The following is a 57,671-nucleotide window of genomic DNA, read 5'->3' as shown; positions in this document are numbered from 1 at the left end:
TCAGCAGCGGGAGCAGAAGCAGGAGGCGCGCCGCGAGCGCAGCCAAACGCTGAAGGCCAAAGCCTACGACAAGGTTCCCAATAAGCTGAAAAACGCCACCGACCTGCAGGTGCGCTTCCGCACTGGTGTGGTGTACACCGCTGTCACCGTATTGGGGGTGCTGGCCGGCAACATCCCCATGACCCTCATGCTGATGGTGGTGGCGGCCATCTGCGCCGGCGAACTGTTCTACATGCTGCGCAAAGACGCCCGCCTGCCCAACGAGGTGCTGGGCATCATCGGTGCCATGCTGTACCCCCTAAGCGTGTACTTTTTGGGGCTGGCCGGGGCGCTGTGCGTTTCCATCCTGCTCATGCTGGCCCTCATCGTGTGGTACGTGTTCTGGCACCGCGCCCGCATCAGCGACGTTTCCGTCAGCTTCTTCGGCGCCACCTACACCGGCCTTCTGCTGTGCGGCCTCATCCTCATTCGCGGATCGCTGCCGGCGCCGTGGGGCGGCGTGATGGTGCTGCTGGTGTTCCTCAGCGTATGGGCCAACGATTCCTTCGCCTACCTGGTGGGCTCCAAGCTGGGCCGTCACAAGCTGGCCCCTCGCATTTCCCCGAAGAAGAGCTGGGAGGGCTTTTTCGCCGGCCTGGTGGGCTCAGCGGTGTTCTGGGTGGTGATGACCTTCGTGCCCGGCGTTACCATGGGCGTCGGGCAGGCCATCCTGTTCGGCCTGGTGTGCGGCCTCATGTCGGTGCTGGGGGATTTATGCGAAAGCCGCATCAAGCGCAACCTGGGCTTCAAGGATTCCGGCACCATAATGCCCGGCCACGGCGGCCTGCTCGACCGCTGCGACTCGCTGTTTTTGGCCTCGGTCACGGCGGCCATTCTGCTCATCGCCGGCGGCTGCATTCCGGTTTCGGTGTTTTTCTAGGCGAATTCAAGTAAGGGGAATCCCATGAAGACCATCTGCCTCCTTGGTTCTACGGGCTCTATCGGCACCCAGACGCTGGATGTGGTGGCGAAGCACCCCGACGAGCTGCGTTGCGCGGCTCTGACAGTGCACCGCTCGGTGAAGGTGGCCCTTGACCAGGCCCGTCGCTTCGGCGTGCGCCATGTAGCGGTAGCGGACGAGCGGCTGGCGGGCACGGCGGCGGCCGAAGAGCTGCGCGCGTGGTGCGAAGCGGGTGGCGGCACGCTTTCCTTCGGCGCTGCGGCAGTGGAGCAGCTGTGCCTCTTGCCCGAGATGGATGTGGTGGTGAACGCCCTGGTGGGGGCCGCGGGGCTGCGGGCCAGCTACCTTACGCTGGAAGCAGGGCGCGTTCTGGCGCTGGCCAACAAGGAGTCGCTGGTGGTGGGGGGCGACCTCATCATGCCGCTGGCGGCATCGCTCAACCGCCGTCGCGGCGATAACGGGGCCCTCATGCCCATCGATTCCGAGCACGGTGCCATCTACCAATGCCTGCTGGGGGAGGACATGGCGGAAGTGACCAAGCTGTGGGTCACCGCTTCCGGCGGCCCTTTCCGCGGCCGCACCCGCGACCAGCTGCGCTCCATCACGCCGGCCCAAGCGCTGGCCCATCCCACCTGGAACATGGGGGCGAAGATTTCCATCGATTCGTCCACCCTCATGAACAAGGGGCTGGAAGTAATAGAGGCGCATCACCTGTTTGCCATGCCCTACGACAAAATCGAGGTGGTGGTGCAGCCCCAAAGCGCCATCCATTCCATGGTGGAGTTCTCCGACGGCAGCGTGAAGGCGCACTTGGGCACCACCGACATGCGCATCCCCATCCAGTTCGCGCTCTCGTACCCCAAGCGCTGGGAGGCTCCGGTGGCGCCGCTGGATTTCCGCACGCTGGGCACGTTGGAGTTCGCGGCGCCCGACACCGACACCTTCCGTTGCCTGGCCCTGGCGCGCCGGGCGGGGCAGGCCGGCGGAACGCTGCCTTGCGTGATGAACGCCGCCAACGAGGTGGCGGTGGAGGCGTTTTTGAGCGAGCGGTTGCCGTATCTGGGCATCGCCGAATGCGTGGAGAGCGCCATGAGCGCGCTGGGCTCCCAGCCGGTGGAGAGCTTGGAGCAGCTGTCCGCCATTGATCACGAGGCCCGCGCGTTGGCCTGGCAATTCGTGGAGCAACGCTAGTCGGCGGGGCCTGTTCGGGGCTGGCAGTGGCATCGCCTGGGGCGCCATCGGAGGCGGCATTTGGCGAAAACCTAGCGAACATCAAGAGAATTTTTGGCGAATCGGGGCGGCCTTTGTGCCGTCTCTTTGTTTACGGCGCGCCGGTCGGCGCGGGCCTTTTCGTGCATAGACGCCCCCTTTCGCGGCGCTGGTTTCCGGCAGCAACGGTGCGTTGCGGCGGTAATGCCGGGGTCGGGCTGATAGCCGTTTGGCGCCGCGTTGGCGATTGCGGACATTAGGCTTTCTTGGTGCAGTCAGACGATGCACGAGGAAAGGACAACCCCATGGACAACTTCGTTCGATTCGCGCCCCGCCCATCCCCCCGCCGGCGCCGACCGCCAACGGCGGCGCTGGGGGTGCGGGTGCGGCCGCCAGCGCCCCAACCGCTAGCTCCGCGGAAAGGAGGCGTCTATGCCTAATTCCGTTCCCGATGGCCCTCTTGGGCTCCCTTTGCCCGACCAGGTGGCGTTCGAGGCCCGTCGCCGGCGGATGCGCCGGCGGCAACGGGCGTGGCTTTCGGCGCTGCTGGCCCTGCTCATGGTGCTCATGGCGGTGCCCGTGGGGCTTTCCCTCGCCCCCCGCAATGCCCTGGCCGCATCGGCGGTGCATCTGACAGTGGGGGACTACATATACTACGACGGCGCCCGCACCTGTTATATGGAGGCGGACGGATCGGTGGCCTATTGCATGGACCCTCAATTGCCCACGCCCGCTCCCGGCACCTATCGCACGGTGGAAGAGCTGGCGCCGGCGAACCCTGCCAACGCCTCCACGCTGCGGGCGGCTGCCTGGTACTCTTTCGGCGGCCCGGGCTTTGATGCGGCCATGTGGCCGGACAAGTGGTTAGACGGCACTCCCATGAACGACGGCCGTTACGTGGTGCTGGGGCATTTGCTGGTTAGCCAGCTGTTCACCAGCAGCGAGAAGCACGCCACGGCCGGCTGCGGCCAGGAGTTCGTTGCCTGGGCCAAGCAGGAAGTGCTGGGCTGGGACAGGGGAGAGGTGATCAACCCTGATGCCACCCGCTTCAAGGTGGAAGCGGGCAGGGGCAAAGTGCCCGCCAGCTTCAAGGCGTTCCAAATTCCCACTGGCACCGGCACCCAAACGCTCATCTCGTTCACTTACAACCCGCTGGGGCATATCCAGCTGCAGAAAGCCAGCAACGCGCCGGCCCTTACCCGGGGCAACGGCATGTATTCCCTTGAAGGGGCCCGCTACGGCGTGTTTTCCGACAACGCTTGCCGTGCAAAGGCGGGGGAGATGGTTACCGACCGTAACGGTTGCGCCCAGCTGCGGGATGTGGTCCCGGGCCGTTATTACGTGAGGGAGCTGGCGGCGCCGCCCGGCTACGGGTTGGATGAAACGGTGTATCCGGTGGACGTGGCCGACGGGGCCACCGCCAGTGTGAATGGTGCCGCAGTGCCCGAGACGCCTCAGGCAAGCCCGGTGGAAGTGCTGGCGCAGAAGCACGACCTGCAGTTTGGCCGGGGCGAGCAGTCGCCGCAAGGGGATGCCAGCCTGGCCGGCGCCCAATTCACGGTACGCCATTTCGCCGGCATTTACGGTTCGGCCCAGGCGGCCGAGGGCTCGGGCCGGCCGCTGGCCACCTGGGTGTTTTCCACCGACGAGAGCGGTGTGGCCCGGTTTGCGGAGGAGTGCAAGGTGTCGGGGCCGGATGTCTATCGAGACGCCGGCGGCACCGGGGTGTTGGCGTTGGGCACTTACTTGGTGCAGGAAACGCAAGCGCCGGCCGGATACGAGGCCAATGATGAGGTATTCGTAATTCAGGTGGCTCCCGGTGGCACAGCAGCGGTGCTGCCGGAAACCGCTGCCGTTGCGGTGGCGGAACCGGTGGTGCGCGGCGGCATCAGCCTGCAGAAGGTGGACGCCGAAACCGAAGAGGGGCTGGCGCTGGGGCGCGCCCAGCTGGAAGGAACCCAGTTTGAAATCAGAAACGTGTCCGCCTGCGATGTGGTGGTGGCGGGGCAGCGCTTCGCCCCTGGCCAAGTGGTGGCCACCATCGCCTGCGATGCCCATGGACGAGCCGCCACGGCCGAGGATTTGCTGCCCTTCGGCACCTACGAAGTGGCGGAAACCCAGCCGGGGCTGGGATATCTGTTTGGTGGCGCCCAAACCAAAACGGTGGCGGTGCGCCAAGCCGGCTTCACCAACCTGGACGTGGCCGGCGGCCCGCTGCTGTTTGAAAACCAAACGGTGCGCGGCAACCTTTCGTTTGTGAAGGCGCGCGAGGCGGACATGGGGCGGCTGGCCGGTGTGCCCTTCCTGATCACCAGCCTCACCACCGGCGAGGCCCATGTGGCGGTGACCGACGAGAACGGCCAGTTCAACAGTGCCGATAATTGGAACAGTCATCAGTTCGAGCCCAATGGCAATGATGGTGCGCTGCGCGAAGACGGCACGGTGGACGAATCTCTGCTGGATGCTGCCCGCGGCATTTGGTTCGGCGCCTTTGGCGAGGGGCGGCTGTGCGCCCCCAATAGCCGCGGCGCCCTGCCCTTTGACCGGTACTCGATAGAGGAGCTGCCGGTGGCGGCCAATCAGGGGCTGCAGCTCATCTCCATCCCCTCCGTCTCGGTTACCCGCGATGGCGTGGCGGTGGATTTGGGAACGCTGGACGATAGCGATGCGCCCGGCCATCCGGAGCCGGAGATATTCACCCAGGCCCGCGCCGACAACGGCACGGCAGTGGCGCCGGCGGCAGAGAGCGTGGTGCTCACCGACCGCGTGAGTTACGGCCGCCTGCAGCCGGGGGAGAGCTATCTTCTCACGGCCCAGCTGGTGGATCGCAAAACCGGGGAGTTCCTGTACCAAGACGGCGAAGCCCTTGCATCGCAGCTGAGGTTCGTGCCTGAGGCCGAGTCGGGCGAGGTGGAGATTTCGGTGCCCCTGAACACGGCGGCCCTGGAGGAAGGGGCTGAAGTGGTGTTCTACGAAACACTGGCGAAGGGGGAGGAGGACGAAGTGGTGGCACTGCACCAAGATTTGAGCAACAGCTTCCAAACGGTGGCGGTGGCCCATCCGCTGCTGCGCACCACTTTGGCCACGGCCGACGGCCAAAAGACCTTCGAGGCGCAGGGCTCGTGCACTCTGGTGGACACGGTGGAGTACGAAGGGCTGGAGCCGGGCCGCAGCTACTGGTTGCAGGGGCGCCTTATGCGCACGGTGGCGGCCCAGGGCGGCGCCGTTACGGCCCAGCCGCTGTTGGATGCGGCCGGCAACCCCGTAGAAGCGCAGGTGCAGCTGGTGCCGGAGCGATCCGGCGGCACGGCGCTGGTGGAGTTCTCTTTCGACGGCGAACTTTTGCAGGAAGACAGCCAGCTGGTGGCCTTCGAGCAACTGCTGCAAGGGGATGCCCTGGTGGCGGCCCATGAAGACGCCGAGGACGCCAATCAAACGGTGTCGGTGACGGTGGAGCGCCCCCAGCCGCCGGCCGAGAAGGCGTCGCCTCTGCCCAAGACCGGCGACGGCGTCCTTCCCTTCGCGCTGGCGGCCGCCGTGGCCGCGGGGGCGGCGGGTTTGGCCGTATTCGCCTGCCGGGGCCGCAGGGCTTCTGAACATTTCCGCAAGAGGTTGTAGTTTTTTGCGGAGGACGGTGCCGGGTTGCGCGTCCCTTCTATAATGAACGGGAAAACAACGGCGGCCCGGTGCCGCCCCCTGGGTTGAGCAAATTAAACTGCAAAGGACGGAAATGGGACTTCTTCTCGCCATCATCGGCGGCATACTTATCCTGTGCTTCCTCGTGTTCATTCACGAGGGGGGCCATTACCTGGCATCGCGCCTGTTCGGCGTGCGCGTCACCGAGTTCATGATCGGCCTTCCTGGCCCGCACATCGGCTTCAAGCACGGTGAAACCAAATACGGCGCCACCTGCATCCCGCTGGGCGGTTACGCCCGGGTGTGCGGCATGGAGCCGGGAGAGATGCAGCCGCATCTGAAAGAGGTGCTGGCCAGCGTGCATCGCCGCGGCACCGCCAACATGGAGGAAGTGGCCGCCGACTGCGGCATCACCGACGACGAAGCCTACAACGCGCTGGAGGAGCTGGTGGAATGGGGCAGCGTTGCCGCTCCCACCAAGAAGGACAAGTACAACACCTACCGGGCCATGGAGGTGCGCCCCACCAAGCGGCAGCGGAAGAAGGCGGCCGCCGCCGGTGCCCCCGAACCGCAGGCCTGGGACTTGGGCCAGGCGCGCCCCGTAGACGACGCCGAGCAGCTGTTCCAGCACGAGTACCGCCAGCAGTACCGCTCTTTGCCGTTTTGGAAGCGGGCGGTAATCCTGGTGGCGGGCGTGTTCATGAACCTGCTGTTCGCCATGCTGGCCTTCGTGGTCATCTATTCCATCATCGGCTTCGACTACCAGGTGCCCTCCACCGGCGAGATGCTGCACATCACCATTCCGCCGCTGGACGCCATCACCGCTGGCTTTACCTATATCGGCATGGTGGTGCAGATGATCCTGGGGCTGTTCAACCCCCAAACCGCCGCCGAAACGGTGTCGAATTCCACCTCGGTGGTGGGCATCGTGGCCATGTCCAAAACCTTCTTCGAGCAGGGGTTGGTGGACACGCTGTTCTTCGCCGCCGCCATCTCGGTTTCCCTCGGCATCATGAACCTGCTGCCCATTCCGCCCTTGGACGGCGGCAAGCTGGCGGTGGAGGCGGTGCAGAAGGTTTCTAGCCGCATGGTGTCGCCCAAGGTGCAAACGGGCCTCAGCATGGCGGGCATGGCTTTGTTCGTCGGGTTTTTCCTTATAATGCTCAATCAAGACATCCAACGACTCATCACCGGTTACTGGAGCTAGCTTCACACGGCGCCGCGGCACCTCGCCCGGCGCCTTTTCGTAGAGGTGGCCCCGCTGTTGCAAGAAGGAGGCGCGATGGAGGCGCGGCAGAAAACGAGGCAGGTCATGGTGGGCAATGTGCCCGTGGGCGGCGATGCCCCGGTGGCGGTGCAGTCGATGCTGAACGCTCCTGCCGCCGATGTGGAAGCGAACCTGCGCCAGATCGAGGCGCTGGCCGACGCCGGTTGCGAAATCGTGCGTATGGCCATTCCCCAGCGCAGCTGCCTCGGCGCCTTTGAGGCGGTGTGCGCCGCTTCCCCCTTGCCGGTGGTGGCCGATGTGCACTTCGATGCGCAAATCGCCATCGAAGCGGCCCGCCGCGGCGCTGCCAAGCTGCGCATCAATCCCGGCAACATCGGCGGATGGGGCCCCACCGACGAGGTAATCGAGGCGGCCCGGGCGGCCGGCATCCCCATCCGGGTGGGGGTGAACGCCGGTTCGCTGGACGATTCCCTGGCGGCCCGCGCCGATCTTACGCTGCCGGAAAAGCTGGCCCTTTCCGCCTGCCAGTACGTGGAGCACTTCCACCAGCGCAGCTTCTTCGACGTGGTGGTTTCCGCCAAGGCCCACGACGTGCCCGTCACCATTGAAACCTACCGGCTGCTGGCGGCCCAGATGCCGGAAGTGCCGCTGCACATCGGCGTCACCGAGGCGGGCACTGCCTTCCAAGGCATCATCAAATCCGCCGCTGGCCTGGGGGCTTTGCTAGAGCAGGGCATCGGCAACACCATGCGCATCTCCCTCACCGACGATCCTGTGAAGGAAGTGCGCGCTTGCTGGACGCTGCTTTCCGCGCTGGATTTGCGCCGCCGCTTCCCCGAGCTTATCAGCTGCCCCACCTGCGGCCGTTGCCAGGTGAACCTTATCGACATCGCCGGCGAGGTGGAGCGGCGGCTGGCAACGGTGGACCGCCCGCTTAAGGTGGCCGTCATGGGATGCGTGGTGAATGGCCCCGGAGAAGCCGCCGATGCCGATATTGGAGTAGCTTGCGGCGCTGGGTCGGGGGCGGTTTTCGTCTCTGGTAAAATTGTGCGCAAAGTAAGCGAAGATGCCATTGTAGACGCGCTGTTTGAAGAGATGGGAAGACTATGACCGCACCGATTCTCCGTATGAGCAAGCTGTACGCCCCCACGCTGAAGGAAAGCCCCAACGATGCCGAAATTGCCAGCCACAAGTTGCTGCTGCGGGCCGGCATGATGCGCAAAACCGCCTCCGGCGTGTACACCTTCCTGCCGCTGGGCTATAAGGTGCTGGCGAAGGTGGAGGCCATCGTGCGCGAAGAGATGGACTCCATCGGCGCGCAGGAGATCATGATGCCGGCCCTTCAGCCGGCGGAGCTGTGGCACGAGTCGGGCCGTTGGAACGATTACGGCCCTGAGCTGATGCGCCTGCGCGATCGCCACGACCACGATTTCTGCCTGGGCCCCACCCATGAAGAGCTGATTACCTCCCTGGTGCGCAACGAGCTGCGCTCCTATAAACAGTTGCCGCTCAGCCTGTATCAAATCCAGGTGAAGTTCCGCGACGAGATTCGCCCGCGCTTCGGGCTTTTGCGCAGCCGCGAGTTCATCATGAAGGACGCTTACAGCTTCCACGCCACCCAGGAGTCGCTGCAGGAAACCTATGACGATATGAGCCGCGCCTACGGCAACATATGCGATCGCTGCGGGCTGGACTATCGCCCAGTTGAGGCGGATTCCGGCCAAATTGGCGGCAAGGTGACCACCGAGTTCATGGCGCTGGCCCCTGCTGGCGAAGCGGAGTTGGTGCACTGCAGCTGCGGCTATGCCGCCAACACCGAGGCGGGGGAGTGCATCTGCCATCCCACCCTGTACAAGAACGAGGGACTGGAGAAAATCGCCACCCCCAACGTGCACACCATCGAAGAGCTGGCGGAGTTTTTGAGCATTCCGGAAAGCTCCACGGTGAAGGCGCTTTCCGGCAAGAGCGACGACGGCCGTCTGGTGGTGATGTTCGTGCCCGGCGACCACGAGCTGAACGAGATCAAAGCCTCCCGCGCTGCCGGCGGGTTCACCTTGCTTACGGACGAGGAGATGGAGGCGTTCGGGCTGCACAAGGGCTCGATGGGCCCGGTGGGGTTGCCCGAGGGCACCTACGTTATTGCCGACCGTGCGCTGGAAGCGGTGCCCGCTTGGGTGGTGGGGGCCAACGAAGACGGCTACCACTATGTGGGCGCTGCGCTGGGCCGCGACTTCACGGTGGACCAATGGGCCGACCTGTCCGTGGTGAAGCCGGGGGACATGTGCCCCGATTGCGGTTTGCCGCTGCAAGGGGCCCGCGGCATCGAAGTGTCACAGGTGTTCCAGCTGGGCACCAAGTACTCCGAATCCATGGGGGCCACCTTCATGGACGAGGACGGCAAGGAAAAGCCTTTCATCATGGGCTGCTACGGCGTGGGCGTGTCGCGCACGGTGGCCGCCATCGTGGAGCAGCACAGCGACGAGGGCGGCATTGCCTGGCCCATGTCGGTGGCGCCGGCCCATGTGTGCGTCATCCCCCTTTCCCAGGACGACACGGTTATGTCCACGGCGGAGAAGATTGCCTCCCAGCTGGCCGACCTTGATCTGGAAGTGGTCATCGACGACCGCAAAGAGCGCCCGGGCGTGAAGTTTGCCGATGCGGACCTCATCGGCTGGCCGCTGCAGGTGGTTGTGGGCAAGCGCGGTCTGGAGAACGGCACCATTGAAGTGAAGCTGCGCCGTACCGGCGAGAAGCGGGACGTGCCCCTGTCCACGTTGGTGGAGCTCATGTCCTTCGCCCGCCGCCAGGCCAAGGCCAACAAGTCCGGCGTGGGCACCTTCGACGTGCTGTTCGCCTCCTAGTTTCAGAGAGGCGCATCATGGGCGAAATCCAGCGGCACATTTACCAAGACGTTCTCCTCGAAGGGCACCTGATCGACTCCAACATTTTGTCCCGCATCATGGGCAACGTGATGGAGTTGGGGGGCGATTTCGAGTTCCTCACCCTGGACATCGGGCGCCAGAACACCGATCCCTCGCGGGTGCGGATGCGGGTGTTCGGCAAGAGCGCCGACCATATGCAGCAGATGTTGGCCCGCCTCACGTCGCTGGGGGCCAGCCCAGAGGATTTGCAGGACGCCCAGCTGGCACCATCGCCGGCAGATGGCGTGTTCCCTGAGAACTTCTACTCCACCACCAACCTGGTGACTGCCGTGCATCTGGAGGGCCAATGGCGTACGGTGCCCAATGCCGAGATGGACTTGGGGCTGCGCTACAACCCGGCTACCGGCGAGGTGCGGGGCGTGGCCATATCCGATGCCCGCAAGGGCGACCTGTTCGTGGTGGGCAACCAGGGGCTGCGGGTTACCCAGCAAGAGCGTCCCCGCGAGATTGCGGATTTTGAGTTCATGAACTCCACCGCCTCCAGCGAAAAGCCGAAGGCCCAGGTGATTCGCCAGGTGGCCAACATTCTGCGGGAGGTGAAGGCGGCCGAAGAAGCGGTCATCGTGGTGTGCGGCCCCGCCATTGTGCATACTGGCGCTTCCGAGGATTTGGCGCGGCTGGTGCGCGGCGGCTATGTGAGCGTGCTGTTCGGCGGCAACGCGGTGGCCACCCATGATGTGGAGCGGGCGCTGTACGGCACCTCCTTGGGCATCGACATGCAAACGGGGCTGCCGGTGCCGGGCGGCCACGAGCATCATCTGCGGGCCATCAACCGCATCCGCCTTGCCGGCTCGTTGATGGCGGCGGTGGAACAGGGGGTGGTGAGTGAGGGGCTGATGCACGCGCTGGTCACCAATAATGTGCCCTTTGTGCTGGCCGGCTCCATCCGCGACGACGGCCCGCTGCCCGACGTGATCACCGATACGGTTGTGGCCCAGGAGGCCATGCGCCCCTGGTGCCAGAAGGCGGGCGCCTGTCTCATGCTGTCCACCATGCTGCACTCTATCGCCACTGGCAACATGCTGCCCGCGGCGGTCACCACGGTGTGTGTGGACATCAACCCGGCGGTGGTCACGAAACTCTCCGACCGCGGCAGCTTCCAAACCATCGGCATCATCACCGACGTGGGCCTTTTCCTCAAGCAACTGGCCGACGAGCTGAACTGCTAACCGCACGCCCCAACGCGCCATGGATGCCGCTCATCATTCGTCGTAGATGCCGGCTTCGCTGTTTTGCTTCTAAGTTCACTTTTACGTAACGGGGCTGCGGGGTGGCCCGCAAAATGGGCATGATAGGTTTGTAACAATGGGCATCAAAAGATTGGAGGTTGTCATGGACAACGTAACCGATGCTTTCAAGAACGTGTTCCTGGCCGGTGTTGGGGCTCTGGCTCTGGGGGCGGAAAAGTCCAAGGAACTGGTGGACGACCTGGTGGCCAAGGGCCAGATTACCGTGGAGCAAGGCAAAGACATGACCGATAGCCTGGTGTCTCGTGGCGCCGAGGCAACCACCCGCATTTCCGACGAACTGCTGGCCGCCCGTCTGCGCTCCATGACCAAGGAGCAACGGGACGAGTACGCTGCCAAGGTGGCCCAGATGGCCGTAAGCGTGACCGAGGAAGAAGCCGCGAAGCAAGCAGAGGTGGCGGAAGTGGAAGCCATCCAAGAGCAGCAGGGCGAAAAGGCTCCCACGGCCGAAGCGGTGGATGCGGTGGAAACCGTGAAAACGGTGACGGAGGAAGAGGCGCCCGAGAACCCGCCGACCTTCCAAATCTGCTAACCTGCGAAGGCATAGCCAAGGAAACCGCCAAGGGCTGCCGAAAGGTGGCCCTTTTTGCGCGCAAGCAGCTATCGGGCGTCGCGCAGCTGCTTCAGCTTTGCCAGCGCAGCGGGGGAAATGCGCTCGGCGATGGTGTTCTTGCGGGCCACTTCGGGGCGCTCGTCCAGCCGCACCCCCTCGTAGTATTCGCCCACTTCATGGGAAAAGCCGTCAGCGCTCATGCGGTCGATGCCGCCGCCGAACACCGTGTCTTGGATGGTGGCGTCCGAGGTGACCACCAGCGCCTCCACCATGCGTTCGCGGGCGTCATGGGCCAGCTTCTCGATAACCTTGTCGGCCGATTGCCCGGCGGGGGAGAATATGATCTGCACGCCCCCCACCGTTTCCGGCCGCCCCTCGGAGTACTGGTTCTTGGCGCCGTCGAACACGATGACCGCCTTGTACTCGCGCCCGGCGAAGTTCACCACGTCGTTTATCAGCGTGTCCCGCGCTTTGTTGAAGAAGTCGTCGGTGTAGTCCTCTTCGCTAGCGGCCCGATAGCGGTAGCCGCTGCGCAGCACGTTGTAGCCGTCCACGATGAGCATCTTTTTCCGCTGGCGGGCCATGGGCGTCCTAGAAGTTCTGGCGCAGCCACTCGTACATGAGGGCCGTGCCCGCTTGTGCCACGTTAAGGGACGACACTTCGCCTTCCATGGGCAGCTTCACGGAAAAGTCGCTGGTTTCCAGCGCCAGGCGCGACACCCCTTCCGCCTCGTTGCCCAGTACCAGCACAATTTTCCCCTTCAGGTTGGCCTTCCACACCACGTCGGCAGAATGCTCGCTGGCGGCGGCCACCCAGAAGCCCTCCTCCTTGAAGCGCTCCAGCGTGGAGGGGATGTTGGCCACCTGGGCCACCGGGATGTGGGCGATGGCGCCGGCGGAGCTTTTGTAGGTGGCCGGCGTAACGCGGGCGGCCCGCTTGTTGGGGATCACCAGGCCGCTGGCCCCCACCGCTTCGGCGCTGCGGGCCACGGCCCCCAGGTTGCCGGCGTCGGTGATGTGGTCGCACACCACGATGAGCGCCCGCCCCTCGTGGGCCTCGGCGTAGCTTTTCGCCGCATTCAGCAGGAAGGTGCCGTTCACGTACTCGAAGGGGCGGCTCTCGGCGATGAAGCCCTGATGGCTGCCGCGCTCGGACATCTCGTCCAGCTTCTTCTTGGAAATCTGCTTCACCGGCACATCCAGGTTCTTCGCCTTGCGCAGCAGGTCGGCCACCAGGCCGTCCCGCTTCACGTTGTCGGCCATCAGGATGTACTTCAGGGGCATGCCGCTGCGCATGGCCTCCAGAATCGGGCGCCGTCCTTCTATGTAGTCTGCCATGGGGCCTCTTTCAAACAGGTGCGTTGTCAAACGCAAAAGTTTAGCACAGGGGAAGGGGCGCCAGGTGCGCTGGCGAGAGGGCGTAGGGATAAGGTTGCGGGAGGCGGGGATACGCGTGTCAGGGGGACGTTAGGGCTGCCCTCCGTCTCCCGTCTATTCCCCCGCGCCTTCGATGAGGTCGAGCAGTTCTTGGCGGGAGTGCACGTCCAGCTTGCGGTAGATGTTGCGCAGGTGGGTGGACACGGTGCCGGAGGAAACGTAGAGGTCGTCGGCGATGCGACTGGAGGAGCGGCCGCGGGCGAACAGGGTGAACACCTCGGTTTCCCGCCGCGACAGCTTGTAGGCGGCGGCAATCTCTTCGCAGCGGGCTCGGAAGCGCTGATGACGCGGCTCGTCATCGTCCTCTTGCTCCTGCATCATGGCGTACATCTTGCGCTCCGGCAGGGCGAACATGTAAGTGGCCAGCAAAATGGCCAAGGTGAGGGCAGCGGTGGCGCTGGCAAACTGCAGCCCCAGTACCGAGCTGATTTGATTGCCGATGAACAGTCCGGCTGTCAAGCATCCTTCGCCGAAACAGAATATGGTGATAGGGCTCAATTTCGCAGTGCGGGACAGCGCGGCGAACAGGCTCCAGAACACCATCTTCAGGCAGATGTAGCCCGCTAGCGCAATTTCCTGAAACGCCAGGTTGCGATCCATAATGGCAATGGACAGCAGCACCGACCCCACCATCACCAGTACCGCGATGCGGTATGCCATCACCAGGCGGTCGGCAGCGGACGATCTGCCCTTGTAAGCCTGGAAGTACAAGAGGAAGCACACCAGCGGTACGGCGCTGGCCAGCAAAAAGTACAAGGCGAAGGTGAAATTTGAAGGGCCGTCCCCGCTGGGGGTGTAGTTCATCAGGGAGAGAACCACACCCGCCAGTACCGCTGCAATGGAGATGCGCGGGATGGGGGAGGCCTCAGGTGCGGGGGAGTTGGCGCCTTCGCCGTCTGCAGCTGCGCATCGTGCGGGGAACAGCGCTTCTGCGGCCTCGGCATCGGTGCGTTTGGCCATGGAGGGAAGGTCGTCGGTATTGCGTCCGAAGCTGAAGTAAACCCAAAGCGACAGCGCCGGCAAAAGCCCCACCACGGCCACGGTGATGGAGGCGGGCAGCAACGACAGCAGGAAGTACAGGGGTGTGGCCAACAGGTAGGCGGCGCACATGTTGGCGGCCGGCGTCTTTACCTTGGTGCCCAAAAACCATCCCCACAGCCCCAGCATAAAGGCGCTACCGAAACCGGTGAACAGCACGCCGGCCCAAAAGCAGGCGATTCCCGGCAGCCCGTCGAAAGAGGCGTTGGCGGCCCCGTAGGTGCCCACCAGCAACATGATGCCGGCGCACACCAGCGCCGGCGGCTTCTGGAACGACTTGCGCGCTACGGGGAAGCACACTCCCATGAGCGCCAGCGACACGATGAGCACCGCCATGGACGCCAGATAGAAATTGGAGAAGGTGAAGGAGTGGCCGGCGGAAGTGAACAGCAGGCTGTGGAAGAACACGCTGGAGGTCCAGGCAAAGTTAATGCCGAAGCCCGCCACGAAAGCCCATGAGAGACCGTCTCTCAATTCCCGAAACATGTATGCGCCCCCTCGCTTGTACTCGATGGGGTTATTTTATCGGAAGCCCGTTTGGGACAAGGCGTAAACTTCGGTCGCCGTGGGCGCTGTCGCGGGGCCCCTCATCTTCCCATCAGGCAAAACGGAAAAATACCATAAAAGACAGTAGGGCTCATTTCGCGGTTTTTCCCACTTTCAGGTGTTTGGGTAGATTCCCTCCGTCGCGAAATTGACGGATAGTTGACAGCGGAATCCATGGGGGATTCCCAATTTCCGCACATCCCCCTGGCACGTTCCGGGGGATAAGAGAAAGAGAGGGAAACATGGGGGAGAAGGTTGCTCATACCCTAACCCGCCGCAGCTTCATGAAAATGGCAGCTGCAACCGCTTCCATCGCCGCGCTCTCGACGGGCATCACCGTTGACGCGCTGGCGGAGACGGCGGCCCCGGCCACGGCCGGCGACGGCAACGTGGAGCGCATCCGCAGCGTGTGCCGCGCCTGCGGCAAGATGGAATGCGGCGTGTGGGTGACGGTGCAAGACGGCAAGGTCATTCGCGTGGAGGGCGATCAGTCGGCCTTTACCAGCCGCGGCAACTGCTGCACCAAAAGCCAGTCGTCCATTCAGGCCTGCTACCATCCCGACCGCCTGCGCTACCCGATGAAGCGCACCCGCCCCAAGGGCGAGGACCCCGGTTGGGAGCGCGTCAGCTGGGACGAGGCCATGCAGATCGCAGCCGACAAGTTCCACGAGGTGGCCGACAAGTACACCGGCACCGGCATTTTCACCATGAACGGCACCAGCCGCATGTGGGCCATGGGCGGTTACGCCACGCTGGCCATCATCACCGGCGCTGCCAACAACCACGTGGCCTCCTGCATCTGCAAGGGCCCGCGCTTCCTCACCACCTCCACCACCGATCAGTACGGCTCTAACTGGATGACTTCGGTCACCGAGCCGCGTGTGTACGTGGAATGGGGCGGCAACATCGAGTACTCCAACTACGACGACTCTTGCCGCAACGTGGTGAACGCCACCCAGAAGGCCGAAACCTTCATTATCATCGACCCCCGCATGACCGGCGTGGGCAAGGAGGCCGACTACTGGCTTAACGTGCGGCCCGGCACCGACGCCGCCATCGCGCTGGCCTGGGCGAAGATCATCGCCGAGACCCCGGGGTTGATGGACGAGCTGTACATGAAGCGCTGGACCAACGCCCCCTTCCTGGTGGTGGAGGACATGGAGCCCTCCGGCGGCTGGATGGTGGACAACTCCGGTGCCCACGACATGAAGACGCGCCTGCTGAAGCAGTCGGACATCGACCCCAACGGCTCGTATCAGAAGTTCTTCGTGGTGGACGCCAACAAGGTGGCCGCCGGCGCTACCGGCAACGATGCCCTGTCGTTCTTCGACGCCGAGATTTCCCAGTGGGACGGCGAGGCCATCACCACCGATGAGGCCATGAACCGCGGTCAGGTGGTAATGGAGGGCACTCCGTTCGAGGGCTGGCTGGTGGAGCCTTCCCAGTTCACCAGCGGCATCGACCCCACCCTGGTGACCGAAATCGACGTCACCTTGGCCGATGGCACCGTGCACAAGGCCCGCACCGTGTGGTCGTACTACATGGATATGCTGGCGAACAAGACCCCCGAGTGGGCGTCTGAAGTGACCGGCGTCGATGCCGGCAAGATACGCGACGCTTGCCTGGCCTGGGCCACCCGCCCCGAGGGCCAGCCTTACGGCAACGGCGGCATCCACATCTCCCTGGCCATGGACCAGAACGGCAATAACTACCAGACCATCCGCGCCATCATGATGCTGTCCCACATGACTGGCAACATGGACACCCCCACCGGCAACCGCGGCCCGACGCACGCCTACATCAACGACGAGTGCTGGCTGCCCTACTTCATCCTGGGCGGCACCTTCGACGCCAGTCCCGAGGCCGGCTCGAAGTTCGACGCCAACGCCATGAAGGTGGGCGGCGACGACTGGCCCATGACCAAGTGGTACGGCCAGTGGTCCGAGCCCCACAGCATCTGGCGCGCCGTTATCGACCAGGATCCCTACCCGATCGTGGCCGGCGCCAACGACTCCGGCTCCTTCATGAACCAGGGCAGCTCGATGATGGCCTGGGAAGCCATGAACAAACTGGACTTCTGGATGGAGGCCAACCTGTGGCACCATCCCACCGCCGACTGCGCCGACATCCTGGTGCCGGTGTACCACTGGCTGGAGATGGAGTTCCCCCGCATTTCGCAGGGCCCTCACTGCGGCCTGGCCATGAACGTGCCCTGCGTGGAGGCGCCCGGCGACTGCCGCGACGATCCGATGTTCATGAAGGCGTTCGCCAACGCCTACGGGTTCCCGTGGTCCATCGACCCCAACGTGCCCGACCCGGACACCCACGAGTCCTGCATGCAGATGTACCGCCTGGCCCAGGAGCACTCCATCGCCCAGAACGGCGAGCGCATGCCCTTCGAGAGTTGGGAAGAGTGGCAGGAAGACTTCCAGAAGAACGGCTGGGTGTCCGCCGCGAAGGTGTACCCGAAGGAAATGGGCACCTATCGCCGCTGGGAGACCGGCTACATGGCCATCAAGCCCGGCGTAGGCCGTGCCGAGGGCGTGGAGAACTTCGACATCCCCGGTTGCGACAAGACCCGCCGCTTCGGTTACGTCACCCCCACCACCAAGTACGAGCTGTGGCCCACGGTTCTGGAGCGCTACGGCCTGGGCAACAAGGCCATGGACGAGAACTCGGCCCACTACCGTCCGTTCATGGACTGGATGATCCCCGAGTACTACGAGCCGCTGGAGAGTCCGGTGAACGATCCCGAGCTGGCCAAGGAGTACCCGCTCATCTGCACCACCGGCCGCCGCATCCCGGTGTACTTCCACTCCGAGCACCGGCAGCTGCCCTGGTGCCGTGAGAACTGGCCGGTGCCCCGCATGGAAATCAACCCCGCTGACGCTGAAGAGCTGGGGCTGGAGCAGGGCGACTGGGCCTGGATTGAGACCAAGTACGGCAAGATCCGCGAGTGCGTGGACATCTACTACGGCATCGACAAGGGCGTTGTGAACCTGGAGCACGCCTGGTGGTTCCCGGAGCTTTCCGCCCCCAACCATGGCGAGAAGCTGTGCAACTGCAACAACCTGCTGAACCCCGACAACGTGGACCCCATCATGGGCAGCCCCTGCATGCGCGGCTTCGCGGTGAAGGTGTACAAGGCCACGCCCGAGAATTCCCCGTTCGGCAATCCCGTGCCCTGCGACGACGACGGCACCGAGATCATCCACGATTCCTCCGACCCGCGTTTGAAGGAATGGCTGCCGGACTACTCGCTGAACAGGAGTGATTACTAATGCATAACGTCATTGTCACCGACCTGAACCGCTGCGTTGGCTGCCTGGCCTGCGTGGTGGCCTGCAAAGCCGTCAACGACGTGCCCGTTGGCAGCTACTGGAACAAGGTGCTGCGCATCGGTCCCAACCTGAAGGAGGGCGCCACCCAGTGCCCCGATGTGGAAATGTACTTCCTGCCCATCGGCTGCCAGCACTGCGACAACCCCGCCTGCGTGAGCGTGTGCCCCACCGAGGCCAGCCACGTGGCCGCCGACGGCACCATCCAAATCGACAAGGAGAAGTGCATCGGCTGCCAGTTCTGCGCGATGGCCTGCCCCTACGGGGTCCGCTACCTGAACGAGGAGGAGCGCGTGGTGGAGAAGTGCACCCTCTGCGAGCAGAAGACGGCCCAAGGCGAGCTGCCCCAGTGCGTGGAGCAGTGCTGCGCCCGTGCCCGCTTCTTCGGCGACATCGACGGCGGCGTGGGCAATCTGGAGGCGCCGGCCGACCCGTCCGCCTACTACGCCGACGGCGCCGACAAGAGCTACGCCACCATGAAGCAGACCCGCGTGAAGTTGGCGGACCACTGCGAGCCCTACACCGATGCGGACGTGCACCGCTTGGCCGATGTGGGCAACCACCCCGGTTTCGCCTACATCCTGCGCGGTCGTTCCTGGAAGGGCGGCGAATAGCTTTTCGTTCCGCGGGCCTTGCGGCCCGCGGAACCCCTCCAGCGTCCGTGCCGCCGCCCGGCAGCTCATCGCGGGGGCGGCGGCCGGACGCAATCGCGTTCGCTCAAACAGTCCTGCTTTGGCGAAAGCGCCACTGGCGCTTTCGCGCCGTGCGGAACTCGCTCTGCGCGACCGCGCCCGGCCGCCCGATGCTTCATTGGCGGGCGGCCGGGCTTTCCGGGGCTCTCGTTCGCTTGCGTGGCCCTGCGGCTGGAACTCGTAGGGCAGAGATTTCATCTCTGCCCTCGGTTTCGGCTTCTTTGAACTAAACTGGCTTGCCAGTTGCGGGTGATTGGCTCAATCGCTCGCAGCCGCCAAACCAGTGGCGGGTTGATTTCGCAAGACCAGAGAGGGGGAAGGTTGATGACCGACGCCAACCGCGAAGTTGGGTTTGACGACGACTTCGAAGATCTTGATTACAACCCGTTGGAGGATGTTCCCGCCGACGAGTTCGTGGCCGACGGGGAGGAGGACGAGGACTTCGCCGAAGACGCGGGGCAGTTGGGCCCCACCGCCGGCGCCCAGATTCGCCGCCGCTCCATCGATGCCGATCTGCCGGCAGAGCAGCGCATCGCCAACCTGTTCGAGCGCTTCGCCACCCGTCGCCGGGTTCTGCTGGGCATTTTGGACTTTGTGTCCCAGCCGCAGCGGGCCGATGCCCTGAAGGCCGAGGTAGAGTGGCTGCAGGAGTTCGACCGTTCGGTGTACCAGGGCTACGATTTCTCGCTGCTTCTGGAAGAAGCCGGCGCCATCGCCAAGGTGGACGAAGCGGGGCAGCCCTGGGTAGAGGGAGAAGAGGCCCAGCCGGAGATCGTGGAAGAGGACGGCGTGCGCTTCTACAAGCCGGGGCCGTACCGCGAAGTGTACTGGGTGATCACGCCGGAGGGCGCTGCCTACGTGGCCGCCGACGATCCGTGGGGCCGTCTGCAGGCGCTGTTCGCCGCCGAGGAGAAGTACCTGCCGGTGTACAAGTCGGTGCTGGTTTTCTGCGCCGAGGACGGCGGCCGTTCGGTGGGGGATGTGGACGTGCTGGTGAACAAGAGCCCCCTGTCCCGCAACCCCATGCGCCATTGCACCTCCTTCCTCAAGAAGCTGGAGGATTGCGGCGCCACCGTGTGGGCGGGCAATTGGAGCACCACTGCCCTGGGGCGGCGGGCGCTTGAGGAGCTGCTGGCGGACGTTCGCGGCATCGACGAGGGGGAGGAGTAACCCATGGCAGAGTTCGAGAACCTTACCCCCGAAGATCTGGCGGAGGCCCCGCTGGACGCGGAGCTGGACGAGGCCCAGGCGGCCGACGCCGGCGCCGAGCTGGCGGCGATGCTTGAGGCCCGCAGCGGCACCTACCTGTTGCTGTCCCGCCTGTTCCACAAGGAAGTGGACCAGCAGCTGCTGGCGGACATGCACGACTCCCTGTACCCGGCCGATACCGGCGACGCGGACATTGACAAAGGCTACTTATATATAAGTACGTTCCTCTCCAACCTGTGGAGCGAGTCGGTACGGGAGCTGAAGGTGGATTTCGCCCGCTGCTTTTTGGGGCAGGGGGTGGACGGCTACTCGGCCGCGTACCCTTATGAGTCGGTGTACACCAGCCCCAAGCGCCTGATGATGGAAGAGGCGCGCCGCGAGGTGATGCATACCTACCACGTGTGGTCGGTGGATAAGGACCCCAACTGGCGCGAAGGGGAGGACCACATTTCCCTGGAGCTGCTGTTCGAGTCCATTATGGGCAACCGCGCCGCCGCTGCGCTGGCGGAGGGCAACGGGGAAGAGGCCCGCAAGATTTTGCAGGGCGCCGCCGATTTCCTGGACGAGCATTTGATGGGCTGGTACCCCATGCTGGCGGCCGACATGCAGCGCTTCGCCAAAACGAAGTTCTACCTGGGGCTTTCCCATCTTACCCTGGGATTTATCGCCACCGACCTGCAGTTCTTGCAGGACCTTCTGGCCGAACCCCTCCCCGGCGAGGAATAGCCGCTCCTTCTGGTCCGGCTCCCGCCCCGCGAGGGGCAGGCTGCCCGCCTCGGCCGAACCTCGGCCCGGCGAGGAGCAGAACCCCTTTCGCCACCATCGACATACCCCTGATGCTGCGGCCCGGACCCCTCCAACTCCCGGGCCGCCTCTTTTGCGCTGCCTTGGCGGAAATAGGCGCCTATTTCCGCCATCGAGCGGCGCAGGGAGTGGTCCGTATGCTGCGTTGGCAGAAATAGGCCCCTATTTCTGCTATGGGGCGGTCTGCCTGTCGAAATCTGGCACAGGCAGCTCCGTCGCCATCGGGGTGGAAGGGGAAATGCCAAAGAATTGCCAATTTGAGCAGGTGATTCTTCCTGCGCGGTCCGCCGCCCTGTATACTCTCTCCCAAAGTTGGGTCAGGGTGGCCATCGGGCATGCGCGGTGCGAGGTGCGTCCGTGGCCCGGCCGGACGGCGTGTGGGACCGCAGCTGAAAACCGAGAGAGGGGAGGGCGCATGGGGCTGGTGTATTTCGCCGACGATGACTTCGATGCCCGTGCCCTGGTCAAGGGGTATCTAGCTCTGGATGGCCATGCGGTTGAGTGCTTTGAGTGCGGCGAAGCCTTGTTGGGGGCGTTCCTGCAAAACCCTTGCGACCTGGTAATTTTGGACGTAATGATGCCAGGGGCGGACGGCTTGGAAATTCTCAAGCGCCTGCGGGCCGTGTCGGACGTGCCGGTGATCATGCTCACTGCGAAAAACGAAGAGGAAGATTGCGTCTGCGGCTTTTCCCGGGGAGCCGACGACTATATCGGCAAGCCTTTCCGCCCCATTCTTCTGCGGGGCAAGGTGCACGCCCTGCTCTCCCGGGCGCGACTGAGCACAGAAGAAAGGCCTTCAAGCCCGCTCGCGAAGGACCTGCAGTGCGGCAACCTCCGCTCGGAAGCCGGCGGCAAGTTGTTTTTTGTGGGGTCGCGGCCGCTGGCCCTCACCCCGCTGGAGCGCAGCTACCTGCGGCTCATGATGGAAAACTTCGATGCACCGGTGTCGCGTGAGGGGGCTCTTGAGCGGGTGTGGGGCTTGAAGGAGCAGGGAAGCCGCGTGGTGGACGAGACCAACCGCCGCGTGCGTATGAAGCTGGTCGAGCTTGGATCCACTGTGGCGCTGGAGAGCATCTGGGGGTTCGGGTACGTTCTGAAGGCGAGGGAGAAATGAGCCCTTTCGCCTATCGCCCCTGGTGGAGCTACGTGAAGGTGACGGTATCAACGCTGGCCGTTTCCCTGGGTGTGTTCTTGGCGGCGCTTTTGGCTTCGGGGGCGGTGATCGGCGCAGCCGCCAGTTCTGCGCTGCGCGACTATGATGCGAACGCAATGCCTATTCACCGGCCGTCTCTTCCGGTTCAGACCATGACCATTGTCCATGAGTGGCACTACCCCCACGACTACTTCTTCGATGATTTTCTGGCTGCTCATTACCGGGGGAACAGGATGCTGGATGAAGACGCGGTGGGCAACCAGGTGTTCCACTTCTCCGCATGGGGGTCGGACGGTTATTACCTGGTGACGGACCGGGACGTTGTGGCCGGCAAGGCGCAGCTGCTGTTCGTGGACACCACCTTCGCCCACTCGGTGGCCCGGTTTGCCTGCGCCGTTGCGGCCTTGCTGGCGTTCGTGGTGTTGTTGGGCTTTCGCTTGGGGTATCGGCGCTATGTGCTCGGGCGCGATCGCGTCGATGCAGCTTTGGAGTCGTCGTTTGCCAACGCCTCGCACGAGCTGAAAACCCCGCTCATGGCTATCAGGGGCTATGCGGAAGGGGTCCAGACGGGGGCAGTCGCCGGGGATTTCGCGCTGCCGCGCATCATCAAAGCATCGGACAGGATGGCTGACACGGTGGACGGCATTCTGAAGATAAGTCGCGCTGATTCCGGGTTGAAGCAGCCGGTGCTGGGCATGTGGGAGGTGCGGGAGATTGTTTACGACGAAGCGCGCATGGTGGAGGACGCCTGTCGAGAAAAGAGCGTTGCGTTGGATGTGCGGCTGCCGCGGCCGCTGCTGCGCCCCTGCGACGAATCGATGACCGCTACCGTAGTTCGCAATATGCTGGGAAATGCTGTGCGCCATGCGGAGGGCTTCGTGCGGGTGGCCGAGGGCCGAGTGTTGAAAGGCGAGATAGAGCTGGTGGTGGAAAACGACGGTCAACCGCCGTCGCCGGACGAGTTGGCCCATGCGTTCGATCGCTTCTACAAAGGGGAAAACGGAAGCACGGGTATAGGCCTCGCCGTTTCGCGGGAGTACGCCGAGCTGATGGGCGGCGAGATAACCATGGAAGTGGTGGGCAGTATCACCCGTGTCACCCTGCGCCTATAGGCGCAAACGGCAAAATGCCAAAGAAATGCCATAATCGTTTGACCTGCGAATATGTCCCGTTCATCCATAGTATTATGAGGCCAGTTTCGAAGCTAAGGCAACTTTAACCGCCACGGTTTTCAACCGTCGAGATGGAGGTGGTGGCAATGCCGTTTAGCCGATTGGCGCTTTGGTGCGCAGCGGTCCTTTTGGCCGTTTTTCTCGTCGGCTGTTCTTCCGCAGAAAAGACAAGCCACGACTATTTCCCCGTTAACGATGCCGGGTATTCGTATGGGTCCGGAAGCGATGAATTCGTCCAGGAAAGATACATCAAGGAGTTCGGCTACCCCGAAACCAACGAGGAATGGCAGGACTACAGGCGCATTACTACTCCGGATCTTGTGGCTGTGGTCGCGGATGACGGATCAGTTGGGTATGCATTTGAGCGGGATTTTGGGGAAGATCCAAAAACCCTAGAAGAAGCGGCGCAGATTACGGAACGCTATGAGAAAGGTTTCTCGGTTGATGTCTATGACGCCGAAACGATGGAGGTCATTGGGACGCATACCATCGAGGGTGTCGAAATAAAGAAGCAGGAGGATGAATCTGATGGATAATTATATTTCTCGGAGGAGCTTTGTTGGCGCAGCTGCGCTGACTGTTATTGCAGGATGCGGAACGTTGTTGCGTCCTGGCGTGGCCCATGCGGGTAGTGCATATGGATCGCAGACATCGCTTTCAGCCGGTGGAAAGACTTATTACGGAAAATGCATGGTGGGCAACGGGGACGGCAGCGCGGTAACAGGATGGGCGATTACAAGTGCGTCGAGCGTAGTGAGCAGCGGATGGCTTGGAGCTTACGTTGCCACCTTTGATTCCGGAGGTGTTCGGCAAACATCTAAGGAGTCGTATTGCTCCACAAGCACTCAGTACTTCAATGTTTCGACCAATAAGCTTTACACGCCTGTCGGAGGGTATTTCTACGCCCAGGGTAGGCTTTATGGATGGAACGGAAAGGACTACACATCCAAGGTTATTACCAGGACGCCCAATGTTGGCCGGTCGATTCCAAAATTCGCAATTGAGGAATATCCAGTAAACGAAATGGGGCTGACGTACGGATCCCTTCTGTCAGCGGCGTACGTGGGCAAAGAGCCCGATCTTGTTTCAGCGGTTACCGAAGAGGGTGAAAAGGGGTTTGTGAGGCTCGGCGATATCCGTACCGAACCGCCCCGCTCTCCCGACGAGGCTTCTGTCTTGTATTGTGAAGAGACCTCAGAGGCTATTCCAGTGTTCGACCTCTGTGGTAATCAGATAGGTGAACATATCCTCTATTACGGCGGCGGAAGCTACGAGCCCTTTGGGATGATTTAGCCCGAATCGGTTTCTTCGGGAGTGTAGTTAAGTGCACCCCCATTCCTGTGTTTACGTGCTCCTCGCTGTTGTTGGCGCGTTGCCTGATGAGGAGGGGAGCGGCTCAAGGTTCTTTTCGAGAAGGGAGAATCATGGAAGAAAAAATGATGACACGCAGAGACCTGGTGATTGCGGTAGCTGGAGTGCTGGGGGTGTCGGCGTTGCAGTGCTTTGAAAGCCAGGATGCTTATGCCGTAATTGGTAGTGAGCCGATAGCGAAAACAGCTGCGCAGCTATGGGCTGAAGCGGAAATGAAGGCAAGGATCCAGGGTTGCGAGGTGGAGTATGGCTTAACCCCTGGCAATTCTCCGGTTCCTCTTTCTCGCGTTACTGGCTCCATCCAATCGGAAATGGTTTTTCTGTTCGGGCAGCCTGACTACATCACTGCCTATGCCAGTTATGAGGTCTCTTCTGCGAATAGGATTACGAGCTTGTACACTGCAGGTTTATATGGGGGTGCAAGCTCAGCAACGCAGCTGCATTATAATAAAACGATTCTCGATAATGGGCGGACGATGGCTTTGTACTATACGGCTGTTATGCAGAACTATATTGGCTTAAACCAGGGAGTATCTGTCTATGCTGAATTCGGGGTGTCGGGTGGAAAGGCTATACGCGTGACTACTATGTAAGAAGCTGGCTGGTATTTTTCGGAAGGGGTGTAATGAAAATACTTGGAATGGGTACCCCAGAGCTGACTGTTCTTTTCTGTACTGTAGGAATACCATTTATTCTTATTGTGGTTGTGATTGTGCTTTTGTTTTTAATTTACCGGAACACGAGGAGGCGGTAAATTAACTTCATTGAAGAGGGATGAAGGGGAACGTAACGCCGTTGGGGGTGTAGGATTTTTTGCAAGAGCGGAAGAAGAGAGAGAAGCGACCGACAATACGATATTGCTGCGCGACATTAAGAGGGTGGTCACGTCTGCGCGAAAGTGGCTTCGGGCGGTATTCGTGGTGTTGGTAGTGATTTGGTTGACCATAATTACCGCCCAAATCCTTACCCCGCTGCTTTTTACGCTGCTGCTCCCGCTCGCGCCTCTGTAGGCATTATGCGCTAAAGATTGGTTCCCCAGTGGAGCCATCAGGGGGTCGCCATGTGCGGCCCCCTTCCTTTTCCCGGAGCCCGAAAAGCCGTTGTTCGCGCTTTCTTCTTTTCACTGTAACCTGTTTAAACCTTTAACGCTTGCTTTTAAACCTTTATTTTCTACTTTTGAACCTTTATTATGAAAAAAGGTTCAAAAGGGGGTAGTGATGTCCGAAAAAATGAGCATTCGCGAAGCGGCCCAGCTGCTGAGCGTTTCCGATCAGGCGGTGCATAAGCGCATACGTTCGGGCTCGCTGAGCGCGGAGAAGCTTAACGGGCGCTGGTTCGTGGATGCGGCTTCCGTGCAGGCGGCGCTGGGGCGTCCGCCGCGCCGCGGCCGCCCGCTTTCCGGCGAAACGTATATGCTCATGAACGGCCCGTACGAGGCGATGGAGTTCTCTTACCGGGAAAGCGACGGCTCTTTCGCCCCTGGGAAGGTGCGGGATGCCCTGCGCGCTCCTTTGGGCACGGTGACTCGCAACGGCCGTGGCCGGGCGGATGGCCTCCGACAATGGTGGGATCACCGGTCCATTCCGGAATCTCGCAGTGGCATGGACGAAAAGCTGCGCCGGCTCGGCCTCGATGACCCGTCCCAGATTCCGTTTCGCAACTTGGGGCTGTCTCTTTCCGATCAGTATTGGGTGTGCCCCGTGTCGCAGGAAGTGAACTGGGAGGACGTCAATTACTTCCGGAACCCGTTTGGCGATTCCCGTCAAGGCTGGGACGAGTGGCTTGGGGAAGTGGGCCTCTCTTCTCCCGACAACACCTCCGAAGGAGTGCTTCCGAAGCGCTGGCTTTGCGAGGGGCCTTTGCGGATTCTGCTGAAGGGGCACGTGCCCTGGACCGATCAGCAGGTTTTCAATGAAAGGGTGGCGACGCTTCTCCATGGGCGCCTTTTGCGCGAAGGGGAGTACGTGTCCTACGAGGTGGTCAATCTCGGTAAGCTTGGCGTGGCGAGCAGCTGTTCCTGCTTCGTGGGCGAGCGCGAAGAATACGTGCCCTTCAATTTGGTAGCGGAATCGGAAGGAAAGCGGCCAGGGGAGACGGCGTACGACAACGTGGTGCGCCTCTGCCGGCAGCTGGGCATTGCCGAGAAGGAGACAGAGCGCTTTCTCTCGAAGATGATCGTATGCGACGGAATCATGGCGAACACCGATCGCCACTTGCGCAACTTTGGCCTCATTCGCGACATCGACAATCTAAGTTGGAGGTTTGCACCCCTGTTCGATACGGGGAACAGTCTTTGGTACGACAAGGACGAGGGGGAGGTGGCCCGAGGTGATTACTCTTATGCCTCCCGCCCATTTGATGCCCGTCCCAACAGACAGCTGATGTACGCCTCTACGCTCGACTGGCTTGATCTTTCTTCTCTCGACGGTTTTCCCGATGAGGCCTGCGAGGTGCTGGAGGAGGGCAACTTGTCCCGCTGGCGCCTGGAGTACCTGAGAGAAGGCATCGAGCGGCGAATTGCCGCGGTGGCGGAGCTTTGCGGGTAGGGGGCCCGTGGGTGGCGCGGGTGAGTGCGCCTGCAAAAAATCACTGAGGGAAAAACTCTGGTTTTGCGGGGCGTTCATGGCGCCTGAAGGCAAATAACCACGAATTCACCATTATTTGTAAAAAATTTTCTTGACGGCGTGCTTCCTGCGTAATAAGGTAGCAAATTGCGTTTTTTTGCAAATTTGCGATGCTCGTGAAGGAGGATCAGCCTCGTGGCCCAAGGAAAAACCACCGCTCCCACCAGCCTTTATAGGGACCGCAGAAGCTTTGCGAAGATTCCGGACGTCATGGACGTGCCCAATCTTATCGCCATCCAGACGGAAAGCTTCCGTTGGTTCAAGGAAGAAGGCCTGGCGCAAGCCTTCGCCGACATGAGCCCGATCGAAAACAGCACCAAGGATATGGCTGTTGAGTTCGGTCGCCATGAATTCGGCGAGCCCAAGTATACCGTTGACGAGTGCAAAGAGAAAGACGTCTCTTACCAGGCGCCGCTGTTCGTTGAAATCCGTTTCATCAATCGTGAAACGGGCGAAATCAAGGAGCAGGACGTGTTCATGGGCGACTTCCCGCTCATGACCCCGCGCGGCACCTTCATCATCAACGGCACCGAGCGCGTTGTGGTGTCCCAGCTGGTGCGCAGCCCCGGCGTGTACTTCTCCGCCGAGCGCGACAAAACCTCCGACAAAACCATCTACTCCTCGAAGGTGATCCCCTCCCGCGGCGCCTGGCTGGAGTTTGAAACCGACAAGCGCGACCTGCTTTCCGTGCGCATCGACCGCAAGCGCAAGCAGCCGGCCACCCTGCTGGTGCGCGCCCTTGGCCTGGCCGAGACCCGCGAAGAGATCATCGAGCTTTTGGGCTCCTCCGAGATGGTGCTGCGCACGCTGGACCGCGACCCCGCCACCACCAAGGAAGAGTCGCTGATCGAACTGTACAAGCGCTTCCGTCCCGGCGAGCCCCCCACCATCGACTCCGCCCGTACCCTGCTGGAGGGCCTGTTCTTCAACCCCCAGCGCTACGATTTGGCGAAGGTGGGCCGCTACAAGATCGATAAGAAGCTGGGCTTCGACCCTGAAACCCACGACTGCTCCACCCTCACCGACGACGACATCGTAGCCACCATGCGCTACATCATCGCCCTGCACGAGGGGGACGAGGGCTTCACCACCGACGACATCGACCACTTCGGCAACCGCCGCATCCGCAACGTGGGCGAGCTAATCCAGAACCAGTTCCGCATCGGCCTGTCCCGCATGGAGCGCGTGGTGCGCGAGCGCATGTCCATGCAGGAGCCGGATGAGATCACCCCGCAGAGCCTGGTGAACATCCGCCCCATCGTGGCCGCCATCAAGGAGTTCTTTGGCTCTTCGCAGTTGTCGCAGTTCATGGACCAGACCAACCCCGCCGCGGGCATCACCCACAAGCGCCGCCTGTCGGCCCTGGGCCCGGGCGGTCTGTCCCGCGAGCGCGCCGGCTTCGAGGTGCGCGACGTGCACACCTCCCACTACGGCCGCATGTGCCCCATCGAGACGCCTGAAGGCCCCAACATCGGCCTTATCGGTTCGCTGGCCACCTACGGCCGCCTGAACCCCTACGGCTTCATCGAAACCCCGTACCGCCGCGTGGTGGACGGCAAGGTTACCGACGAGGTGGACTACCTGACCGCCGACGAGGAAGAGAACTACGTTATCGCCCAGGCCAACGACCTGTTCGATCCGGAAACCCGCGAGTTCGGCTACCGCGACGCCGACGGCGTGTTCCACAAGTCGGCCCGCGTGCTGTGCCGCACCAAGAACGCCGACGGCGACTTCGGCGAGCCGGACGAAGTGGACCCCATGCAGGTGAACTACATGGACGTGTCGCCGCGCCAGATGACCTCCGTGGCCACCTCGCTCATCCCCTTCCTGGAGCACGACGACGCCAACCGCGCCCTCATGGGCTCGAACATGCAGCGCCAGGCCGTGCCGCTGCTGCGCCCCTCGGCGCCGCTGGTGGGCACCGGCATCGAGCACCGTATCGCCGTTGACTCCGGCGAGATCCTGGTGGCCCAGCGCGCCGGCGTGGTGGACTACGTGGACGGCCAGACCATCATCATCCTGAACAACGACGGCGAGTACGACGAGTACCTGATCCCCAAGTTCCAGCGCTCCAACCAGTCCGGCTGCATCAACCACCGGCCGCTGGTGCGCAAGGGTGACGAGGTAGAAGTGGGCGACGTGTTGGCCGACGGCCCCTCCTGCAATGGCGGCGAGCTGGCGCTGGGCCAGAACCTCATGATCGCCTACATGCCCTGGGAAGGCTACAACTACGAGGACGCCATCATCGTTTCCGAGCGCGTGGTGTCCGAGGACCTGCTGACCTCCATCCACATCTCCGAGTACGAGGTGGACGCCCGCGACACCAAGCTGGGCCCCGAGGAGATCACTCGCGAGATCCCCAATATGTCCGAGGACATGATCTCCGACCTGGACGCCGACGGCATCATCCGCATCGGAGCCGAGGTGTTCCCCGGCGACGTGCTGGTGGGCAAGGTGACCCCCAAGGGCGAAACCGAGCTGACCGCCGAGGAGCGCCTGCTGCGCGCCATCTTCGGCGAGAAGGCTCGCGAGGTGCGCGACACCAGCTTGAAGGTGCCCCACGGCGCCGGCGGCCGCGTGATCGGCATCAACCGCTTCAGCCGCGAGAATGGCGACGAGCTGGCCCCCGGTGTGAACGAGCTGGTGCGCGTGTACGTTGCCCAGAAGCGCAAGGTGCAGCAGGGCGACAAGCTGTCCGGCCGCCACGGCAACAAGGGCGTTATCTCGAAGGTGCTGCCCGTTGAGGACATGCCCTACCTGGCCGACGGCACCCCCATCGACGTCATCCTGAACCCCCTGGGCGTGCCTTCCCGTATGAACGTGGGCCAGCTGCTGGAGAACCACCTGGGCTGGGCTGCGAAGTGGGGCTGGGCCGATGAGGACAACTCCAACGAGGTGGTGGAGGGCCCCATCTACGTGGCCACCCCCGTGTTCGACGGCGCCAACGAGGAAGAGATTTCCGACTGCATCGAGCGCGCCAACCGCAATCTGATCAACATCCACCATGCCAAGTACGGCGACAAGGCCCGCGACGAGTTCGTGCCGCAGCTGTCCCGCACCGGCAAAACCTGGCTCTACGACGGCCGCACCGGCGAGAAGTTCCGCGAACCCATCACCGTGGGCCAAACCTACATGCTTAAGCTGGGCCACATGGTGGACGACAAGATCCACGCCCGCTCCACCGGCCCCTACAGCCTGATCACCCAGCAGCCGCTGGGCGGCAAGGCGCAGTTCGGCGGCCAGCGCTTCGGCGAGATGGAAGTGTGGGCGCTGTACGCCTACGGCGCCTCCAACGTGCTGCAGGAAATCCTCACCGTGAAGTCCGACGATACTGCCGGCCGCGTGAAGAGTTACGAGGCCATCGTGAAGGGCGAGAACATCCCCGCCCCCGAAGTGCCCGAGTCGTTCAAGGTGCTGGTGAAGGAAATGAAGTCTCTGTGCCTGAACATCGAGTTGGAGGGCCACGGAGACCAGGTTATCAACGAGGATGACGAAGACGTGACCGTTGACCAGGCCCTCTACGAGGCCTTGGCCGCCGATTCCCGCGGCCAGGAAGACGAGACCGCCAGCGCCATCGACGACATCGCCGCTGAACTGGGAGATTTGATGAGCGATTTCAACCGTAACGACGATCTGGACGATCTGATTGGTGGAGAGGAGGCCTAAAGCATGACTGAATTCGACGTGAACAACTTCGACGGCATGCGCATCTCGCTGGCCAGCGCCGAGGACGTGCGCAGCTGGTCCCGCGGCGAAGTGAAGAAGCCGGAAACCATCAACTACCGCACCCTGAAGCCGGAAAAAGACGGCCTGTACTGCGAGAAGATCTTCGGCCCCACCAAAGACTGGGAGTGCGCCTGCGGCAAGTACAAGCGGGTGCGCTTCAAGGGCATCGTGTGCGAGCGCTGCGGTGTGGAAGTTACCCGCTCCAAGGTGCGCCGCGAGCGCATGGGCCACATCGAGCTGGCCGCCCCGGTGAGCCACATTTGGTACTTTAAGGGCAGTCCGTCGCGCTTGGGCTATTTGCTGGACATTCCGCCGAAAGAGCTGGAAAAGGTGCTGTACTTCGCCAGCTCCATCGTCACCTGGGTTGACGCCGAGGCCCGCGAAGAGGACGAGGAAGAGCTGCGCGACGAGCTGGCGGCCGACCTTGAGGAGCTGGACGCCGAGCGCGACCGCCTGATCGAGGCCACCCGCCGCCTGTCCGAGGCCTACCAGCCCGAAGAGGACGAGTTCGTGGACGATCTGGGCGACGAAGAGCGCCTCACCCCCGAAGAGGTGGAAGAAGAGATTGCCGACATCTACGAGGAGTTCAACGAGCGCAAGGCGCTGCGCCAGGACGCCTTCGACGCCTTCATGAAGATCGTGCCGCGCCAGCTGGTGCCCGATGAGGCCCTGTACCGCGAGATGCGCTCCTGCTACCGCGACTACTTCAAGGGCGGCATGGGCGCCGAGGCGGTGCGCGATTTGCTGGACGATATGGACCTGGAGAAGGTGTCCGAAGAGCTGCGCGACATCATAGACAACGGCAAGGGCCAGAAGCGCGCCAAGGCCATCAAGCGTCTGAAAGTGGTGGACGCGTTCATGAAGTCGGACAACAAGCCCTCCGACATGATCCTGGACGTGATTCCGGTCATCCCGCCCGATTTGCGCCCCATGGTGCAGCTGGACGGCGGCCGCTTCGCCACTTCCGACCTGAACGACCTGTACCGTCGCGTGATCAATCGCAACAACCGCCTGAAGCGCCTGCTGGACCTGGGCGCTCCGGAAATCATCGTGAACAACGAGAAGCGCATGCTGCAGGAGGCGGTGGACAGCCTGTTCGACAACGGCCGCCGCGGCCGCCCCGTCACTGGCCCTGGCAACCGTCCGCTGAAGTCGCTCTCCGACATGCTGAAGGGCAAGCAGGGCCGCTTCCGCCAGAACCTGCTGGGCAAGCGCGTGGACTACTCCGGCCGTTCGGTTATCGTGGTGGGCCCGCAGCTGAAGCTGCACCAGTGCGGCCTGCCCAGCCAGATGGCGCTGGAACTGTTCCGCCCGTTTGTGATGAAGCGCCTGGTAGAGCTGGAGTACGCCGCCAACATCAAGGCCGCCAAGCGCGCCGTTGACCGCGGTGCCAGCTATGTGTGGGACGTGCTGGAAGAGGTTATCGCCGAGCATCCGGTGCTGCTGAACCGCGCACCCACCCTGCACCGTCTGGGCATCCAGGCCTTCGAGCCGGTGCTGGTGGAGGGCAAGGCCATCCGTCTGCACCCGCTGGTGTGCACCGCTTTCAACGCCGACTTCGACGGCGACCAGATGGCCGTGCACGTGCCGTTGGGCGCCGAAGCGCAGGCCGAGGCCCGCGTGCTGATGCTGTCTTCCAACAACATCAAGTCACCGGCCCATGGCCGCCCGCTCACTGTGCCCACCCAGGACATGATCATCGGCCTGTACTACCTCACCGCCGCTCGCGACGGCTTCCCCGGCGAGGGCCGCGTGTTCATCGACTTCGCCGACGCCCTGAACGCCTACGACGCCCGCGCCGATTTGGACCTGCAGGCCAAGATCTTCGTGCGCCTCTCTGAGGACACCCGTGTGGCCACCGCCTTCGGCCAGTTCGAGGATCATGCGGCCGGTGAGCGCATCCAAACCACCGTGGGCCGCATCGTGTTCAACAACGTGCTGCCGGACAATTACCCCTTCTTGAACTACGAGATGAACAAGAAGGAGATCAGCCGCCTGGTGGAGGACGTCACCAACAGCTACGCGCTGTCGGAAGTGCCCCCCATCCTGGACGGTTTGAAGGATGCCGGCTTCCACTACGCCACCCGCGCCGGCGTCACCGTTTCGGTGTACGACGCCACGGTGCCCCCGAACAAGGGCGAGATCCTGGCCGAGGCGGACGCGAAGGTTTCCGCCATCGATGAGGACTACGAGATGGGCCTCATGTCCAACGAAGAGCGCCACAAGCAGGTAGTGGACATCTGGAACCTCGCCAATGAAGAGGTGGGCGAGGCCATGGCCGAGAACTTCGACAAGTTCAACCCCATCTACATGATGGCATTCTCCGGCGCCCGTGGTAACATCAAGCAGATTCGCCAGCTGGCCGGTATGCGCGGCCTTATGTCCGACCCGAAGGGCGAGATTATCGACCGTCCCATTAAGGCGAACTTCCGCGAGGGTCTGTCGGTGTTGGAGTACTTCATCTCCACCCACGGCGCCCGCAAGGGCCTGGCCGACACCGCCCTGCGTACCGCCGACTCCGGTTACCTCACCCGCCGTCTGGTGGACGTGGCCCAGGACGTAATCATCCGCGAGATCGACTGTGGCACCACCGAGGGCGTGAACTATCCCATCCACACCGCCAAGGGCGAGCTGGACGAGAACTTGATCGGCCGCTGCCTGCTGGAGCCGGTGGTGAACGGTGACGGCGAGATTCTGATGGAGACCGAGGACTACATCCGCTCGCTGGACGACCTGCGCATGCTGGAGGCCAACGGCGTGGAGGAAGTGGTCATCCGCACCATCATGACCTGCCATGCTGACCACGGCGTGTGCCAGAAGTGCTACGGCTGGGACCTGGCCACCGGCCGTCCGGTGAACATCGGCACAGCGGTGGGCATCATTGCCGCCCAGTCCATCGGCGAGCCCGGCACCCAGCTCACCATGCGCACGTTCCACACCGGCGGCGTTGCCGGCGAGGACATCACCCATGGCCTGCCCCGCGTGCAAGAGTTGTTCGAGGCTCGCAAGCCCAAGGGTCAGGCTGTGGTGGCCGAGATTTCCGGTACCATGCAGATCACCGGTGACAAGAACTCCAAGACCATCACCATCCACGACCAAGAGGGCAACTACCGCGAGTACTTGGTTTCCGCCCGCGCCCAGATGCTGCCGGGCGTGACCGACGGTTGCGAAGTGACGGTGGGCCAGCAGCTCACCCGCGGTTCGGTGAACCCCCACGACCTGCTGCGTCTGACCGACCCCAACACCACGCTGCGCTACATCGTGGGCGAGGTGCAGGGCGTGTACGTCAGCCAGGGCGTGGACATCAACGACAAGCACATCGAAGTGATTGCGCGCCAGATGCTGCGCAAGGTGGCGGTGCTGGAGGCGGGCGACTCCGACTTCCTGCCGGGCCGCCAGGTGAACCGCTTCGAGTTCGAGAAGATAGCAAACCAGCTGATCGCCGAGGGCAAGGAGCCTCCGGTGGGCCAGCCGCTGCTGCTGGGCATCACCAAGGCCTCGCTGGCCACCGATTCGTGGCTGTCGGCCGCGTCATTCCAGGAGACCACCAAGGTGCTCACCGATGCCGCCATCGAGGGCAAGACCGATCATTTGGCCGGCCTGAAGGAAAACGTCATCATCGGCAAGCCCATTCCGGCTGGTACCGGTCTGCAGCGTTACCGCGACGTGCGTCTCACCTACAAGGGTCGCCCGGTGGAGAAGGTTACCAACGAGACGCTGCCTGAGTATGCTCCGGATGCCCTGCGAGAAATTGAAGAGCTGCTGCCGCAGCCCCAGGATTGGTCGCTGGACGCCGATGGTTACTTCAACACTGCTGGCTCGTTCGGCGGGTTCTACAGCGCGTTCCCCATCGGGCATCGCGGTTTCACCCTCTCCGATGAACAGGCTCGTCTCTACATCTACGATGACCTGCACGTGTCTCAGCGTTGGGCCAACAAGTTCTCCGAGGCGGGCATTGAGACTGTTGCTGATTTGGTGGGCCACACCGAGGAGGACCTGCTGCGCATCGAGGGCATTGGCGTGAAGGCCATCGAAGAGCTGAAGGAGGGCCTTGAGGAGCACGACCTGCTGCGCATCATCGAGGATGACCTCACCGCCACTTCCGACGACATGTCCCAGCTGCTGGATATGGTGTTCTCGCCAGATGACACCATTCTCATCGGCGGTTCGGAAACTCCCAGCTACAACCTCGACAACGAGGAGATGCTGGGCGAGGCTCTGCCGCCTCGCTCTTATCAGCGCAACCTGGAAGAGCTGGACGCTCTGCTGGGTTCGGTGGGCAACTTCGGCTTCGGCGTGATGAGCCCCAGCCCCTCCGACGACGAGGACGACGAGGATTAGGCGATAAGCCCGAAAGCCAAGGGGACGCGGCATCCGCGTCCCCTTCTTGTTTGAAAGGACTTGCGGTGGACAAGACCTATATCCCCGAAGGGGAGGTGGCGCCGGCTTCGCAGATCGGCGCCACGATGGAGGCGCTGGCGGCCACTATCGCCGCGCGCCGGGAAGCGGGGGAGGAAAGCTACACCCACCGACTGCTCGTCGGCAGCGTGGACGCGCCGTTGAAAAAACTGATGGAAGAGGCCGGCGAGGTGGCTCTGGCGGCAAAGGACGTGGAGGGCTGGGCTACGTCTTCTGTGGCGGCAGCGCTGGGCTTCGATGCCGCCCGCGGCGCGCAGCCAGATGCCGTGGACGTTCAGTTGCCCGCCGAATATGGGCAGGCGGTGGACCATCTGCGCTATGAAGCGGCCGACGTGGTTTACCATCTGTTGGTAGTGCTTGAGCGCTACGGCGTGGGGCTGGAGGAGTTCGCCGCCGAACTGAACAACCGCATGACCGAGCAGGAGCGCCCCGAAGGCGCCATCCGCTTGAAAGACGAGTACGTCCGCCGTCGTTAGCGGAAAGCGCGGGGATTGCCCGGATGGTGCGGGGGCTGCCCGCGTGGCGCGGGCACTGTTCGGTGGTGCGGGGTTGTCCGGATGGTGCGGGGTTGCTATCCGGATTTCGTAGGGCAGAGATTCTATCTCTGCCTAAGCTACAACCCCGATGCGGCGGTTTCAGGCCGAGATAGAATCTCGGCCCTACGAAAAAGAACGGACGGACGTCCGAGTGGAAACTGGCAGGAATTGAGAGAGAGGCCTGAAATGGCAAGACTGTTTGGAACCGACGGCGTACGCGGTGTGGCGAACGCCGAGCTGACGGCGCCTTTGGCCTATCGCCTGGGGCAGGCGGCCGTGGTGTTTCTGGGCAAGACCCTTGTGGTGGGCAAGGACACCCGCCTTTCCGGCGACATGCTGGAATCGGCCCTGGTGGCCGGCATCGCCAGCGCCGGCGGCACCGCGCTTCTGGCCGGCGTGATTCCTACGCCCGGCGTGGCGCTTCTGGTGCGCGAACTGGGGGCGGCTGGCGGCGCCGTCATTTCTGCCTCCCATAACCCGCCCGAGTACAACGGCATCAAACTGTTCGACGCCAAGGGCTTTAAGCTGCCGGACGAGCTGGAAGACCGCATCGAGGAGTTCATCACTGCCGGCGGCTTGGAGGCCATGGTGGAGCGCCAGGTGGCGGCGGGCGAAGAGGCCGCCATGCCCACCGGCAACGATCTGGGCTTCGCCATCCCGGTGGAGCAGGGCTGCGAGATTTACATCAACCATGCGGTGAGCAGCATCCAAGCGCAGGGCATTTCCTTCGAGGGCATGAAGATCGCACTGGACACCGGCCATGGTGCCAGCTCGCTCACCAGCCCTGAGGCGCTGCGCCGCTTGGGCGCCGAGGTAATGGTGATTAACGATGATTTCGACGGCATGGACATCAACGTGAAGTGCGGCTCTACCCACCTGGAACCGCTGCGCGCCCTGGTGGCGGAAGTGGGGGCCGACGTGGGCATCGCCCATGACGGCGACGCCGATCGTGTGATGCTGATGACCGCCGAAGGGGACGAGATCGACGGCGACATGATCGAGGCGGTGTGCGCGTTGGACATGAAGGAGCGCGGCGTGCTTTCCGGCAACACCGCCGTGTCCACCGTGATGTGCAACCTCGGCTTCGTGCACGCCATGCGCGATGCCGGCATCGACGTGGTGCAAACCAAGGTGGGCGACCGCTATGTGCTGGAGGAGATGCGCGACAAGGGCTACTCCATCGGCGGCGAGCAGTCGGGCCACATGATTTTGCTGGAGCACAACTCCACTGGTGACGGCCTGATGACCGCCGTGCAGTTTTTGGCTGCCATCAAGCGCAGCGGCAAGGCGGTGGCGGACGCCTGCGCGGTGATGACCCGCTTCCCGCAGGAGCTCATCAACGTGCGCGTGGCTGACAAGGAGGGCGTGGCTGCCCGCCCCGACGTGGTGGCGGCAGTGGCGGCTGCCGAGGAGAAGCTGGGCGACAACGGCCGCGTGCTTCTGCGCCCCTCCGGCACCGAACCGGTGGTGCGCGTGATGGTGGAGGCGCTGGACGCCGATTTGGCCCGCGAATGTGCCCAAGCCATTGCCGAGGTGGTAGGGGCCTAAGCGCTCCCGAACGCACTTCAGCCAAATGTGTTTCAACAAGAAAGGCCCGGCACGCGCCGGGCCTTTTGCTTTGCGGACATGCGGTCAAGAGCAGCCCGCTTTGGCGGTTCGGGAAGGCCGGCGCTAAACGCCCGGGTTTTGCTGACGCCACTTCGCCATGCAGCGACGCAGGCAGAAGACGCTGGCCGCCATCCAGGCGCACCAGCTGGCGATGAGCGCCGGCTGCAGCAGATACAGCTGCTCAAGTCCGGGGCCCGCAACGGCAACGCATTCGGCCACCTGAAGCCCCAGTGGGCTTAGGTACATGAGAAAGCTCACCTCGGGCCCCAAGGTGCCCAGCAGGGCCAGCAGTGCCGAGAGCGCCAGCGGCCAGGCCCAAAAGTTGGTGTGCATCTGGTCTTTTGAAACGAGCCCGAACCCGCTGGAGAACGCGAGGAAGGGGAGGCTGCCCACGGCGAAAACCGCCGCGATGGGCGCAAGGCGCGGGCCGCCCACGCCGGCCACCCAAAAGCACAGCACTCCTAGAACGCAGCCGAATAGCCATCCGGCAATCAGCTTTCCTGCAACGATGGCCCGCAGCGAGCTGCCGGTGCGCAGAATAGCCCCATAACTGTTGTGGGCCACTTCTTCGCTGGTGGCGAAAAGGGTTATAACGCCGCCTGCCTCAAGTACGGGGATAGCGGAGACAAAGGCGACGATAAAGGCAGAAAGCGCCGTGCCTTGCTGGATATCGGCACTCCAGAATTGGCCGTAGAATGCGCTGAACACCAAGGCAACAGCCATGCAGGCTATGGACGTGGGGTTGCGCAGGGCGCAGCCGATGTCCCGCAGTGTGCAGGCGCCTAAAGCGCGTGCCGTTGTGGTTTGCATGGTTGGTGCTCCTTCGAATGTTCCCAGTGGGCTCCATTATAATAGAGCCCACAAAAGAAGCGGACGGTGCGTCGGGGCAGGGCCCGCGGTGCGAAAGGGGAAGCAGTGGCGGAGTGCGCAACAGTGGAAGCGCTGGTTGAGAGGGAAGCGGTGCAAGGGGGCCGCAGCCTTCATCTGGAATGTTCGCGGGAGTGCGGACGGCGGGCGCGACGGGCGCTGCAGCAGGCGCAAGGGGCTCGGCGCGCAGCGTACTTCCTTGAGGAGGACGGCGGTTTCGATCGTGACACGGTGCGCTCCTACTTGCGGTTCTTCGCCCGTTTGGCCCAAATGCCGCCGGCGGAGGGGGAGCGGGCGCTCGATCACTTCGGCCTGCGGGACCATAGCCGCACGCTGGTGTCGCGCCTTTCGGCAGAGCAGAAAGCACTTCTGGCCTTCGCCCGCATGAGCCTGTTCTCGCCGGAGCTGTGCTTCTGCGAGCGCCCCCTGGCCGATCTATCTCCCGAATCCCGCTCGCTGGTGCTGGCGTGGATTGCCGAGCGCTTTGAGGCGGGCACCGTGTTCGTGACGGTGGGCCAGCCCTTGCGGGAAGCGCTGCTGATGCCCGGCAGCGCCTACTGGGAAGAGGAGGGGCGGCTCCTCCCCGCCCAAGTGGAAGAGGAGGAGCCGGACGACGGCCCGGTGCCCGATGAGGTGCGGGTGTGCAAGATAGCGGTGCGGGCCGGCACGGCCACCCTGCTGCTGGACCCGCGGGAAATCGACTTCATCGAAAGCGCCAACCGGGTGAACTACGCATCGGTACGCGGCGAGCTGTACCCCACCGCCCTTTCCATGGACCAGCTGGACGAGCAGCTGTCCCGCTTCGGATTTTTCCGTTGCCACCGCTCTTTCATCGTGAACGTGCAGAAAGTGTTGCGGGTAGAGCGGTTTACCCGCAACACCTTCAACTTGGTGCTCTCGGACGCGAACCGCAGCTCGCTGCCGCTTTCCAAGGGACGGGCCGAGGAGATGCGCGAGCGCTTCGGCTGGAAGTAGCGTGTCCGGGCGCGGCCCGTCGGGGGCGGCGTCCGCAATCCGCGTCTGCCGCAGTCTGCGCGCAGCTCCAGCCGCAACCCGTTAAAGCCGCAATCCGCCGTGCGCAACCTGTCGCCGGCGCATCGTGCTCCATTCATGCGCCCCCCTGCTCCTCTCATGCACCCGTTGCTCTTCTCGGGCGAAACCCGTTGCCGTCGCGGACCGGCGCCTCCATCATGGGCCCCGTCAGTTCGTCGGCGCCGCCCTTGGGAGGGGGCGCCAAGAGAAGAGGGAGGCCCCTTATGATTACCGCTCACGCTCTGAACATCCTGGTGATGGCGCTTGCGCTTGCATTCGTGCTCATCGCCGCGGCGACGGTGCATCTTCAGCAAGTGCACCGGCGTGATTTGGCGAAGGTGAACGAGCGCTTGGGCGCTCTGGAAGCGGCAGGGGAGCTGGGCCATGAGTAGCACCGTGCTTTCCATGGAGGCGGTGGATCTGTCCTTCGGCCCCAAGCGGGTGCTGGACGGGCTCACCTTCAGCGTGCCTCGCGGCGAGGCCTTCGGCTTCCTGGGGCCGTCGGGCGCCGGTAAAACCACCACCATCAAGCTGCTCACCCGCCAGCTCACCCGCGACAGCGGCCGCATCAGCCTGCTGGGGCGCCCCATCGAAAACGCCACCGCCGCCGACTACGAGCGCATCGGCATCTTGTCGGACACCAGCGCCCTGTACGACCGCATGTCCATCGCGGACAACCTGGCCCTCTACGCCCGGTTGCGGGGCATCAGCCGCGGGCGGGTGCCCTACCTGCTGGAGCGGCTGGGGCTGGCCAAAGACGCCAAGACTCTCATCAAAAACTGCTCGAAGGGCATGCGGCAGCGGGCGGCTTTAGGGGCGGCGCTAGTGCATCAGCCGGAACTGCTGTTTTTGGACGAACCCACCAGCGGCCTGGATCCGGCGGCCCGTGCCGAAGTGCACAAGATGCTGGCGGAGCTGCGGCAGCGGGGCACCACGGTGTTTCTCACCACCCACGACATGGCCGAGGCGGAAACGGTGTGCCAGCGGGTGGCCATCATCAACGACGGCGCCATTGTGGCCTGCGATCAGCCGGAAGAGCTGAAACTGCGCTATGCTCGCAACCGCCTCACCGTGCGCACCCGCACCCGCGGGCGCCTGGAGTTGAGCAAGAGCCGGGAAAGCGCGCAGCAGCTGGAGCAGCTGTTCGCCGAGAACGAGGTGCTGTCGGTGCACTCCGACGAGCCGAACCTTGAGGAAGTGTTTTTGGAACTGACGGGAAGGGAGTTTTAGATGAGCCCGTTTTTGCGCAAATTGGGCGCCCTTTTGGGGAAGGACGCCGCCGATTTGGCGAAGAACCCCACCATGGTGCTGTGCGTGGCCCTGCCGGTAGGTTTCGCCCTGTTCTACCGGTTCTTCCTGGGGGACATGGATTTGGGATCGGCCCTGCGGGATGAGAGCGCCACCCCCGTTGTAGCCAGCGCCGTCACCTATGTGGTGCTGTCGATGGGGCTGTGCATGTCCATCGGCATGGGGGCATCGATGTCGCTGGTGTACGGCATCGCCGAGGAAAAGGAGAAGCACACCCTGCGCACCCTGATGCTTGCCAATGTCACCGCCAACCAGATTGTGCTGGCGAAGGGGATTTTGGCCCTGCTGGTGACGGTGGCCACCGAGATTCTGTGCTTCCTGGTTTCCGGCGCGCCGTTCTCCCTGTTCTTGCCCTATGTGGGCTTCGGCATCTTGGGGGCCATCGCCATCATCTTGCTGTCGCTGGTGGCGGGGCTCGCTTCCCGTGACCAGATGACCGCCGGTCTTTACAGTGTGCCCATTTTGCTGCTGGCGCTGGCGCCCATCTTCGGCAGCTATTCGTCGGACATCAGCAACGTAGTGCGCTTCGCCCCCACCGGCGGCATGGACGCGCTGCTGCATATGGCCGTCAACGGCACGCTCACCACCGCCGGCGCTATGGTGCCGCTGGCCACCACCGTTGTGTGGATCGCGCTCAGCGCCCTGTGCTTCAGCTTGCTGTACAAGCGCCTGCTGCGGGACAACTAGCTGATTTGGAGCTTGAGTGGTCATTCGCGGGGCCAAGGCTTCCAGCGTGGCTTCGCTCATGGGGCCAAACCTTCCGAGGTGATGTTATTCGGGGGGGGGGGCAGAGGCTTCCGATGCAGCGTTTTTCGTAGGGCAGAGATTCTATCTCTGCCTGGGCGACAGCTGGGACGTAGCTGTGCATTTAGGCCGAGATAGAATCTCGGCCCTATGAAGAGCGGCGGCGAGGAGCACCCGGTGGCAGGGGTGTCCGTGTTAGCAAGCGCGCGAAGCGCCTGCCCGCGCCCGAGCGCTGCCACAAGAAAAGGGCCCCGAGGGGCCCTTTCGCAGTTGGTGGGAGACTTCTCCGTGCCTTGCCGGCCTTACCCGATGCCGCCGAAGAAGATGCCCAGCACGATGACGGCGGCGGTTACGATAACGAACACGTAGCGGGTGGCGAAATCGAACCACTTGCCCAGAGGCAGGGCGTTGGCGCGCCCCAGTTCCGCCTGTTTCTTCGCAAACCCCTTTGGGCATACCCAGAAGAACATGACGGCCGCCAAGAATGCTCCTACGGGAATCACGTAGATGGAGATGACGTCCATCCACACCGATACCACGTCGCCGCTCTCCAGGAACAGGCCGATGCCCACCGCGGCGATGGCCACCACCCCCACGGCGGCCCCGCGGGAGAGGCGCAGCTGCTCTTGCAGCGCTTCCACCGGCGCTTCGAACAGGTTCATGAGGCTGGTGATGGCGGCGAACACCACTGCCACGAACAAGATGATGGCGAAGATGCCGCCGAAGGGCATTTCCTGGAACACTTGGGCCAACGTAATGAACAGAAGCGGTGGGCCGCTGGACACGTCAAGCCCGAAGGCGAACACCGCCGGCACCACCACACAGGCGGCAAGCATGCCGGCGATGGTGTCGAAGATGGCCACGTTGCGGGCGGCGTACACCACGTCCACATCTTTCTTCAAGTAACTGCCGTACACCAGCGTGCCACAGCCGGCCAGCGACAGGCTGAAGAACGCCTGCCCCAGCGCGTACACCCAGGTAGTGGGATTCAGCAGCGCCTCCCATCGGGGCACCAGCAGGTACATATAACCGGCGTCGGCGCCGGGCAAGGTGGCCACGCGTACCGCAATGATGAAGAACAGCACGAAAAAGGTGGGCATCAGCACTTTGTTCACCCGCTCGATGCCGCGGGAAATGCCGGCGATCATGACGAGGAAGGTGACCACCAGCCCCAGCAGATGGAAGCCCACGTTGCCGAAGTTGGAGGCGATGCCGGAGAAGAAGGCCCCCATGTTGGTTTGGGCCATCAGCTGGCCGTCGAGAGCGGCCACCAGGTAGTTGAAGGCCCAGCCCAGCACCACTGCATATCCGATGGCGATGGCCAGCGAGCCCAAGGTGGGGATAAGGCCGATGGCCTTGCCGATCACTTTGCCGTTTTTCACGCCGCGCATCTCCATGGCCTTGCCGAAGGCCCCCATGGGGCCGGTGCGCATGGCGCGGCCGAACGACATTTCGCCGATGACGCCGGTGAAGCCCAGCAGCAGCACGAACACGAAGTAGGGAATGAGGAACGCCGCGCCGCCCAGCTGGGCCACGCGGTAGGGGAACAGCCAAATGTTGGCCATCCCCACGGCGCTGCCGATGCAGGCCAGGATGAATCCGGCGCGGGTGGCGAAGGTATCGCGCTTCTTCGGACCTTGGGCGCCCGGCTCGGCGCCTATTTCGGTGGCGGCCGCTTCTTCGGCCACCAGGTTCTCGTTGTTGGTCACAATGCCCCCTTTGATTGGTGCCCATCATTGTAGGCGGACGGCGGCGGGCGCTGGGTCATTTATTGGCTGACGGTTGAACTGGCTCCGCGTGATCCCCGCTTCGAGGGCTGCAGGGGGCGCCGCCAGGGGCAGTGGCCGTCTGCGGCGGCGGCCGGGGCGCGAACTTCGGGGGCGGCCCGCGGCCCCATCAAAATCCCGCGGCGCCGTTTGGCGAAATCGGCGGCCAATGGTAAACTGGGAAAGTTAAATTCTTAAGCTTCAAGTTCACTGCGTAAGAAGGGAAGCTAACATGGACGAATCAGGGCTCATCTTCGGCGTGCTGCCTCCGCAGGCCCTTTGGGTTATTGTGGCCGTGGTGGTAATCATCCTCATCGCGTTCATCGCGAAGGGGTTCATCGACGAGATGAAGAAAAAATAGCCGCATCTGGCTTACGGTACTGACAAGCATGGCCCCTGTCACCGAGTGGTGTAGGGGTCTTTTTATCTGAATGGGGCTGCGCCTCGCGGCCCGTGGCAGGAGAGAGATATGGTTGGGAACAAACGGCCTGTGCCGGACGAGGCTCAGATGAGCCGGGAGGCCTATGGCTCGGAAGAAGCCAAGGCCCAGCGCAAGAAGCGGAAGAAGAAGCGGCGCCTGTGGACGGTGGTGTTCTGGGTGGCCATCGTGGTGCTGGTGGGCTGCGGCGGCGTGCTGGGGGCGCTCATCTGGAGTTACCACCAGGGCGATGCCGTGTACGAGGAGCTGGCGGCCGACCACCTGCAGGTGATGGAGGCCTCTGCCGACGAGCTGGACTTCTCGGTGGACTGGGATGCCCTGCGGGCCATCAACGAAGACCTGGTGGGCTGGGTGTACATGCCCGACACCCCCATCAGCTACCCCATCGTGCACCGCGACGGCGACGACCAGTACTATCTGCACCGCAACTTCAACCGGGAGTCGTCCCAGTTCGGCGCCGAGCACGGGGCCATCATGCTGTCCGGCGACAACACGGCCGACTTCTCGGACGAGCTGAACTTCATCTACGGCCATAACCTCTACAACGGTGGCATGTTCCACGTGCTGGAGGGCTTCTTGGATTCGCAGGAGTTCAACGCCCACCGCCGCATGTACATCATCACGCCGAAGGGCACCTACGTGCTCACCACCTTCGCCGCCATTCAGTGGCCCGCCAACGACGCCTCCATCGTGCATCCCAACTTCGACACTCCCGAAGAGGAAGTGGAGTACCTGCAGCGCATCATGGCCGAGTCGCAGGTGACGCCAGACCCGGCGGCCCCTCCCGTTGAGGACATGCACAAGATTTTCGCGTTCGCCACGTGCTGGAATCAGAACACCAATTACCGGCGCATCGTGTTCGCCTACACGGACAAATTCGTGCCCGCCGACGGCTCTGGAAACATAGATGTAACCGTGGTGGGGCAAGATGCCGCGTTGGATATCGCAGGTGATGCGCAGGCTCGCGAAGAGTAGTCACTCTATGCCGCTGTGAGGCGGCCATGCGCCTGAAACGCTTGGGCCTTCCCCTGCAGCTGCGCGCCGGTTCGGCCGCGGCAGGCGGGGGAGGGCCCTGTTGTTTTCGGGCGGAGTCGGAGCGGCGGGCGTTGCGCGGATTTGAGACGGATGGGGGCCCGATGAGCTTCACGTTGCCCGGCCAGCTGGCCGATACGCCGGAAGAGGAGTGTGCAGTGTTCGGGGTGTTCGCCCCGGGGCAGGACGTGGCCCGCATCACCGGGTTCGGGCTGCAGGCGCTGCAGCACCGGGGTCAAGAGAGCGCCGGTATCGCGGTGGGCGACGGCGCTTCGATGGTGGAAGCGAAGGACCTGGGGTTGGTCACTCAGGTGTTCGACGAGGCCAAGCTGGCGGCGCTGGAGGGCTTTGTGGCGGTGGGCCATTGCCGCTACTCCACCTCGGGCGCGGCGGCCAGCTGGGAAGCGGCCCAGCCTCACATCTCCGCCATCGACAACGTGCTGGTGGCGCTGGCCCATAACGGCACGCTGGTGAACACCGAAGCGCTGCGGGCGCAGCTGGACGCGGAAGGAGTGGTGCTTCGGGCCGGCACCGACAGCGAGGTGGCCGCCAAGGCCATCGGCCACATCACCCAGGACACCCACCATCTGCGCCAGGGTATCCGCTGGCTGATGGAGCACATGGAGGGCGCCTACGCCATGGTGCTGGCCAGCCCCGATGCCCTCTACGCGTTCCGCGACCCCAACGGCATCCGCCCGCTTTGCATCGGAGGGCTGCCGGGCGGTGGCTGGGTGGTTTCCAGCGAAACGTGCGGGCTCGACATTGTGGGGGCCACTTACCTGCGGGACGTGGAGCCGGGGGAGATCGTGCGCTTCAACCGCGACGGCCTCACCGCCGAGCAGGGGGTGCCCGCCGCGCGCCGGGCCAGCTGCATCTTCGAGTACGTGTACTTCGCTCGCCCCGACTCGGTGCTGGACGGCCAAAGCGTGTACCAAGCCCGCCGCGCCATGGGGCGCATCTTGGCGCGGGAGGCGCCGGCCCGCGCCGACTTGGTGCTGGGAGTGCCCGACTCCGGCGTGCCGGCGGCGCTGGGCTTTGCGGAGGCCAGCGGCATCCCTTTCACCGACGGCATCGTGAAGAACCGCTACGTGGGGCGCACCTTCATCCAGCCCACGCAGGAGATGCGGCAAATGGGCATCCGCCTGAAGCTGAACCCGCTGCCCAGCGTTATCGGGGGAAAGCGGCTGGTGGTGATTGATGATTCCATCGTGCGCGGCAACACCTCCCGTCAGCTGGTGGCCATGTTGCGGGAGGCGGGGGCCGCCGAGGTGCACCTGCGCATTGTGAGCCCGGAGGTGCTGTGGCCCTGTTTCTACGGAATCGACACCGACACCCGTGATCAGCTGATTGCCGCGAACATGACGCTGCCCCAGATGAACGAGTGGATTGGCAGCGATTCGCTGGCCTTCATCAGCTTGGAAGGGCTGCGGGCCAGCCTGCCCGACGTGTGCCATCCCGGCTTCTGCGAAGCCTGCTTCACCGGCGACTACGTGGTGCCTGTGCCGCTACCCTAGCGCCGCGGCGTTACTGTCTCGCTCCACCTGCGCCCGTTGCCCCGCTGCCCGGGCGGTTTCGCGATTGCGCGGTCGTTCTCCTTTATACTGGTGCCCATACGAAAACTTGAGGGAAGGACGGCCATGACCGAGCAAGTCACCTATGCCCAGGCGGGCGTGGACATCGAGGAGGGCGCCCGCGCGGTGGACGCCATCAAGGGGGCGGTGCATTCCACCTATCGACCCGAGGTGGTGGGGGACATCGGCGGCTTCGGCGGCCTGTTCTCGCTGGCGGCGGCCAAGCAGATGGCTGACCCGCTGCTGGTTTCGGGCACCGACGGCGTGGGCACCAAGCTGAAGGTGGCCCAGATGCTGGGCAAGCACGACACGGTGGGCATCGATCTTGTGGCCATGTGCGCCAACGACATCCTGGCCACCGGCGCCGAGCCGCTGTTCTTCCTGGACTACGTGGCGGTGGGCAAGCTGGACTCTGGCGCCATGGCCGAAATTGTGGGGGGCATCGCCGAGGGCTGCCGCCAGGCGGGGTGTGCCCTCATCGGCGGCGAGATGGCCGAGCACCCCGGCGTGATGGACCCCGACGATTACGACCTTTCCGGTTTCTGCGTGGGGCTGGTGGACCGCCCGGCCATGCTTGACCCGGAAGCGGTGCGCGAAGGCGATGTGCTGATTGCCCTTCCCTCCACGGGGCTGCACTCCAACGGCTACTCGCTGGCCCGCAAGGTGTGCGTGGAGGGCAAAACCGCCGAAGAGCTGCGGGTGCCGGTGGAGGCGCTGGAAGGCGCCAGCGTGCTTGAGGCGCTGCTCACCCCCACGCGTATTTATGTGAAGCCGGTGCTGTCCCTGTTGAAGGAGGTGCCGGGCGCCGTGCGAGCGCTGGCCCACATCACCGGCGGCGGCATCACCGAGAATCTGAACCGCGCCCTGAACCCGGCCGTGGACGCCGTGGTGGACCTGGTCGCATGGCCGGTGCCCCCCGTGGTGCGCTATGTGTGCGACAAGGCGGGGCTTTCCGAGGCGGAGGCGCTCAAGACCTTCAACATGGGGATTGGCTGCGTGCTGATTGTGGCGCCGGAGAAGGCAGGGGCAGTGAAGGCCGCGCTGCAGCAAGCGGGAGAGGCGTTCTACGAGGTGGGCCGCGTGGCCGCCGGCGAAGGCACGGTGCGCTACGAAAACGAGGGGGCGCTGCTGTAATGGGGGCTCCGCTCAAAATCGGTGTGATGCTGTCCGGCAGCGGCACCAACTTGCAGGCCATCATCGACGCCATCGCCGCGGGCCAGGTGAACGCCGAAATTGTGTCCGTGGTGTCTTCGCGCCCCGACGCCTTTGGCATTCGCCGGGCGGAGGCAGCCGGCATCCCGGTGCTGGTGCTGAACCGCGCCGTGTACGCCGTGCCGGAGGCGGCCGACGCGCTGATTGTGGAGAACATGCGGGCCGCCGGCGCCGAGTACCTGGTGATGGCCGGCTACATGCGCAAGCTGACGCCTGCGGTGCTTTCTGCCTACCCCGACCGCGTGCTGAACCTGCATCCGGCGCTGCTACCCTCCTTCAAGGGGGCCCACGCCATCCAGGACGCATGGGAGGCGGGGGTGAAGGTGACGGGCATTACCGTTCATTTGGCCAACGAAGACTACGACAAGGGCCCCATCGTGGCGCAGCAGGCGGTGGAGGTGCGGGAAGACGACACCATCGAAACTCTGGAAGAGCGCATCCACCAGGCCGAGCACCAGCTGTATCCGGCGGTTATCGCTGCCATCGCCGAAGGGCGCATGAGTCTGGATGCCCAGCGCAAGGTACACATCGCCTAAGGGCGCTGCTTTGCAAACAATGGGGAAGCCGGTGTGGGGAACTGCGCCGGCTTTTTGCGTGCGCCCTCCGCGGCGGGGAGGCGCCGCCTGCTGCCCTGCGGCCTTCCGCTTCCGAGAGGCGTCGCCTGTCCGCGGGCCTTCTGCTCGCAGCGGCGCAGCGGGGAGGCGCGCTAGTTACGTCGCCGCCTGCCGCGGGTTTCCAGTGCGAAACGGCCGCTTCGCAATCATCCTCAAAATGCTATAATCAGCGAAACCAGACACCTAGTGCCCGCAAGGGCGGAACGAGGCTCTTATGAAGAAAGAAACGCTTGAGGCGATTGTGGCCGCATTGCAGGAGGGGTGCACCCCGGTGCTGCCGGTGGAGGAGTTCGCCTGCTTCTCGGAGGAGGCCACGGCGGGGGATGCCCACAAGGGCCCCGAAACCCTCCAGGCCATCGCCGCCACCCTCACCCCGGCCGACATCCCCACCTTCCAGCGGGCCATCCGCGCCGTCGACGAAGGGGATTTGGCCTGGCTGGGCTTCAAAGTGGTGTTCGATCCGCAGGCGGCTGTGGCAAACGTGGACAACGAGGTGACCAAGAAGTACGGCCAGCAGGGATCGGCCGACGGGCAGCCGCTGGTATTCTTCTGCAACGATGCCAAGGAGATTGTGGCCAGCCGCCCCTACAGCCCCCGCGACACCTTCCAGATGAAGGACGTCACCCGCGGCCCGTCGATGCACAACGATCAGTTCGACGGCCTCACCTGGGCCAGCGAGCCTTTGTTTGGCAAGGTGCGGGTGTGGCTTTTGGGGGCATCGGATGCGGCGGTGGAAGTGGCGGCACTGGCCAATCATGTGGGCTTCCATGTGATTGCGGTGGACTACGACCCTGCCTTCCTGAGCCCCGAGCGCTTCCCGGAGGCAGAGCGCATCCTGCTGCACGGCGGCAACTTTACCGAGCTGGCCAACATGCCGGCGCGGCCGGAAGACTATGTGTGCGTGCTCACCCGCGGGCACATGTTCGACCCCGAAGCCTGCGTCTGGGCCTGCCAGAACGGTGTGCACTACGTGGGCATGATGGGCTGCTCGGGCAAGAACGACCGGGTGCGCGAGCTGGTGCTGGAAGGGGGCGTGAGCGAAGCGGATTGGCAGCGGGTGAAGCGGCCCATCGGGCTGAAGTTCGGCGCCAAAACCCCGGCCGATCTGGCCATCGCCATCGTGGCCGAACTGGTGGACGTGCGCTACCGGCAGCGCTACAGCCAAGAGGCGCGCGATTTGCACGATGCCCACTTGGGCCGATAACGGCTCGCAACGGCGGTTCAACGGCGCTGTCGCCTTCGTGCGGCAGCGCTGCTTTTTTGCCCATCGGTCATGCGGTTTGTCCGCTTTTCGGGGCATATCTCCAAGTTTGCGCTATCCTTTTGCCGTCAACGCTTTCAACTCCCAAGTAGAAGGGCTGCTCATGGCTGAAAATCCTTCCATCAAGCGCGTACTGATGTCGGTGACCGACAAAACCGGCGTGGTCGATTTCGCCCGCGCCCTGGTGGATGAGTTCGGGTGCGAGATCATCTCCACCGGCGGCACCGCCAAGGTCATCAGCGAAGCGGGCATTCCTGTCACCCCCATCGACGCGGTGACCGAATTCCCCGAAATGATGGACGGGCGCGTGAAAACCCTTCATCCGCGGGTGCACGGCGGGCTTCTGGCCAAGCGCGACAACGCGGCCCACATGCAGCAGGCGGCCGATCATGGCATCCAGATGATTGACATGGTGGTGGTGAACCTCTACGCTTTCGATAAGACGGTGGCCTCCGGGGCCGACTTCGGCACCTGCATCGAGAACATCGACATCGGCGGCCCCTCCATGCTGCGCTCGGCTGCCAAGAACTTCGCTTCGGTGGCCGTGGTCATCAATCCTGCTGCCTATGAGGGCATTCTGGAGGAGATGCGCGCCAACGGCGGTGCCACTACTTACGGCACCCGCGAGGCGCTGGCGCTGGAGGTGTTCCGTACCACTGCCGCCTACGACGGGGCCATCGCCGCGTGGCTGGGCACCCAGCTGGAAGGGGAGGGCTTTGCCGCCAAGGAGGCGCTGGGGCTTACCAAGAAGCAAGACCTGCGCTATGGCGAGAACCCTCATCAGAAGGCAGCCTTCTACGTGCGCGATAGCTACAAGGGGGCCGAGCATTCCCTGGCCCGCGCCACTCAGCACCAGGGCAAGGAGATGTCTTACAACAACTATTTGGACGTGGACGCCGCATGGGCGGCCGTGCGCGAGTACGAGCAACCGGCTTGTGTGATTGTGAAGCACCTCACTCCCTGCGGCGTGTGCGAGGACTCCAACCTGGTGGACGCCTACAAGCGCGCCCATGAGTGCGATCCGGTTTCCGCCTATGGCGGCGTGATGGCCTTCAACCGCGCGGTGGGGGGCGATGTGGTGCAGGCCATTTTCGACAACAAGCAGTTCGTGGAGTGCATCATCGCCCCCGAGTTCAGCCAGGAGGCGCTGGAGATGTACTCCGCCAAGAAGAACGCCCGCCTATTGGCCACAGGCGGCGTGAACCCGGCCGGCGGGGAAGTGGAGTACCGCTCGGTGGAGGGCGGTCTTCTGTGCCAGGAATCCGACGCCGTGGCCGAGGCGGCCGACATTGCCGCCTGGACGGTGCCCACCAAGCGCCAGCCTACCGCCGAAGAGATGGACGAGCTGATTTTCGCCTGGAAAGCGTGCAAGTCGGTGAAATCGAACGCCATCCTCATTGCCCGCGACCATGCATCGGTGGGGGCCGGCGGCGGCCAGCCCAACCGCGTGAACTCCGCCCGCATCGCCGTGGAACAGGCAGGGGAAAAGGCGAAGGGGGCCGTTGCCGCATCCGATGCGTTCTTCCCCTTCCGTGATGGGTTCGACGTGCTGGCCCAGGCGGGGGTAACCGCCGTGGTGCAGCCGGGCGGCTCCATCCGCGATGAGGAAGTTATTGCTGCCGCCGATGAGCAGGGTGTGGCCATGGTGTTCACCGGCCATCGCCATTTCCGCCACTAAGGGAAAGAACGGCTGGCCTGCATGAAGGGAAACATTCAAAAAATCCTTGGCGGCGTGGTAATCGTCATTGTGCTGGCGGTCATCTTCCTGCGGGGCGATCAGCTGGTGGAGTTGGGGGAGACCATCCAAAAGGGTACTCCGCTTTTCCTGGTGCTGGCAGTGTTGCTGCAGTTGGGCAAGTACATGGCCCAGGGGGGCGCCTACATTTACTGCTTTCGATCGGTGGATGCCACGCTGCGCTTCCGCGAGGCCATTAAGTTGGTGTTCGGCACCTTCTTCATGAACACGGTGGCGCCCTCGTTCAATTTGGCCGGCGTCACGTTGGTGGTGGACGACTCCAAGAAGCGTGGCGTTTCCACGGGGCAGGCGACTTCGGCCGCCCTCCTCATGCAGGTGACCATCGACAGTGGTTTCGTGATGATCATGCTGCTGGGCTTCGGCATTTTATCGTTTACCGTGGGGCTGCAGCCGGGCTGGTTCGCGCTGGGCATGGTGGCGGTTCTGCTGGTGGGTGGCCTGGTCACGTTCATGGTGATTGGCGGAGTGCGCCCCCAGTGGCTGGTGAAAGTGCTCACTCCCATCGAACGCTTGGTGGACAAGGTGGCCCGTCGTTTCAAGAAGGGCCCTATCGACCCCTGGGCGGACAAGCTGGTGACCTCGTTCTCGTCTTCTTCCAGCATGATTGTGAAGAACCCCAAGATCACCGCCAAGGCCTTCGGGTTTTCCTTTCTGGCATCCACCTGCGAGCTTGCCTGTTTCGTGTTCACGGGCATGGCTTTCGGGGTGGACGTGGCCGAACCGCTTATCTGCGGTTATGTGGTGGCAACGCTGTTCGCTATGATTTCCTTCGTGCCCCAGGGGGTGGGCGTCGTGGAGGCAGCCGTGGTGGTGGCCTTCACGCTGTTCAAGTTGTCGCAGGCCACCGCCATGGCAACGGTGTTGGTGTACCGCTCCATCGTGTTCTGGCTGCCGTTTTTGGTGGGTGCGATTCTCATCCAGCGCACCAGCGCGTTCAAGGACTCGGGGAAGAAGGGCAAGCAGCCGCAAGTGGCCGATGCGAAGGCCGAAGAGGTGCTGCCGGAGAACGACTCCGGGAATTCTGGCGATTCGGCGGCGCAGCCATTGCCGGACGGCATGGCGGGCGATTCAGCGAGCTGCAAATCTGCGGAGTAGCACTCTAGGGCCTTCGGGCCCTTTTTGTTTGGCCAGTGGTTTGCGTCTGTGCGGGGTTTGCCTCTGGCCTTGCGGAGGTCGGGTACGTTTACCTGGTAATTTACAGTGCATCAACGAATGCAAGTTCCCACCGGGTACCAAAGTGTCGGCAGCAAAACGCATGGGGGCGTTTTCGGTAACGGCCATTCATCTGTAACTCGCCCTCCATATTTTGCCTGTACTTTCAGCATTGTTATTCGCCGTGCTGGAAGTGCCGATGATCCCTTTTGAATCGTGCAGTTTCAGTGCACGGAAAGAAGGGAGAGCCATCATGGGCGCATCACATGATATGTCTGCGACAACGGCCGCGGCACCCGCCGCGAGTGCCGCAGGCACGCCGGCCAAGGCCCCGGGATCCCCGCTGAAAACGCTGGGCTTCTTCGGGTTCTTTGCCATCACCGCTTCAATGGTAATGACGGTGTACGCGTATCCGAACTTCGCTTCTTCGGGTATGCATCTAATTTTCTTCCTGGTTCTCGGCGGTGTTTTCTGGTTCCTTCCCGTCGCGCTGTGCGCGGCCGAGATGGCAACTGTGAAAGGCTGGGAATCGGGCGGAATTTTCGCATGGGTAGGCAATACGCTGGGGAAGCGCTGGGGCTTCGCGGCGCTGTTCTACCAGTGGTTCCAAATTACGGTGGGTTTTGTGACCATGGCATTCTTTGTGCTGGCGGCCCTTTCCTACATCGTGGGTTGGGACGCCCTTTACAACAACCCCTTGGTCATGTTCATCGGCGTGGCCATCATCGTGTGGGGCCTTACCCTTACCCAGTTGGGCGGCACCAAGCTGACGGCCCGTATCGCTAAGATCGGCTTTTTCGGTGGCGTGCTGGTTCCGGCCATCGTGCTGATGGTGGGCCTGGTGGCTTACTTGGCCACCGGCGGCGTTTCCCAGCTGCAGCTAAGCGCCGGCTCCATTGTGCCCGACTTCACACAGGTGGGCACCCTGGTCATCTTTGCCTCGTTCATCTTGGCCTTCGCCGGCGTGGAGGCGTCCGCTTCCCATGTGAACGAGTTGAAGAACCCTGGCCGCACCTATCCGTTGGTAATGATCGTGCTCTGCGTTCTCACCATCCTGCTGGACACTCTGGGCGGCATGGCTGTGGCCATGACCATCCCCTTGAGCCAGCTTGAGGGCAATATGAGCGTTGGCGTCATCTCTTCGTTCGCGGCGATGTTCGATACCCACCTGCACATGGGGTGGCTGGTGTACGTCATCGCATTTCTGCTGGCTGCCGGCGTGTTGGCGGAGATTTCCTCCTGGATTGTGGGTCCGTCCCGTGCTCTGCTGGACACCGCCAAGGAGGGCATCCTTCCGGCCTCCTTCGCCAAGACCAACAAACATGGCGTGAGCGTCAAGACCGTTGTCATCCAAGGCATCATCGTAACCATTTGGGACGCGGTGCTGTGCGGCTCCATGGCCCTGTCCGGAGGCTCCAGTTCCTCGGTGTCGTACCTGACGGCCGTGGGTTTGACGGTGGTCATTTACCTGGTGGGCTATGTGCTGTTCTTCCTGGGTTACTTCAAGCTGGTGCTGAAGCACGGCGATTTGCCGCGCGTGTTCAACGTGTTCGGCGGCAAAGTGGGCAAGCTCATCGTGGCCGGCTGCGGTTTGGCGCTTACCCTGTTCGCCCTCGTGGTTTCGTTCTTCCCTTCCAGCGAGCTTACGCCTCAGGCAAATACGGTGTACGTGATTACGCTGCTGATTTGCTGGGCGGTTTCGGTGGCCATCCCGTTCGTCATCTATGGCCTGCGCCATCACTGGGATGGCTCCAAAAAACCCTCTAGCCCCAAAGCGGCTTCGCGCGGCGGTAAAAGCCGCGCTCCACATGCGGTCTAAGCCCCCGCAGGCGAAAGCCCACGGAGCGTTGAAGGCGCCCCGTTTCACATAGCGTTTGGATTATCCGATCCGCAACGCCGCACTTTGCAACGACGTCGCACAAAGCAAAGGAGATATTTGAAATGACTGACAAGGATACCAAGCTCGTTTCCACGGAACAGCTGTCGGAGATGAATTCCAAGACCGGTTACACCACCCCTATCTTTGGCTCTTACGCCACCGATGTGGAAATGCCGGAAACTAAGTTGAACCACGATCCCATTGAGCCCCGCATTGCCAGCGAAGTGATTCGCGAATACCTGGGCACCGAGGGAAACGCCCATCAGAACCTGTGCACCTTCGTGCAAACCTACATGGAGCCCGAGGCCACCGAACTGATGAAGGACACGCTGGAGAAGAACGCCATCGACAAGGACGAGTATCCAATGACGGCCGATTTGGAGAACCGTTGCGTGCGCATCATCCAAGACCTTTGGCATGCCGATCAAAACGAGCAGCCGATGGGCACCTCTACCGTGGGCTCGTCTGAGGCCTGTATGCTGGGCGGCCTGGCGGCTCTGTTCCGCTGGAAGGCTTTGGCAAAGGCCGCTGGTATCGATATCTATTCGTCCCATCGTCCTAACCTGGTAATCACCAGCGGTTATCAGATTTGCTGGGAGAAGTTCTGCCGCTATTGGGACATTGAGATGCGCGAAGTGCCTATGGACGCCGACCATCTGTACATGACCCCTGAGCAATGCATGAAGTACGTTGATGATCACACCATTGCCGTTGTGTGCATCTTGGGCATCACCTATACTGGCCGCTACGATGATGTGAAGGGCGTCGATGCCGCTCTGACCGAGTACAACAAGCACACCAATATGCCGGTGCGCATCCATGTGGACGCTGCCTCTGGTGGCATGGTGGCCCCGTTCATCGAGCCTGACCTTGAGTGGGACTTCCGTCTGCCCAATGTATGGTCCATCTCCACTTCCGGCCACAAGTACGGCCTGGTTTATCCTGGCATCGGTTGGATTGAGTGGCGCAGCAAGGAAGCCCTGCCGGAGGATTTGATCTTCTGGGTGAGCTACCTGGGCGGTCAGGAAGCCACCATGGCCATCAACTTCAGCCGCTCTGCTTCGCAGATCGTGGGCCAATACTACGTGTTCATGCGCAACGGCTTCGAGGGCTACAAGGAAATCCAGCAGCGCACCATGGACGTGGCGCATCACTTGGTAGAAGGCATCAAGGCGCTGGGCATCTTCACCATGTACGAAGAGGCCACGGAAATCCCGATTCTTTGCTGGAGCCTCGACCCGGCCGCCGGCAAGAAGTGGACCCTGTACGACTTGGACGACCGTCTGCGCATGCATGGTTGGCAGGTGCCGGCCTACCCGCTGCCCGCCAACATGGAGAAGGTCACCTGCCAACGCATCGTGACCCGCGCCGACTTGTCCATGACCATGGCCGACAAGTTCCTGAAGGACATGGCTGCCGAGATCAAGAATCTGGACAACGCCTCCGTTATCGGTGCTCAGGATTCAAACATCTCAGCGGGCAGCTTCAACCACACGGGCCGCTAGATTGGCGTGGCCACAGAGCCGCACGGGCAAGTGCCTGGGCGTGTTCCTCTGAGTAATTCCTGGTGACGGGAAGAGTTTTCGGGGCCGTCCGCTTAAGGTTGGGAAGCGGGCGGCCCCTCTTGCAAGGTGGGGATAACTATGGATAAGAAGGCGAATGCGTCAACTGTCTCCGTAAACGCGGGGCAGGGAAAACCGATTCCGGCGGCAGATGCTGGGATGCCGGCATCGGCTGGCAATGCCGTAGCTGATAAGGGCGAGGGGAATGCCGAGCGCGGGCAGTTCCGCCCAGTGCTCACCGTTATGGACATGGTGGTCTACGGGCTCATCTACATGGTGCCCATCGCCCCGATGGCCATCTACGGCGGCGTGTTCCAAAGCTCCCATGGCATGCCGGCGCTGGCCTACGTCATCGGCTTCGCCGCCGTGCTGTTTTCGGTGTTCTCCTTTGGCAACATGATTCGCCGCTTCCCCTCGTCCGGTTCCATCTTCACTTACGCCTCCCACATCATGGGCCCCCGCATGGGCTTTCTCACCGGCTGGCTGATGCTGCTGCAGTACCTTATTTCGCCCACCCTCATGTTCATCATCGCCGGAACCGCCATGAACGGCTTTGTGCCGGCGGTGCCGGTGTGGGGCTGGTGCCTCATCTTCTGGGCGTTTGTGGCGGTGGTCAGCCTGCGCGGCATGGAAACCACCATGGTGGTGAACCGCCTGGCACTGGTGGCCGAGATAATCATCCTGGGGCTGTTCATGGTGCTGGGCATCGCCTACATCGTGCAGCATCCGGCCACCAGCGGCTTTACCGCAATGGCGCTCTTCAACCCGGAGAAGTTCAACTTCGCGGACACTATGTCGGCGGTTAGCCTGGCGGTGCTGTCCTATGTGGGCTTCGGCTGCATAGCCACCCTCACCCAAGAGGCCAAAGACGAGCGCAAGGGCCCGCCGCGGGCCATGATGATCATGGCGCTTTTGCTGGTGGTGCTGTTTGCCGGCCAATGCTACATCGCCACCTGCATCGACCCCACCGGTGCTGTGTTCGCCAGCGATCCCGACAACGGCTTCTACCTGGTGGCCCAGATGGTGGCGGGCCCATGGCTGGCGGTGCTGTGCGCCATTGCGGTAGCGCTCTCTCAAGGGGTGTTCACGGCGCTGGTGGCGCAAACTTCCGTTTCGCTCATCCTGTACTCCATGGCGAAGGAGGGCACCTTGCCCGCCAAGCTGGGCACGTTGAAGAAGGGCACCAACCTGCCGCTGGTGGCCAACATCTTCGTGCTGGCGCTTTCGGTGGCGCTGATTTTCATCATGGCGCCGTTGGGCATGAACATGGTGGCGAAGGTGGGCAACTTCGGCGCGCTTTCCACTTATGTGGTGTTGAACCTGTGCGTGATAGTGCTGTGCTGGTTCAAGGAAAGGGGCTATCGGCAGGTGTTCACCCATCTGCTGTTTCCGGCGCTGGGGGCCATCATCTGCTTCGGTATCCTGGTGTCGTTGGGGGCATTGCCGCTGATCATCGGCGTGGTGTGGCTGGTAATAGGCATGGTGTACTACACGGTGATGCGCCGGGTGACCCACCGCGTGCCCTCGATGGGCTAGGGGCAAGGTGCGGGCCCTGCCGGCCTGCGCGCTCGGCGCCGGCGGGGTCGGCCCATACCGGCAGCTTGCCTGGCTGTCGCGCTCGATGCGGTTCGGGCCAGTCCGCGCGCCCGTAGCGAAGCGCGGAAACAAGAAAGGGAGCCTTTCGGCTCCCTTTTGAATTCAGTGGTCGGGTTGACAGGATTTGAACCTGCGACCTCTGCGTCCCGAACGCAGCGCTCTACCAAGCTGAGCCACAACCCGACTCGCGTCAGATGCCGGAAAAACGGCAAGAGCCATCCTAGCATAGACCCTGTGTTGCAGGCAATAGAATACCTCAGCTTGTGCAAAGATTCTCCCAAAAGGCTCACCGGTTCCTCCGGTAATTTGCAAGACGCAAGGATGTTCCATTGGGACATTTTGGAGTGCGGACGAAAACTTGGACCTAAGAATCGGTCAGGTTAGGAGTCCGCATGTACAAGCAGAAGCTTCAGGCAAAAGCAATCAAGATGGTTGAGGAAGGCGCCACCGTC

At 63.0% G+C, this 57,671-nt stretch carries 43 protein-coding genes and 1 tRNA gene (2 of these 44 only partly in view); 38 read left to right on the top strand and 6 right to left on the bottom strand.

Going from position 1 to position 57,671, the window contains the following annotated elements; genetic code table 11:
• The 8 genes from DMP11_RS04255 to DMP11_RS04220 form a co-directional block, all read left to right on the top strand.
• A protein-coding gene (locus DMP11_RS04255) for a phosphatidate cytidylyltransferase (protein WP_123185265.1) crosses the window boundary here: on the top strand, positions 1-919 show its 3' portion. Its footprint begins 95 nt before the window's first position; only the last 919 of its 1,014 coding nucleotides appear in the window; its start codon lies beyond the left edge, outside the window; it ends in the stop codon at positions 917-919.
• A 24-nt stretch (positions 920-943) separates the two neighbouring features.
• Positions 944-2,131: a 1-deoxy-D-xylulose-5-phosphate reductoisomerase gene (gene dxr / locus DMP11_RS04250; protein ID WP_123185264.1), complete on the top strand. Its 1,188-nt coding sequence runs from the start codon at positions 944-946 to the stop codon at positions 2,129-2,131.
• Between the two features lie 450 nt (positions 2,132-2,581).
• Positions 2,582-5,767: a VaFE repeat-containing surface-anchored protein gene (locus DMP11_RS04245; protein WP_123185263.1), complete on the top strand. Its 3,186-nt coding sequence runs from the start codon at positions 2,582-2,584 to the stop codon at positions 5,765-5,767.
• 112 nt (positions 5,768-5,879) lie between these two features.
• Positions 5,880-6,992, top strand: coding sequence for a site-2 protease family protein (locus DMP11_RS04240; protein ID WP_123185262.1), 1,113 nt, complete (start codon positions 5,880-5,882; stop codon positions 6,990-6,992).
• A gap of 75 nt (positions 6,993-7,067) precedes the next feature.
• Entirely contained in the window at positions 7,068-8,123 is a 1,056-nt protein-coding gene (gene ispG, locus DMP11_RS04235) for a flavodoxin-dependent (E)-4-hydroxy-3-methylbut-2-enyl-diphosphate synthase (protein ID WP_123185261.1), read from the top strand.
• On the top strand, positions 8,120-9,874 hold the full coding sequence (locus DMP11_RS04230) for a proline--tRNA ligase (protein ID WP_123185260.1): 1,755 nt from the start codon (positions 8,120-8,122) through the stop codon (positions 9,872-9,874). The genes ispG and DMP11_RS04230 overlap by 4 nt, the downstream gene beginning before the upstream one ends.
• Positions 9,875-9,891: 17 nt before the next feature.
• Complete coding sequence (locus DMP11_RS04225; protein ID WP_123185259.1) at positions 9,892-11,124, top strand: ornithine cyclodeaminase, nickel-pincer nucleotide-dependent; 1,233 nt, start codon at positions 9,892-9,894, stop codon at positions 11,122-11,124.
• A 163-nt stretch (positions 11,125-11,287) separates the two neighbouring features.
• Complete coding sequence (locus tag DMP11_RS04220) at positions 11,288-11,734, top strand: hypothetical protein (protein WP_123185258.1); 447 nt, start codon at positions 11,288-11,290, stop codon at positions 11,732-11,734.
• 68 nt (positions 11,735-11,802) lie between these two features.
• Here DMP11_RS04220 and DMP11_RS04215 read toward each other — a convergent pair whose 3' ends face one another.
• The 3 genes from DMP11_RS04215 to DMP11_RS04205 all read right to left on the bottom strand — a co-directional run bounded on the left by DMP11_RS04215 (position 11,803) and on the right by DMP11_RS04205 (position 14,716).
• Entirely contained in the window at positions 11,803-12,339 is a 537-nt protein-coding gene (locus DMP11_RS04215; RefSeq protein ID WP_123185257.1) for an NYN domain-containing protein, read from the bottom strand.
• Between the two features lie 7 nt (positions 12,340-12,346).
• On the bottom strand, positions 12,347-13,093 hold the full coding sequence (gene rlmB, locus DMP11_RS04210; protein ID WP_123185256.1) for a 23S rRNA (guanosine(2251)-2'-O)-methyltransferase RlmB: 747 nt from the start codon (positions 13,091-13,093) through the stop codon (positions 12,347-12,349).
• 153 nt (positions 13,094-13,246) lie between these two features.
• Positions 13,247-14,716 carry a response regulator transcription factor gene (locus DMP11_RS04205; protein WP_123185255.1) on the bottom strand — a complete coding sequence of 490 codons (1,470 nt, stop codon included), beginning with the start codon at positions 14,714-14,716 and terminating at the stop codon, positions 13,247-13,249.
• 302 nt (positions 14,717-15,018) lie between these two features.
• On the opposite strand from DMP11_RS04205, the gene DMP11_RS04200 reads away from it, so the two are divergent.
• From DMP11_RS04200 to glmM, 14 genes are all read left to right on the top strand, one after another.
• The gene (locus tag DMP11_RS04200) at positions 15,019-18,057 is read left to right on the top strand and encodes a molybdopterin-containing oxidoreductase family protein (protein WP_123185254.1); all 3,039 of its coding nucleotides are present in this window, start codon (positions 15,019-15,021) and stop codon (positions 18,055-18,057) included.
• Complete coding sequence (locus tag DMP11_RS04195) at positions 18,057-18,728, top strand: 4Fe-4S dicluster domain-containing protein (protein ID WP_123185253.1); 672 nt, start codon at positions 18,057-18,059, stop codon at positions 18,726-18,728. Before DMP11_RS04200 ends, DMP11_RS04195 begins: the two co-directional genes overlap by 1 nt.
• A gap of 402 nt (positions 18,729-19,130) precedes the next feature.
• Positions 19,131-19,976 (top strand): hypothetical protein, encoded by an 846-nt coding sequence (locus tag DMP11_RS04190; protein ID WP_123185252.1) that lies wholly within the window; start codon positions 19,131-19,133, stop codon positions 19,974-19,976.
• Positions 19,977-19,979: 3 nt separating this feature from the next.
• The gene (locus DMP11_RS04185) at positions 19,980-20,741 is read left to right on the top strand and encodes a TorD/DmsD family molecular chaperone (RefSeq protein WP_123185251.1); all 762 of its coding nucleotides are present in this window, start codon (positions 19,980-19,982) and stop codon (positions 20,739-20,741) included.
• Between the two features lie 493 nt (positions 20,742-21,234).
• Positions 21,235-21,933: a response regulator transcription factor gene (locus DMP11_RS04180; protein ID WP_161555296.1), complete on the top strand. Its 699-nt coding sequence runs from the start codon at positions 21,235-21,237 to the stop codon at positions 21,931-21,933.
• Positions 21,930-23,084 carry a sensor histidine kinase gene (locus DMP11_RS04175; protein ID WP_123185249.1) on the top strand — a complete coding sequence of 385 codons (1,155 nt, stop codon included), beginning with the start codon at positions 21,930-21,932 and terminating at the stop codon, positions 23,082-23,084. The genes DMP11_RS04180 and DMP11_RS04175 overlap by 4 nt, the downstream gene beginning before the upstream one ends.
• 131 nt (positions 23,085-23,215) lie before the next feature.
• A complete protein-coding gene (locus tag DMP11_RS04170; protein ID WP_123185248.1) occupies positions 23,216-23,680 on the top strand; it encodes a hypothetical protein in 465 nt (154 codons plus the stop codon).
• Entirely contained in the window at positions 23,673-24,437 is a 765-nt protein-coding gene (locus tag DMP11_RS04165) for a twin-arginine translocation signal domain-containing protein (RefSeq protein ID WP_211329068.1), read from the top strand. The genes DMP11_RS04170 and DMP11_RS04165 overlap by 8 nt, the downstream gene beginning before the upstream one ends.
• A gap of 131 nt (positions 24,438-24,568) precedes the next feature.
• Positions 24,569-25,108, top strand: coding sequence for a hypothetical protein (locus DMP11_RS04160; protein WP_123185246.1), 540 nt, complete (start codon positions 24,569-24,571; stop codon positions 25,106-25,108).
• A 624-nt stretch (positions 25,109-25,732) separates the two neighbouring features.
• The gene (locus DMP11_RS04150; protein WP_123185244.1) at positions 25,733-27,061 is read left to right on the top strand and encodes a DNA-binding protein; all 1,329 of its coding nucleotides are present in this window, start codon (positions 25,733-25,735) and stop codon (positions 27,059-27,061) included.
• Between the two features lie 213 nt (positions 27,062-27,274).
• The gene (gene rpoB, locus DMP11_RS04145; protein WP_123185243.1) at positions 27,275-30,805 is read left to right on the top strand and encodes a DNA-directed RNA polymerase subunit beta; all 3,531 of its coding nucleotides are present in this window, start codon (positions 27,275-27,277) and stop codon (positions 30,803-30,805) included.
• A 3-nt stretch (positions 30,806-30,808) separates the two neighbouring features.
• Positions 30,809-35,206 (top strand): DNA-directed RNA polymerase subunit beta', encoded by a 4,398-nt coding sequence (locus DMP11_RS04140; RefSeq protein WP_123185242.1) that lies wholly within the window; start codon positions 30,809-30,811, stop codon positions 35,204-35,206.
• Positions 35,207-35,271: 65 nt separating this feature from the next.
• Positions 35,272-35,760 (top strand): phosphoribosyl-ATP pyrophosphatase, encoded by a 489-nt coding sequence (locus tag DMP11_RS04135; protein WP_214647099.1) that lies wholly within the window; start codon positions 35,272-35,274, stop codon positions 35,758-35,760.
• A gap of 246 nt (positions 35,761-36,006) precedes the next feature.
• On the top strand, positions 36,007-37,368 hold the full coding sequence (gene glmM / locus DMP11_RS04130) for a phosphoglucosamine mutase (protein WP_123185241.1): 1,362 nt from the start codon (positions 36,007-36,009) through the stop codon (positions 37,366-37,368).
• Between the two features lie 123 nt (positions 37,369-37,491).
• On the opposite strand, the gene DMP11_RS04125 is transcribed toward glmM, so the two are convergent.
• Positions 37,492-38,238, bottom strand: coding sequence for a hypothetical protein (locus DMP11_RS04125; protein WP_123185240.1), 747 nt, complete (start codon positions 38,236-38,238; stop codon positions 37,492-37,494).
• 105 nt (positions 38,239-38,343) lie between these two features.
• On the opposite strand from DMP11_RS04125, the gene DMP11_RS04120 reads away from it, so the two are divergent.
• The 4 genes from DMP11_RS04120 to DMP11_RS04110 all read left to right on the top strand — a co-directional run bounded on the left by DMP11_RS04120 (position 38,344) and on the right by DMP11_RS04110 (position 41,322).
• On the top strand, positions 38,344-39,270 hold the full coding sequence (locus DMP11_RS04120) for a LytTR family transcriptional regulator DNA-binding domain-containing protein (RefSeq protein ID WP_123185239.1): 927 nt from the start codon (positions 38,344-38,346) through the stop codon (positions 39,268-39,270).
• Between the two features lie 281 nt (positions 39,271-39,551).
• Positions 39,552-39,719 carry a hypothetical protein gene (locus DMP11_RS10265; protein WP_161555295.1) on the top strand — a complete coding sequence of 56 codons (168 nt, stop codon included), beginning with the start codon at positions 39,552-39,554 and terminating at the stop codon, positions 39,717-39,719.
• Positions 39,712-40,557 (top strand): ABC transporter ATP-binding protein, encoded by an 846-nt coding sequence (locus DMP11_RS04115; RefSeq protein ID WP_123185238.1) that lies wholly within the window; start codon positions 39,712-39,714, stop codon positions 40,555-40,557. Before DMP11_RS10265 ends, DMP11_RS04115 begins: the two co-directional genes overlap by 8 nt.
• Positions 40,558-41,322, top strand: coding sequence for an ABC transporter permease (locus DMP11_RS04110; protein ID WP_123185237.1), 765 nt, complete (start codon positions 40,558-40,560; stop codon positions 41,320-41,322).
• Positions 41,323-41,681: 359 nt separating this feature from the next.
• Here DMP11_RS04110 and DMP11_RS04105 read toward each other — a convergent pair whose 3' ends face one another.
• A complete protein-coding gene (locus tag DMP11_RS04105) occupies positions 41,682-43,088 on the bottom strand; it encodes a sodium-dependent transporter (protein WP_214647098.1) in 1,407 nt (468 codons plus the stop codon).
• A 289-nt stretch (positions 43,089-43,377) separates the two neighbouring features.
• Here DMP11_RS04105 and DMP11_RS10595 point away from each other — a divergent pair, with 289 nt between their 5' ends.
• The 11 genes from DMP11_RS10595 (at position 43,378) to DMP11_RS04055 (ending at position 57,159) form a co-directional block, all read left to right on the top strand.
• Positions 43,378-43,506 carry a hypothetical protein gene (locus tag DMP11_RS10595; RefSeq protein WP_257432285.1) on the top strand — a complete coding sequence of 43 codons (129 nt, stop codon included), beginning with the start codon at positions 43,378-43,380 and terminating at the stop codon, positions 43,504-43,506.
• A gap of 108 nt (positions 43,507-43,614) precedes the next feature.
• Positions 43,615-44,559 (top strand): class B sortase, encoded by a 945-nt coding sequence (locus DMP11_RS04100; RefSeq protein WP_123185236.1) that lies wholly within the window; start codon positions 43,615-43,617, stop codon positions 44,557-44,559.
• 161 nt (positions 44,560-44,720) lie between these two features.
• Positions 44,721-46,130: an amidophosphoribosyltransferase gene (gene purF / locus DMP11_RS04095; protein WP_123185235.1), complete on the top strand. Its 1,410-nt coding sequence runs from the start codon at positions 44,721-44,723 to the stop codon at positions 46,128-46,130.
• A gap of 123 nt (positions 46,131-46,253) precedes the next feature.
• Positions 46,254-47,321, top strand: a complete 1,068-nt coding sequence (gene purM / locus DMP11_RS04090) for a phosphoribosylformylglycinamidine cyclo-ligase (protein WP_123185234.1) — start codon at positions 46,254-46,256, stop codon at positions 47,319-47,321.
• Positions 47,321-47,935, top strand: a complete 615-nt coding sequence (gene purN / locus DMP11_RS04085) for a phosphoribosylglycinamide formyltransferase (protein ID WP_123185233.1) — start codon at positions 47,321-47,323, stop codon at positions 47,933-47,935. The genes purM and purN overlap by 1 nt, the downstream gene beginning before the upstream one ends.
• Before the next feature lie 292 nt (positions 47,936-48,227).
• A complete protein-coding gene (locus tag DMP11_RS04080) occupies positions 48,228-49,217 on the top strand; it encodes an XdhC family protein (protein ID WP_123185232.1) in 990 nt (329 codons plus the stop codon).
• 160 nt (positions 49,218-49,377) lie between these two features.
• Positions 49,378-50,952, top strand: a complete 1,575-nt coding sequence (gene purH, locus DMP11_RS04075; RefSeq protein WP_123185231.1) for a bifunctional phosphoribosylaminoimidazolecarboxamide formyltransferase/IMP cyclohydrolase — start codon at positions 49,378-49,380, stop codon at positions 50,950-50,952.
• Between the two features lie 21 nt (positions 50,953-50,973).
• Complete coding sequence (locus DMP11_RS04070; protein ID WP_123185230.1) at positions 50,974-52,125, top strand: lysylphosphatidylglycerol synthase transmembrane domain-containing protein; 1,152 nt, start codon at positions 50,974-50,976, stop codon at positions 52,123-52,125.
• A 310-nt stretch (positions 52,126-52,435) separates the two neighbouring features.
• Positions 52,436-54,001 (top strand): amino acid permease, encoded by a 1,566-nt coding sequence (locus tag DMP11_RS04065; protein ID WP_214647097.1) that lies wholly within the window; start codon positions 52,436-52,438, stop codon positions 53,999-54,001.
• 122 nt (positions 54,002-54,123) lie between these two features.
• Positions 54,124-55,566 (top strand): glutamate decarboxylase, encoded by a 1,443-nt coding sequence (locus DMP11_RS04060; protein ID WP_123185228.1) that lies wholly within the window; start codon positions 54,124-54,126, stop codon positions 55,564-55,566.
• A gap of 138 nt (positions 55,567-55,704) precedes the next feature.
• Positions 55,705-57,159 carry an APC family permease gene (locus DMP11_RS04055; RefSeq protein WP_123185227.1) on the top strand — a complete coding sequence of 485 codons (1,455 nt, stop codon included), beginning with the start codon at positions 55,705-55,707 and terminating at the stop codon, positions 57,157-57,159.
• Between the two features lie 166 nt (positions 57,160-57,325).
• Here the strand turns inward: DMP11_RS04055 and DMP11_RS04050 are convergent.
• A tRNA-Pro gene (locus DMP11_RS04050) sits at positions 57,326-57,402 on the bottom strand.
• Between the two features lie 209 nt (positions 57,403-57,611).
• Between DMP11_RS04050 and DMP11_RS04045 the strand changes: the two genes are divergently transcribed.
• Positions 57,612-57,671, top strand: the 5' end (the start) of a protein-coding gene (locus tag DMP11_RS04045; RefSeq protein WP_123185222.1) for an IS3 family transposase. 1,134 nt of this gene lie beyond the right edge of the window; 60 of the gene's 1,194 nt are visible here — the first part of the coding sequence; its start codon is at positions 57,612-57,614; the stop codon falls past the right edge of the window.

The sequence above is a fragment of the Parvibacter caecicola genome, assembly GCF_003725335.1.
Lineage (GTDB): Bacteria > Actinomycetota > Coriobacteriia > Coriobacteriales > Eggerthellaceae > Parvibacter > Parvibacter caecicola.
Note: the sequence above shows the minus strand (reverse complement) of the source record. Positions and strands in the feature narration are given on the sequence as shown.

Excerpts from the sequence above, each read along its gene's own strand:
- dxr (WP_123185264.1), top strand. The coding sequence starts at position 944 with ATGAAGACCATCTGCCTCCTTGGTTCTACGGGCTCTATCGGCACCCAG.
- DMP11_RS04245 (WP_123185263.1), top strand. The coding sequence starts at position 2,582 with ATGCCTAATTCCGTTCCCGATGGCCCTCTTGGGCTCCCTTTGCCCGAC.
- DMP11_RS04240 (WP_123185262.1), top strand. The coding sequence starts at position 5,880 with ATGGGACTTCTTCTCGCCATCATCGGCGGCATACTTATCCTGTGCTTC.
- ispG (WP_123185261.1), top strand. The coding sequence starts at position 7,068 with ATGGAGGCGCGGCAGAAAACGAGGCAGGTCATGGTGGGCAATGTGCCC.
- DMP11_RS04230 (WP_123185260.1), top strand. The coding sequence starts at position 8,120 with ATGACCGCACCGATTCTCCGTATGAGCAAGCTGTACGCCCCCACGCTG.
- DMP11_RS04225 (WP_123185259.1), top strand. The coding sequence starts at position 9,892 with ATGGGCGAAATCCAGCGGCACATTTACCAAGACGTTCTCCTCGAAGGG.
- DMP11_RS04220 (WP_123185258.1), top strand. The coding sequence starts at position 11,288 with ATGGACAACGTAACCGATGCTTTCAAGAACGTGTTCCTGGCCGGTGTT.
- DMP11_RS04215 (WP_123185257.1), bottom strand. The coding sequence starts at position 12,339 with ATGGCCCGCCAGCGGAAAAAGATGCTCATCGTGGACGGCTACAACGTG.
- rlmB (WP_123185256.1), bottom strand. The coding sequence starts at position 13,093 with ATGGCAGACTACATAGAAGGACGGCGCCCGATTCTGGAGGCCATGCGC.
- DMP11_RS04205 (WP_123185255.1), bottom strand. The coding sequence starts at position 14,716 with ATGTTTCGGGAATTGAGAGACGGTCTCTCATGGGCTTTCGTGGCGGGC.
- DMP11_RS04200 (WP_123185254.1), top strand. The coding sequence starts at position 15,019 with ATGGGGGAGAAGGTTGCTCATACCCTAACCCGCCGCAGCTTCATGAAA.
- DMP11_RS04195 (WP_123185253.1), top strand. The coding sequence starts at position 18,057 with ATGCATAACGTCATTGTCACCGACCTGAACCGCTGCGTTGGCTGCCTG.
- DMP11_RS04190 (WP_123185252.1), top strand. The coding sequence starts at position 19,131 with ATGACCGACGCCAACCGCGAAGTTGGGTTTGACGACGACTTCGAAGAT.
- DMP11_RS04185 (WP_123185251.1), top strand. The coding sequence starts at position 19,980 with ATGGCAGAGTTCGAGAACCTTACCCCCGAAGATCTGGCGGAGGCCCCG.
- DMP11_RS04180 (WP_161555296.1), top strand. The coding sequence starts at position 21,235 with ATGGGGCTGGTGTATTTCGCCGACGATGACTTCGATGCCCGTGCCCTG.
- DMP11_RS04175 (WP_123185249.1), top strand. The coding sequence starts at position 21,930 with ATGAGCCCTTTCGCCTATCGCCCCTGGTGGAGCTACGTGAAGGTGACG.
- DMP11_RS04170 (WP_123185248.1), top strand. The coding sequence starts at position 23,216 with ATGGAGGTGGTGGCAATGCCGTTTAGCCGATTGGCGCTTTGGTGCGCA.
- DMP11_RS04165 (WP_211329068.1), top strand. The coding sequence starts at position 23,673 with ATGGATAATTATATTTCTCGGAGGAGCTTTGTTGGCGCAGCTGCGCTG.
- DMP11_RS04160 (WP_123185246.1), top strand. The coding sequence starts at position 24,569 with ATGGAAGAAAAAATGATGACACGCAGAGACCTGGTGATTGCGGTAGCT.
- DMP11_RS04150 (WP_123185244.1), top strand. The coding sequence starts at position 25,733 with ATGTCCGAAAAAATGAGCATTCGCGAAGCGGCCCAGCTGCTGAGCGTT.
- DMP11_RS04140 (WP_123185242.1), top strand. The coding sequence starts at position 30,809 with ATGACTGAATTCGACGTGAACAACTTCGACGGCATGCGCATCTCGCTG.
- glmM (WP_123185241.1), top strand. The coding sequence starts at position 36,007 with ATGGCAAGACTGTTTGGAACCGACGGCGTACGCGGTGTGGCGAACGCC.
- DMP11_RS04125 (WP_123185240.1), bottom strand. The coding sequence starts at position 38,238 with ATGCAAACCACAACGGCACGCGCTTTAGGCGCCTGCACACTGCGGGAC.
- DMP11_RS10265 (WP_161555295.1), top strand. The coding sequence starts at position 39,552 with ATGATTACCGCTCACGCTCTGAACATCCTGGTGATGGCGCTTGCGCTT.
- DMP11_RS04115 (WP_123185238.1), top strand. The coding sequence starts at position 39,712 with ATGAGTAGCACCGTGCTTTCCATGGAGGCGGTGGATCTGTCCTTCGGC.
- DMP11_RS04110 (WP_123185237.1), top strand. The coding sequence starts at position 40,558 with ATGAGCCCGTTTTTGCGCAAATTGGGCGCCCTTTTGGGGAAGGACGCC.
- DMP11_RS10595 (WP_257432285.1), top strand. The coding sequence starts at position 43,378 with ATGGACGAATCAGGGCTCATCTTCGGCGTGCTGCCTCCGCAGGCCCTT.
- DMP11_RS04100 (WP_123185236.1), top strand. The coding sequence starts at position 43,615 with ATGGTTGGGAACAAACGGCCTGTGCCGGACGAGGCTCAGATGAGCCGG.
- purF (WP_123185235.1), top strand. The coding sequence starts at position 44,721 with ATGAGCTTCACGTTGCCCGGCCAGCTGGCCGATACGCCGGAAGAGGAG.
- purM (WP_123185234.1), top strand. The coding sequence starts at position 46,254 with ATGACCGAGCAAGTCACCTATGCCCAGGCGGGCGTGGACATCGAGGAG.
- purN (WP_123185233.1), top strand. The coding sequence starts at position 47,321 with ATGGGGGCTCCGCTCAAAATCGGTGTGATGCTGTCCGGCAGCGGCACC.
- DMP11_RS04080 (WP_123185232.1), top strand. The coding sequence starts at position 48,228 with ATGAAGAAAGAAACGCTTGAGGCGATTGTGGCCGCATTGCAGGAGGGG.
- purH (WP_123185231.1), top strand. The coding sequence starts at position 49,378 with ATGGCTGAAAATCCTTCCATCAAGCGCGTACTGATGTCGGTGACCGAC.
- DMP11_RS04070 (WP_123185230.1), top strand. The coding sequence starts at position 50,974 with ATGAAGGGAAACATTCAAAAAATCCTTGGCGGCGTGGTAATCGTCATT.
- DMP11_RS04065 (WP_214647097.1), top strand. The coding sequence starts at position 52,436 with ATGGGCGCATCACATGATATGTCTGCGACAACGGCCGCGGCACCCGCC.
- DMP11_RS04060 (WP_123185228.1), top strand. The coding sequence starts at position 54,124 with ATGACTGACAAGGATACCAAGCTCGTTTCCACGGAACAGCTGTCGGAG.
- DMP11_RS04055 (WP_123185227.1), top strand. The coding sequence starts at position 55,705 with ATGGATAAGAAGGCGAATGCGTCAACTGTCTCCGTAAACGCGGGGCAG.